This window comes from Mycobacterium sp. 050272 (assembly GCF_039023525.1).
Classification (GTDB): Bacteria; Actinomycetota; Actinomycetes; order Mycobacteriales; family Mycobacteriaceae; genus Mycobacterium.
The window spans coordinates 1-56,667 of the sequence record NZ_JBCHKV010000014.1; the positions used below are offsets into that span (position 1 = coordinate 1).

52 protein-coding genes (1 of these 52 only partly in view) are annotated in these 56,667 nt (G+C 65.0%); 32 read left to right on the forward strand and 20 right to left on the reverse strand.

The genetic code is table 11. The annotated features are described in order from the left end of the window. Nucleotides 1-314 precede the first annotated feature (314 nt). The 5 genes from AAHS21_RS22705 (at nt 315) to AAHS21_RS22725 (ending at nt 8,315) form a co-directional block, all read left to right on the forward strand. Complete coding sequence (locus tag AAHS21_RS22705; protein WP_342929807.1) at nt 315-1,442, forward strand: ferredoxin reductase; 1,128 nt, start codon at nt 315-317, stop codon at nt 1,440-1,442. A gap of 11 nt (nt 1,443-1,453) precedes the next feature. Beyond that, nucleotides 1,454-2,686: a fatty acid desaturase gene (locus AAHS21_RS22710; RefSeq protein WP_342929808.1), complete on the forward strand. Its 1,233-nt coding sequence runs from the start codon at nt 1,454-1,456 to the stop codon at nt 2,684-2,686. A gap of 108 nt (nt 2,687-2,794) precedes the next feature. Continuing rightward, nucleotides 2,795-5,410: an ABC transporter ATP-binding protein/permease gene (locus AAHS21_RS22715; protein ID WP_342929809.1), complete on the forward strand. Its 2,616-nt coding sequence runs from the start codon at nt 2,795-2,797 to the stop codon at nt 5,408-5,410. Beyond that, nucleotides 5,407-7,146: an ABC transporter ATP-binding protein gene (locus AAHS21_RS22720; RefSeq protein WP_342929810.1), complete on the forward strand. Its 1,740-nt coding sequence runs from the start codon at nt 5,407-5,409 to the stop codon at nt 7,144-7,146. Before AAHS21_RS22715 ends, AAHS21_RS22720 begins: the two co-directional genes overlap by 4 nt. 92 nt (nt 7,147-7,238) lie before the next feature. Beyond that, nucleotides 7,239-8,315: a phosphotransferase gene (locus tag AAHS21_RS22725; RefSeq protein ID WP_342929811.1), complete on the forward strand. Its 1,077-nt coding sequence runs from the start codon at nt 7,239-7,241 to the stop codon at nt 8,313-8,315. A 6-nt stretch (nt 8,316-8,321) separates the two neighbouring features. Here AAHS21_RS22725 and AAHS21_RS22730 read toward each other — a convergent pair whose 3' ends face one another. The 3 genes from AAHS21_RS22730 to AAHS21_RS22740 form a co-directional block, all read right to left on the reverse strand. Further along, nucleotides 8,322-10,172 (reverse strand): fatty acyl-AMP ligase, encoded by a 1,851-nt coding sequence (locus tag AAHS21_RS22730; RefSeq protein ID WP_342929812.1) that lies wholly within the window; start codon nt 10,170-10,172, stop codon nt 8,322-8,324. Nucleotides 10,173-10,441: 269 nt separating this feature from the next. Then, a complete protein-coding gene (locus AAHS21_RS22735; RefSeq protein ID WP_342929813.1) occupies nt 10,442-11,263 on the reverse strand; it encodes a mycofactocin-coupled SDR family oxidoreductase in 822 nt (273 codons plus the stop codon). Then, complete coding sequence (locus tag AAHS21_RS22740; RefSeq protein ID WP_342929814.1) at nt 11,263-12,453, reverse strand: acyl-CoA dehydrogenase family protein; 1,191 nt, start codon at nt 12,451-12,453, stop codon at nt 11,263-11,265. The genes AAHS21_RS22735 and AAHS21_RS22740 overlap by 1 nt, the downstream gene beginning before the upstream one ends. A gap of 118 nt (nt 12,454-12,571) precedes the next feature. On the opposite strand from AAHS21_RS22740, the gene fabG reads away from it, so the two are divergent. Genes fabG through AAHS21_RS22765 form a run of 5 tightly spaced genes read left to right on the forward strand, consistent with a single transcriptional unit; the run spans nt 12,572 to nt 17,624 of the window. Further along, nucleotides 12,572-13,312 (forward strand): 3-oxoacyl-ACP reductase FabG, encoded by a 741-nt coding sequence (gene fabG, locus AAHS21_RS22745; RefSeq protein WP_090609488.1) that lies wholly within the window; start codon nt 12,572-12,574, stop codon nt 13,310-13,312. After that, complete coding sequence (locus AAHS21_RS22750; protein ID WP_342929815.1) at nt 13,309-14,523, forward strand: acetyl-CoA C-acetyltransferase; 1,215 nt, start codon at nt 13,309-13,311, stop codon at nt 14,521-14,523. Before fabG ends, AAHS21_RS22750 begins: the two co-directional genes overlap by 4 nt. Nucleotides 14,524-14,525: 2 nt before the next feature. Further along, nucleotides 14,526-15,725, forward strand: coding sequence for a CoA transferase (locus AAHS21_RS22755; protein WP_342929816.1), 1,200 nt, complete (start codon nt 14,526-14,528; stop codon nt 15,723-15,725). Between the two features lie 20 nt (nt 15,726-15,745). Then, entirely contained in the window at nt 15,746-16,939 is a 1,194-nt protein-coding gene (locus AAHS21_RS22760) for an acyl-CoA dehydrogenase family protein (RefSeq protein WP_342929817.1), read from the forward strand. A 4-nt stretch (nt 16,940-16,943) separates the two neighbouring features. Beyond that, on the forward strand, nt 16,944-17,624 hold the full coding sequence (locus AAHS21_RS22765; protein WP_342929818.1) for a GntR family transcriptional regulator: 681 nt from the start codon (nt 16,944-16,946) through the stop codon (nt 17,622-17,624). Here the strand turns inward: AAHS21_RS22765 and AAHS21_RS22770 are convergent. Then, on the reverse strand, nt 17,621-18,559 hold the full coding sequence (locus AAHS21_RS22770) for a helix-turn-helix domain-containing protein (protein WP_342929819.1): 939 nt from the start codon (nt 18,557-18,559) through the stop codon (nt 17,621-17,623). The two genes, AAHS21_RS22765 and AAHS21_RS22770, sit on opposite strands and share 4 nt — an antisense overlap. Before the next feature lie 75 nt (nt 18,560-18,634). Between AAHS21_RS22770 and AAHS21_RS22775 the strand changes: the two genes are divergently transcribed. The 3 genes from AAHS21_RS22775 (at nt 18,635) to AAHS21_RS22785 (ending at nt 20,041) form a co-directional block, all read left to right on the forward strand. Next, entirely contained in the window at nt 18,635-19,291 is a 657-nt protein-coding gene (locus AAHS21_RS22775; protein ID WP_342929820.1) for a DJ-1/PfpI family protein, read from the forward strand. A 1-nt stretch (nt 19,292) separates the two neighbouring features. Further along, nucleotides 19,293-19,601: a hypothetical protein gene (locus AAHS21_RS22780; RefSeq protein WP_342929821.1), complete on the forward strand. Its 309-nt coding sequence runs from the start codon at nt 19,293-19,295 to the stop codon at nt 19,599-19,601. Between the two features lie 77 nt (nt 19,602-19,678). Continuing rightward, the gene (locus AAHS21_RS22785; protein WP_096289515.1) at nt 19,679-20,041 is read left to right on the forward strand and encodes a hypothetical protein; all 363 of its coding nucleotides are present in this window, start codon (nt 19,679-19,681) and stop codon (nt 20,039-20,041) included. Here the strand turns inward: AAHS21_RS22785 and AAHS21_RS22790 are convergent. From AAHS21_RS22790 to AAHS21_RS22815, 6 genes are read right to left on the reverse strand one after another with little or no spacing between them, the layout of a single operon-like run. Next, entirely contained in the window at nt 20,038-21,564 is a 1,527-nt protein-coding gene (locus AAHS21_RS22790; RefSeq protein WP_342929822.1) for a class I adenylate-forming enzyme family protein, read from the reverse strand. The two genes, AAHS21_RS22785 and AAHS21_RS22790, sit on opposite strands and share 4 nt — an antisense overlap. Next, a complete protein-coding gene (locus AAHS21_RS22795; protein ID WP_342929823.1) occupies nt 21,557-23,122 on the reverse strand; it encodes a class I adenylate-forming enzyme family protein in 1,566 nt (521 codons plus the stop codon). The genes AAHS21_RS22790 and AAHS21_RS22795 overlap by 8 nt, the downstream gene beginning before the upstream one ends. After that, on the reverse strand, nt 23,112-24,593 hold the full coding sequence (locus AAHS21_RS22800; protein WP_342929824.1) for an AMP-binding protein: 1,482 nt from the start codon (nt 24,591-24,593) through the stop codon (nt 23,112-23,114). Before AAHS21_RS22800 ends, AAHS21_RS22795 begins: the two co-directional genes overlap by 11 nt. After that, nucleotides 24,593-25,396 (reverse strand): enoyl-CoA hydratase/isomerase family protein, encoded by an 804-nt coding sequence (locus AAHS21_RS22805; RefSeq protein WP_342929825.1) that lies wholly within the window; start codon nt 25,394-25,396, stop codon nt 24,593-24,595. The genes AAHS21_RS22800 and AAHS21_RS22805 overlap by 1 nt, the downstream gene beginning before the upstream one ends. Next, a complete protein-coding gene (locus tag AAHS21_RS22810) occupies nt 25,387-26,199 on the reverse strand; it encodes an enoyl-CoA hydratase-related protein (RefSeq protein ID WP_342929826.1) in 813 nt (270 codons plus the stop codon). The genes AAHS21_RS22805 and AAHS21_RS22810 overlap by 10 nt, the downstream gene beginning before the upstream one ends. 10 nt (nt 26,200-26,209) lie before the next feature. Then, nucleotides 26,210-27,031 carry an enoyl-CoA hydratase-related protein gene (locus tag AAHS21_RS22815; RefSeq protein WP_342929827.1) on the reverse strand — a complete coding sequence of 274 codons (822 nt, stop codon included), beginning with the start codon at nt 27,029-27,031 and terminating at the stop codon, nt 26,210-26,212. A 129-nt stretch (nt 27,032-27,160) separates the two neighbouring features. Between AAHS21_RS22815 and AAHS21_RS22820 the strand changes: the two genes are divergently transcribed. Both AAHS21_RS22820 and AAHS21_RS22825 read left to right on the forward strand, forming a co-directional pair. Beyond that, complete coding sequence (locus AAHS21_RS22820; protein ID WP_342929828.1) at nt 27,161-27,838, forward strand: hypothetical protein; 678 nt, start codon at nt 27,161-27,163, stop codon at nt 27,836-27,838. After that, nucleotides 27,835-28,725, forward strand: coding sequence for an enoyl-CoA hydratase/isomerase family protein (locus AAHS21_RS22825; protein WP_342929829.1), 891 nt, complete (start codon nt 27,835-27,837; stop codon nt 28,723-28,725). Before AAHS21_RS22820 ends, AAHS21_RS22825 begins: the two co-directional genes overlap by 4 nt. A gap of 15 nt (nt 28,726-28,740) precedes the next feature. Here AAHS21_RS22825 and AAHS21_RS22830 read toward each other — a convergent pair whose 3' ends face one another. Next, a complete protein-coding gene (locus tag AAHS21_RS22830; RefSeq protein ID WP_342929830.1) occupies nt 28,741-29,547 on the reverse strand; it encodes a TetR family transcriptional regulator in 807 nt (268 codons plus the stop codon). A gap of 251 nt (nt 29,548-29,798) precedes the next feature. Between AAHS21_RS22830 and AAHS21_RS22835 the strand changes: the two genes are divergently transcribed. Beyond that, the gene (locus AAHS21_RS22835; protein WP_342929831.1) at nt 29,799-30,596 is read left to right on the forward strand and encodes an SDR family oxidoreductase; all 798 of its coding nucleotides are present in this window, start codon (nt 29,799-29,801) and stop codon (nt 30,594-30,596) included. A gap of 33 nt (nt 30,597-30,629) precedes the next feature. Beyond that, nucleotides 30,630-31,634, forward strand: coding sequence for a dihydrodipicolinate synthase family protein (locus AAHS21_RS22840; protein WP_342929832.1), 1,005 nt, complete (start codon nt 30,630-30,632; stop codon nt 31,632-31,634). Between the two features lie 89 nt (nt 31,635-31,723). Here the strand turns inward: AAHS21_RS22840 and AAHS21_RS22845 are convergent, their stop codons facing one another. Further along, nucleotides 31,724-31,942, reverse strand: coding sequence for a CsbD family protein (locus AAHS21_RS22845; RefSeq protein ID WP_342929833.1), 219 nt, complete (start codon nt 31,940-31,942; stop codon nt 31,724-31,726). 96 nt (nt 31,943-32,038) lie between these two features. After that, nucleotides 32,039-32,269, reverse strand: a complete 231-nt coding sequence (locus tag AAHS21_RS22850; protein WP_342929834.1) for a hypothetical protein — start codon at nt 32,267-32,269, stop codon at nt 32,039-32,041. Nucleotides 32,270-32,564: 295 nt separating this feature from the next. Here AAHS21_RS22850 and AAHS21_RS22855 point away from each other — a divergent pair, with 295 nt between their 5' ends. The 11 genes from AAHS21_RS22855 (at nt 32,565) to AAHS21_RS22905 (ending at nt 44,317) form a co-directional block, all read left to right on the forward strand. Beyond that, the gene (locus AAHS21_RS22855; RefSeq protein ID WP_342929835.1) at nt 32,565-33,422 is read left to right on the forward strand and encodes an enoyl-CoA hydratase; all 858 of its coding nucleotides are present in this window, start codon (nt 32,565-32,567) and stop codon (nt 33,420-33,422) included. An 18-nt stretch (nt 33,423-33,440) separates the two neighbouring features. Continuing rightward, entirely contained in the window at nt 33,441-34,643 is a 1,203-nt protein-coding gene (locus AAHS21_RS22860) for an amidohydrolase family protein (RefSeq protein ID WP_342929836.1), read from the forward strand. 12 nt (nt 34,644-34,655) lie between these two features. Next, nucleotides 34,656-36,311 carry an acyl-CoA synthetase gene (locus tag AAHS21_RS22865; protein ID WP_342929837.1) on the forward strand — a complete coding sequence of 552 codons (1,656 nt, stop codon included), beginning with the start codon at nt 34,656-34,658 and terminating at the stop codon, nt 36,309-36,311. Continuing rightward, the gene (locus AAHS21_RS22870; RefSeq protein ID WP_342929838.1) at nt 36,308-37,138 is read left to right on the forward strand and encodes an amidohydrolase family protein; all 831 of its coding nucleotides are present in this window, start codon (nt 36,308-36,310) and stop codon (nt 37,136-37,138) included. The genes AAHS21_RS22865 and AAHS21_RS22870 overlap by 4 nt, the downstream gene beginning before the upstream one ends. 20 nt (nt 37,139-37,158) lie before the next feature. Further along, nucleotides 37,159-38,217, forward strand: a complete 1,059-nt coding sequence (locus tag AAHS21_RS22875) for an acyl-CoA dehydrogenase family protein (protein ID WP_342929839.1) — start codon at nt 37,159-37,161, stop codon at nt 38,215-38,217. Nucleotides 38,218-38,230: 13 nt separating this feature from the next. Continuing rightward, complete coding sequence (locus AAHS21_RS22880; RefSeq protein WP_342929840.1) at nt 38,231-39,424, forward strand: acyl-CoA dehydrogenase family protein; 1,194 nt, start codon at nt 38,231-38,233, stop codon at nt 39,422-39,424. A gap of 150 nt (nt 39,425-39,574) precedes the next feature. Further along, nucleotides 39,575-39,844, forward strand: a complete 270-nt coding sequence (locus tag AAHS21_RS22885) for a metal-sensitive transcriptional regulator (protein WP_025735226.1) — start codon at nt 39,575-39,577, stop codon at nt 39,842-39,844. 278 nt (nt 39,845-40,122) lie between these two features. Further along, nucleotides 40,123-40,554 carry an MmpS family transport accessory protein gene (locus AAHS21_RS22890; RefSeq protein WP_342929841.1) on the forward strand — a complete coding sequence of 144 codons (432 nt, stop codon included), beginning with the start codon at nt 40,123-40,125 and terminating at the stop codon, nt 40,552-40,554. Continuing rightward, entirely contained in the window at nt 40,551-43,538 is a 2,988-nt protein-coding gene (locus tag AAHS21_RS22895) for an MMPL family transporter (RefSeq protein ID WP_342929842.1), read from the forward strand. The genes AAHS21_RS22890 and AAHS21_RS22895 overlap by 4 nt, the downstream gene beginning before the upstream one ends. Beyond that, a complete protein-coding gene (locus tag AAHS21_RS22900; RefSeq protein ID WP_342929843.1) occupies nt 43,528-43,902 on the forward strand; it encodes a hypothetical protein in 375 nt (124 codons plus the stop codon). Before AAHS21_RS22895 ends, AAHS21_RS22900 begins: the two co-directional genes overlap by 11 nt. Nucleotides 43,903-43,954: 52 nt before the next feature. Further along, nucleotides 43,955-44,317, forward strand: coding sequence for a carboxymuconolactone decarboxylase family protein (locus tag AAHS21_RS22905; protein ID WP_342929844.1), 363 nt, complete (start codon nt 43,955-43,957; stop codon nt 44,315-44,317). Nucleotides 44,318-44,359: 42 nt separating this feature from the next. On the opposite strand, the gene AAHS21_RS22910 is transcribed toward AAHS21_RS22905, so the two are convergent. Genes AAHS21_RS22910 through AAHS21_RS22920 form a run of 3 tightly spaced genes read right to left on the reverse strand, consistent with a single transcriptional unit; the run spans nt 44,360 to nt 48,032 of the window. After that, on the reverse strand, nt 44,360-45,505 hold the full coding sequence (locus tag AAHS21_RS22910) for a thiolase family protein (protein WP_342929845.1): 1,146 nt from the start codon (nt 45,503-45,505) through the stop codon (nt 44,360-44,362). A gap of 46 nt (nt 45,506-45,551) precedes the next feature. After that, complete coding sequence (locus tag AAHS21_RS22915; protein ID WP_342929944.1) at nt 45,552-46,769, reverse strand: CaiB/BaiF CoA-transferase family protein; 1,218 nt, start codon at nt 46,767-46,769, stop codon at nt 45,552-45,554. A 57-nt stretch (nt 46,770-46,826) separates the two neighbouring features. Further along, nucleotides 46,827-48,032 carry a cytochrome P450 gene (locus AAHS21_RS22920; RefSeq protein ID WP_342929846.1) on the reverse strand — a complete coding sequence of 402 codons (1,206 nt, stop codon included), beginning with the start codon at nt 48,030-48,032 and terminating at the stop codon, nt 46,827-46,829. A 107-nt stretch (nt 48,033-48,139) separates the two neighbouring features. Here AAHS21_RS22920 and AAHS21_RS22925 point away from each other — a divergent pair, with 107 nt between their 5' ends. Next, entirely contained in the window at nt 48,140-49,615 is a 1,476-nt protein-coding gene (locus AAHS21_RS22925) for a coniferyl aldehyde dehydrogenase (RefSeq protein ID WP_342929847.1), read from the forward strand. Nucleotides 49,616-49,626: 11 nt separating this feature from the next. Here AAHS21_RS22925 and AAHS21_RS22930 read toward each other — a convergent pair whose 3' ends face one another. Genes AAHS21_RS22930 through AAHS21_RS22945 form a run of 4 tightly spaced genes read right to left on the reverse strand, consistent with a single transcriptional unit; the run spans nt 49,627 to nt 53,550 of the window. Continuing rightward, complete coding sequence (locus AAHS21_RS22930) at nt 49,627-51,297, reverse strand: acyl-CoA synthetase (RefSeq protein WP_342929945.1); 1,671 nt, start codon at nt 51,295-51,297, stop codon at nt 49,627-49,629. 8 nt (nt 51,298-51,305) lie between these two features. After that, nucleotides 51,306-51,926 (reverse strand): PaaI family thioesterase, encoded by a 621-nt coding sequence (locus tag AAHS21_RS22935; protein WP_342929848.1) that lies wholly within the window; start codon nt 51,924-51,926, stop codon nt 51,306-51,308. Further along, nucleotides 51,923-52,561 (reverse strand): cysteine hydrolase, encoded by a 639-nt coding sequence (locus tag AAHS21_RS22940; RefSeq protein ID WP_342929849.1) that lies wholly within the window; start codon nt 52,559-52,561, stop codon nt 51,923-51,925. Before AAHS21_RS22940 ends, AAHS21_RS22935 begins: the two co-directional genes overlap by 4 nt. After that, nucleotides 52,558-53,550, reverse strand: a complete 993-nt coding sequence (locus AAHS21_RS22945) for a Rieske 2Fe-2S domain-containing protein (protein WP_342929850.1) — start codon at nt 53,548-53,550, stop codon at nt 52,558-52,560. The genes AAHS21_RS22940 and AAHS21_RS22945 overlap by 4 nt, the downstream gene beginning before the upstream one ends. Nucleotides 53,551-53,633: 83 nt before the next feature. Here AAHS21_RS22945 and AAHS21_RS22950 point away from each other — a divergent pair, with 83 nt between their 5' ends. The 3 genes in view from AAHS21_RS22950 to AAHS21_RS22960 are tightly spaced (at most 30 nt apart) and all read left to right on the forward strand, a layout consistent with a single transcriptional unit that may run on beyond the window. Next, nucleotides 53,634-55,274 (forward strand): NAD(P)/FAD-dependent oxidoreductase, encoded by a 1,641-nt coding sequence (locus AAHS21_RS22950; RefSeq protein WP_342929851.1) that lies wholly within the window; start codon nt 53,634-53,636, stop codon nt 55,272-55,274. A 30-nt stretch (nt 55,275-55,304) separates the two neighbouring features. After that, the gene (locus AAHS21_RS22955; protein WP_342929852.1) at nt 55,305-56,450 is read left to right on the forward strand and encodes an alpha/beta hydrolase; all 1,146 of its coding nucleotides are present in this window, start codon (nt 55,305-55,307) and stop codon (nt 56,448-56,450) included. Further along, a protein-coding gene (locus AAHS21_RS22960) for a nuclear transport factor 2 family protein (protein ID WP_342929946.1) crosses the window boundary here: on the forward strand, nt 56,450-56,667 show its 5' portion. The gene runs 163 nt beyond the window's last position; the window shows 218 of its 381 coding nt (coding positions 1-218); it begins with the start codon at nt 56,450-56,452; its stop codon lies beyond the right edge, outside the window. The genes AAHS21_RS22955 and AAHS21_RS22960 overlap by 1 nt, the downstream gene beginning before the upstream one ends.

A 56,667-nucleotide genomic window follows, 5' to 3' on the forward strand; every position in this document is an offset into this window, starting at 1 on the left:
TCAATCTCGACGGCGGCAACGACCAAACGGGCCTTGGACATGAGGACACCTCGCGATCACTGGGCTGTCCTCTATGTCGGGAGACATCCGTCCTCGATGTCAATGAATCACAGACCTCCGCCCGCACCCTGGCGTCCTCGTCGCCCTGCCGTGCACGGATGTGCCGAAATCGGCTGATCTTGATTCTGCGACCAGGGGATCGCATCCGCCTCGTTCAGCGAACAACTGTTTAGTGAATTTCCAGCGCGGGTAGTCGGACCAGAACCGCGCCTCAGCCGATGCGCGGTGATCCGACAAAGACGTTGGGACGACGTATGGGTTCTACGCTGCACAGCCTCACTCGATGGAGCAAGTCGCCCACTAAGGGCGTCACTGCTGCTAAGTCCTGGGTCAACGTGCCACGAGGACTCGCCGCCCGTGCGACCACTCCATTGCTGCCGGACGACTACCTCAAGATGCTCAATCCCCTGTGGTCGGCGCGCGAGCTGCGTGGCCTCATCGTCGACGTGCACCCGGAGACCGCGGATTCGGCGACCGTGACCATCAAACCCGGGTGGGGCTTCTCCGGAAAGTACCGGCCGGGCCAGTACGTCGGCATCGGTTTACGGATCGACGGACGGTGGCATTGGCGCTCGTACTCGCTGACCTCAGTTCCCCAGCGCGACAACAAGAACATCACGATCACCGTCAAGGCGACGCCCGAGGGTTTCCTGTCCACTCATTTGGTCAACGGCGTGGAACCGGGCACCATCGTGCGGCTGGCGACTCCGAAAGGAGAGTTCGCACTGCCCGACCCGCCACCGGCGAAGATCCTGTTCGTCACGGCCGGCAGCGGGATCACGCCGGTGATGGCCATGTTGCGGACCCTGAAGTCCAGGGGGCACGGTGCCGACATAGCGCACGTTCACTCGGCGCCGACGGCGGACGACGTGATTTTTCACGACGAGCTGCGCGAGCTCGAAAGCAGCGAGCCCGGGTATCGACTTCACTTGCACCTCACCGAAACTGCGGGCCATCTCGATTTCGGCGACCTGACCGGGATCGTGGCTGACTGGAAGGAACGCCCTACGTGGGCCTGCGGGCCTCCCGCTCTCCTCGACACCGTCGAACGCGCCTGGAAGGACGCGGGTTGCGGCGACCAGCTGCATATGGAGCGCTTCACTATCGCGGCCACCGACAAGGGCGGCGAAGGCGGCACCGTCAACTTCGCGATATCCGATAAGACAATCGAAATCGATGGTGCCACATCCCTTTTAGAGGCAGGAGAGAAAGTCGGCATCCAGATGCCGTTCGGCTGCCGGATGGGCATCTGCCAAACCTGTGTGCTCCCACTGGAGGCGGGGCATGTGCGCGACTTCCGGTCCGGAACCGAACACGGCGAGGGTGACCGCATCCAGACGTGCATCTCGACGGCATCCGGCGACTGCACGCTCAAGATCTAAGGAGGAATCCGATGGCTATTACCGACGTAACGCAGTACGCACATCTCAGCGACGAGGACGTAGAGGCGCTCGGGCGCGAACTCGACGCGATCCGCGCCGATATCGAGGAGTCCCGCGGCGAGCGCGACGCCCGGTATATCCGGCGAGCCGTGCACCTGCAACGAACATTGGTCGTTGGTGCTCGAATCTTGTTGATGGCCAGTCACAATCGGTACGCCTGGTTTGCCGGGACGGCGATGCTGGGTACCGGCAAGATCATCGAGAACATGGAACTCGGCCACAACATCACGCACGGTCAGTGGGACTGGATGAATGATCCGGAAATCCATTCGACCGAATGGGAATGGGACACAACATCACCAAGTGTGCATTGGAAGAAGTCGCACAACTTCATCCACCACAAGTACACCAACATCGTCGGCATGGACGACGATGTCGGTTACGGCATCATGCGGGTCACCCGCGACGAGCCCTGGGCGCGGTGGATGATCGGCAACCCGATCTACAACCTGCTGCTGGGCACTCTGTTCGAATGGGGTGTGGCGGCACACGGGCTGGAGCTTTCCCGGGTCCGCAGACACGAGAAAACGTGGGCAGAGGTGCGCAAGGACTTGCGCATCATCCTCAAGAAGATCGGTAAGCAGGTCGGCAAGGACTATGTCATCTTCCCCGCATTGGCCGGACGCAACTGGAAGCACACGCTGCGGGCCAACGCGGTCGCCAACCTGATTCGCAACTACTGGTCCTACATGGTGATCTTCTGCGGTCACTTCCCCGACGGCGCAGAGAAATTCACTAAGGAAGAGTTCGAGAACGAGACGCAAGCGCAGTGGTACCTGCGCCAGATGCTCGGTTCGGCGAACTTCCACGCCGGTCCGGTGATGGCTTTCATCAGCGGCAACCTGTGCTATCAGATCGAGCACCACCTCTTCCCGGATCTGCCGAGCAATCGCTATGCCGAGATCTCGGTGCGGGTGCGCGAGCTGTGTGAGAAGTACGACCTGCCCTACACCACCGGATCGCTTGGCCGGCAGTACTGGCAGTCGTTCTGGACGATCCTCAAGCTCGCCCTGCCCGACAAACTGCTCAAGGGCACGCCCGACGACGCGCCGGAGACTCATTCCGAATTGAAGTTCCGCGTTCGCGAGGGGCTGCGGGACAGCTTCGTCGACCCCGCGACCGGCAAACGTCGGGGCCTGCGCACCGCCCTGCGCGAACTGCAGGGGACACGAGTCGCCGCCTGACGCGCGGCTGCTCCTACGACCGCGCCTCGACCACCCTCGTGGCTTTCAGCTATGGTAAGGCAACCCTTAGTTTGAGCCGAGTCACGACCAGGGTGGAGAGGACCGCTGATGGCCCGCGGGTTTCAGGGCGCGATATTGCGCGGATTCGGCGCGCGCGATCACATCGCAACCGTGCTCGAAACCGTGCACATCGCACCGCATTTCGTGCGGGTACGGATGGAGTCGGCGACCCTGTTCGAAGACGTCGAGGCCGAGCCCGCCGCGTGGCTGCGGTTCTGGTTCCCCGACCCGGCCGGATCGGACACCGAGTTCCAGCGCGGCTACACGATCTCCGAGGCCGATGCCACGACGGGCCGCTTCGCGGTCGACGTCGTATTGCACGAACCCGCCGGCCCGGCATCGACGTGGGCCCGCACCGTCGCGCCCGGCACCACGATCGCGGTGATGTCGCTGATGGGCTCGTCGCGGTTCGACCCGCTCGAAGAGCAGCCGGCCGGCTACCTGCTGATCGGCGACTCGGCATCGATCCCCGGGATGAACGGCATCATCGGCACGATTCCCGACGAGGTGCCGATCGAGATGTACCTCGAGCAGCACGACGACCACGACACGGCGATCCCGATCACCGACCATCCGCGGCTGCGGGTGCACTGGGTACCTCGCAGGGACGAGAGATCGCTAGCCGACGCCATCGAGTCCCGCGACTGGTCGAACTGGTATGCCTGGGCGACACCCGAGGCCACCACGCTGAAGAACGTGCGTAAGCGACTGAAGGAAGCCTTCGGCTTTCCCAAATCTGAGGTCCACGCGCAGGCGTACTGGAGCGCCGGGCGCGAAATGGGCACCAGCCGAGGCGGTGAGTCGCAGACCCCCTCGGCACCCGCCGACGAGGCGACGCCGGAAAGCGTTGCGGCACAGCCCGAGACACTGGCGGCCGCCGGTGACAAGGTGACGGCGAACCTTGGCAACTGGCGCGCTCAGGCCGCGGGCCGGTTGCTCGCGCCGCTGCGTGCGGCGCTGATCCTCTCCGGTGTGCTGCAGGCCGTGATCACACTCGTGCAGCTCGCGCCGTTCGTGTTGCTGGTCGAGCTCGCCCGGCTCCTGGTGACCGGCGCCGACGCCTCGCGATTGTGGGATGTGGGAATCGCGGCCGTCCTGCTGCTGGGGCTGGGCACCGTGCTCGGCGCTGGCCTCACTCTCTGGCTGCACGTGATCGATGCCCGGTTCGCCAGTGCGCTGCGCTCGCGGTTGTTGGGCAAGATGTCGCGGCTGCCACTGGGCTGGTTCACCGCACGTGGATCGGGCGCGATCAAGCAGCTGGTCACCGACGACACCCTGTCGCTGCACTATCTGGTCACGCACGCGATCCCGGACGCGGTCAATGCGATCGTCGCGCCGGTGGCGGTGCTGGTTTATCTGTTTGCCGTCGACTGGCGGGTGGCGCTGGTTTTGTTCGGGCCGGTGCTGGTCTATCTCGTGATGGCTTCGGCGTTGTCGATCCAATCTGGTCCGAAGATCGCGCAGTCGGCGCGCTGGGCCGAAAGAATGACCTCCGAGGCCGGTGCCTACCTCGAGGGTCAGCCGGTGATCCGCGTCTTCGGTGGTGCGGCGGCGTCGAGTTTCCGGCGACGGCTCGACGAGTACGTCGGATTCCTGGTTGCCTGGCAGCGTCCGCTGGCCGGCAAGAAAACCGCGATGGATCTGGCCACCCGCCCGTCCACCTTCCTGTGGCTGATCTCGGTCATCGGCACCCTGCTCGTCGTCACGCACCGGATGGATCCGGTCAACCTGCTGCCGTTTCTGTTGCTGGGCACCACCTTCGGTGTCCGGCTGCTCGGCATCGCCTACGGGCTCGGCGGCATTCGCACCGGCATGCTCGCCGCGCGGCGCCTGCAAATCGCGCTCGACGAGCACGACCTCGGGGTGACCGAGCAACCGGGCGCGGCGGGCGGCGACTCGGTGGCCACCGTGGTGTTCGACCGGGTCGGCTTCAGTTATCGCCCGGGGGTTCCGGTGATCGGAGACGTATCGCTGGAACTGCGCCCGGGAACGGTGACCGCGCTCGTCGGCCCGTCCGGATCTGGCAAGTCGACGCTGGCGGCTCTGCTGGCCCGGTTCCACGATGTCGAACACGGCGTGATACGTGTTGGGGGACAAGACATCCGGTCACTGACCGCCGATGAGCTCTACATGCGGGTCGGGTTCGTGCTGCAGGAAACACAACTGGTGAGGGGCACCGTCGCGGAGAACATCGCGCTGGCCGTGCCGGATGCCACCCGCGAACAGATCCAGGCCGCCGCCCGCGAGGCGCAGATCCACGACCGGATACTGCGGCTCCCGCAGGGCTACGACACCATGCTGGGCGCGGATGCCGCACTCTCGGGCGGTGAGCGCCAACGCCTCACCATCGCCCGCGCGATCCTCGCCGACACTCCGGTTCTGATCCTCGACGAGGCCACCGCGTTCGCCGATCCAGAGTCGGAATACCTTGTGCAGCAAGCACTTAACCGGCTGACCCGCGATCGGACCGTGTTGGTGATCGCACACCGGCTGCACACCATCACCCGGGCCGACCAGATCATCGTGCTCGATCACGGACAGGTCGCCGAACGCGGCACCCACGAGGAGTTGCTCGCCGCCGACGGGCGGTATCGGCGGTTGTGGGATACCGGTCGGGGCACTGCGGTGGCCGCGACCGGCGCGGCGGGGGAGGGCGGGCGATGATTCGCACCTGGATAAGCCTCGTTCCGGCGCGCAGCCGCGCGAAGGTGACCGCCTACGGCATCCTCGCGCTCATCTCCGTCGTCGTGCGCGCTGTCGGCGCGGTCCTGCTCGTCCCGCTGGTGGGCGCACTGTTCAGTGACGCACCGCAGCGTGCGCTGGCGTGGCTGGGCTGGCTGACCGTCGTGACCGTGACCGGATGGATCGTCGACAGCATCACCGCGCGCACCAGCTTCGACTTGGGTTTCGCGGTGCTCGACCATTCGCAGCACGACGTGGCCGACCGGTTGCCGGGGGTGCGGCTGGACTGGTTCACCGCCGACAACACCGCGACGGCCCGCCAGGCGATCGCGGCCACCGGACCGGAACTGGTCGGCTTGGTGGTCAACCTGCTGACACCGCTGACGACGTCGATTCTGCTGCCCGCGGTCATCGGCCTGGCGCTGTTGGGAATCTCGTGGCAGCTCGGTGTGGCGGCGCTGGCCGGTGTGCCGCTGCTGCTTGGCGCGCTGTGGGCCTCGCTCCGGTTGACCCGGCGCGCCGACGCGGCGGCCGGCGACGCCAATACCGCACTCACCGAACGGATCATCGAGTTCGCGCGGACCCAGCAGGCGCTGCGGGCCGCGCGGCGGGTCGAGCCGGCCCGCAGCCTGGTGGGTTCCGCGCTGGGCGAGCAACACCGCGCGACAATGCGCCTGCTCGGCATGCAAATCCCCGGCCAGCTGCTGTTCAGCGTCGCCAGCCAGCTGGCCCTGATCGCGCTGGCCGGCGCCACCACGGCGCTGACCGTGGACGGCACGCTCACTGCGGCGGAGGCGGTTGCCCTGATCGTCGTGATCGCCCGCTACCTGGAGCCGTTCACCACCGTCAGCGAGCTAGCACCCGCGCTGGAGAGCACCCGCGCCACCCTCGACCGCATCCGCGACGTGCTCACCGCGCCGGCCGTGGCGTCGGGCGCCGCCGACCTGCCGGACACCACATCCGCCCCGCGCATCGAATTCGACGACGTCGCCTTCGGTTACGACGGCGCCGGTGCGCCGGTGCTGGACGGGGTCAGCTTCGCGCTGGAGCCCGGAACCACGACGGCAATCGTGGGGCCGTCGGGCTCCGGGAAGAGCACCATCCTGGCGCTGATCGCCGGATTGCACCAACCGACCCGCGGCCGTGTGGTCATCGGCGGCGCCGACGCCGCCACGCTGAACGCGCCGGCACGCCGCGGCGTCAGCAGTGTCGTGTTCCAGCACCCGTACCTGTTCCACGGCACGATCCGCGACAACGTCCTGGCCGGCAATCCGACCGCGGGCGAGGAGCAGTTCGGCCGGGCGGTCGCGCTGGCCCGGGTCGACGAGTTGATCGACCGATTGCCCGATGGCGCCGACACCGTCGTCGGCGAGGCCGGCTCGGCGCTGTCCGGTGGCGAGCGGCAACGGGTCAGCATCGCGCGGGCGCTGCTGAAGCCCGCTCCCGTGCTGCTGGTCGACGAGGCGACCAGCGCTCTGGACACCGAGAACGAGGTTGCGGTGGTCGACGCGCTCACCGCCGACCCGCAGGCGCGCACCCGCGTGATCGTGGCCCATCGGCTGGCGAGCATCCGCCACGCCGACCGCGTGCTGTTCGTGGACGACGGGGGTGTCGTCGAGGACGGGTCGATCGACGAATTGCTGGCTGCCGGTGGCCGATTCAGCGAATTCTGGCGCCAGCAGCACGAGGCTGCCGACTGGCACATAGTCGCTGAGTAAGTCGCCGATTAGGCCACAGCGGATGGCACTTGCGGTATGTCTTACAGTTGAGCGGTCGGTCAGCTGGACGAGTCCTGGAGGCGTGGTTGCGTATGAGTGCTGTGGTCTCGATTCCGCGGTACCCCGGCGACGTGACACCCGCATGGCTATCCGCCGCACTGAGCGAACGGCACGCACCGGTCGACGTGTCCGGAGTCGACGTGGTGGCCATCGGCACCGGCCAGACCGGGGCGACCTATCGCGTGACGGCCCAGTACGCCGCCGATCCCGGTGAGCTGCCGCAGACCTTCGTGATCAAGCTGCCCGCCCAGGACGACACCGTGCGCGACCGCGTCGTCATCGGCTACCGCAGCGAATGCGCCTTCTACACGTCGGTGGCCGACCGGGTGCGGGTGCCCACCCCGAGTTGCTACTACTGCCAGATCACCGACGACGCCATGGAATACGCGCTGCTGCTGGCCGACCAGTCACCCGCGGTGCAAGGCGATCAGATCGCCGGCTGCGGCGAGCGCGAGGCGCGGTTGTCGGTGCTGGCGCTGGCCGGGCTGCACGGGCCAAGCTGGTGCGACCCTTACTGGCTGGATCTGCCCGGGCTGGCATTTCCCCGTCCGGATGACGACATGGCCAAGGGCCTCGGCGAAGTCGCGAAGGTGAGTGCCGACATCACCCTGGAGAAGCTGGGCGACCGGATGAGTGCTGAAGATCGCGAGACCTTCACCACGACAATGGGTTTGGTGACACCATGGCTGTCGTACGAGCGGGAGCGGTTCGCGTTGCTGCACGGTGACTACCGGCTGGACAATCTGCTGTTCGATCCGCAGCGTACCCGGGTGAGCGTGGTCGACTGGCAAACGCTCGGTGTGGGTCTGCCGGCGCGGGATCTCGCGTATTTCACGGCGACGAGCCTTAATTCGCAGCTTCGATCCACCGTCGAGCAAGACCTCGTCGACGACTATCATCAAGCGCTGCTGGGTTACGGCGTCACCGGCTACGACCGCGAAACATGTTGGCGCGATTACCGACTCGGGATGCCTCAGGCGTTGCTGATCTCAGCCCTGGGCTTCGCCTTCGCGACCTCGACCGAACGCGGTGACGACATGGTGCTGGCGATGCTCAGTCGTGGCTGCCAGGCCGTCCGCGATCTGGGGACGCTGGAACTGCTCGGCTGAGGCCGGTTATCGGTTGAACCGGCCGTCGAGATACTCGGCCCGGCACGCGTTGCGGGCGAGTTTGCCGCTGGTGGTGCGCGGAATCGCGCCGGCGGCAACGAGTCGCAGGTGGGCTACCCGAACCTGATGCTCGCGTGCGACCGCCGCCCGCACCGCCGCGGCGATCGCCTCCGGATCCGCGCGCCCGACACCCGCGGCGCGTTCCGCGACGATGACAAGTTGCTCGGCCGAGCCACCGTCGGAGACCTCGGCCGGTACGGAGAACGCCGCCACGTAGCCGGTCCGGATGGCCGGCGACGAATCACTGACCGTGGTTTCGATGTCGTGCGGATAGTGGTTGCGACCGTCGATGATGATGAGGTCTTTGATCCGGCCGGTGAGGTAGATCTCGCCGTCGATGTATACGCCGAGATCGCCGGTGGCCAGCCAGTAGCAGTTGTCCGGCGCGCCCTCGGCATGGCTGCCCTGCTCGAGGCGGGACTGCAGCTTGTTGCCGAACGTGCGCTGCGACTCTTCCTCGCGCCCGAAGTAGCCGCGGGCGATGTTGTTGCCGTGCAGCCAGATTTCGCCGACCCCGTAGTCCGGCACCTCGCCACCGTCCGGGCTGGCGATCACGGCCCACAGATCGCGGAACGGATGGCCGCAGGACACGTAAGCAACCGCACCCTCGGCGTCCGGCTCGACGATCACCGCGCGGCCGGCGGCGAGTTCGGTGCGATCCAGGTAAACCGCCTTGTACCCGGAATGCGGGTCAGTGCTGGCAACTCCGAGCGTCGCCTCGGCCATCCCATAGGACGGTTTGACCGCGGTCGCGGGCAGTCCGTAGGGCGCGAAGGCGTTGGTGAATTTCTCGATGGCGGCGATCGTCACCGGCTCGGAGCCGTTGAGCAGGCCGACCACGTTGTGCAGGTCGATGTTGGCGCCTTCGGGGGGCAGCCCGCGCTCGGCGGCCAATTCGAAGGCGAAATTGGGTGCGGCGGCGAACGTCGGGCCGTTGGCGGCTTCCGCGCTCAATTCCTTGATCCACCGGAACGGCCGGCGCACGAAGGCCATGGGATCCAGCAGCGTCAGGTATTCGCCACCGCACAACGCCGGGAACATGATCATGATCAGGCCCATGTCGTGGTAGAGCGGCAGCCAGCTGACGCTGTGCGTGTTTCGGTGCAGGTCGCCGGCCAAGATCATCTGCAGCACATTGGTGCAGACGGCGCGATGGGTGACCTCCACGCCGGCCGGGCTGCGGGTCGACCCCGACGTGTACTGCAGATACGCGATGTCGTCGGTGCCGATCGTCGGCTCGACGAACATCGAGGCCAGCGACGCCGGGATCGCGTCGACCGCGATCAGTCGCGGGCGCCCGGCCACTGGGTGCGCGCGCAGCGACTCCCGGACGGACTCGGCCGCCGCGGTGGTCGTCAACACCACGGCGGGGCGCGCGTCGGCCAGCACGGCCGTCAACCGCTCGGTATGGCCGGCCAGGGTGGGAGCGAACAGCGGAACCGCGATGTTGCCGGCATTGACGGCGGCGAAGAACGAGGCCACATACTCAAGACCCTGCGGCGCCAGGATCGCGACGCGATCGCCGGGCTTGGCAACCTGCTGGAGGCGGGCGCCGATCGAGCGGACCTGGGTCCACAGCTCGTTCCAGCTCAGTTCGAGGACGCGGCCGTCCTGCTCTTTGGCGTAGTCGATGAATCGGTAGGACGGACGGTCGCCGAATGCCGCGCGGTTTTGGTCGAAGAACGACGTGAGCGTCAAACCGTCCGGCAGGACGATGGAGCCGTCGGCGAGGACGTAATCATTAATGTCAGCTGCTAGTGGCTTAGCAGCGTTAATCGACAGATGGGGCCGTCCCATGTGGAGAGAATAAGTAACGCTCTTAGTCTTTTGCTCCACCGGGTGGGTGTGTCGCCCAGGTCGTTCAATAACGATGTGATGTATATCACATTACGGCGCCGTTATGAGCAGCCCAGTCGGGCCGCCGGCAAACGGCTATGTCTGCCGTTGTCGGGATGAAAGGTATTGGGGCACTTCGTAGCTCGGGATGAGGTTGCGGCTACCGATGTTCGCGCGTTGGGCACCGATCGCGAGCGCGGTGCCAGATCTCGGGTGCGTTGGCCCACGCGTCAGTATTGGCTCGACCCCTGATCCACCCGGATCTGGGCCGCGGTCACTTTGCGCGACTCGTCGCTGGCCAGCCAGCAGACGGCGTCGGCGATCTCTTCCGGTTCGGCAACCCAGTCGGGCAGAAACGGCGTCAAGACATGCGCCAGCTGGGGGTTGGTTTCCATCGCCCTGGCCACCGCCGCGACCATGTCGCCGGAGCCCATCTGCGTGTTCACCGGTCCGGGGTGGACGCTGTTGACCCGGATCGAGTGTTTGCCCAGTTCGGCCGCGAAGGCCCGGGTCAGCCCGGTGACGGCGTGCTTGCTGGCCGTGTAGTGCACCATGAACGGCTGCTGCTTCGCCCCGGCCGCCGAGCTGATCAGAATGATCGAGCCGCCGCGCCCGCCTTCGATGATCTTGTCCGCGCCGGCCATCACGGTGTTCCAGGTGCCCGTCACGTTGATGTCCAGCACGTGGCCAAAGTCTTCGGGCGTGATCTCGTTCCACGGCTGCGGGGCCGCGACCCCGGCGTTGGCCACGATGATGTCCAGACGTCCGAATGCGGCGACGCCGTCGTCGACGGCCGTGCGCAGCGCTTCCAGGTCGCGGGTGTCGACAACCGAGGCAAGGATGCGACGGTTGGTTTCCTCAACCAGGCGAACGGTTTCGGCCAGGTCTTCTTCCGTCGCCGGATCGTAGGGCACGCAGGACGGCAGCTTGCCGGCGATGTCGACGGCGATGATGTCGGCGCCTTCGGCGGCCATGCGCACGGCGTGGGCGCGGCCCTGGCCGCGCGCGGCTCCGGTGATGAAAGCGACACGCCCCTCGAGCTTGCCTGCCATTAACGCTCCTTCGTCGTGGCTCGCCCGGCCGCCCGGACCAGGTTCGAACCGATGATCAGACGCTGAATCTCACTGGTGCCCTCGTACAGCCGCAGCAGGCGCACGTCGCGGTAAATGCGTTCGACGGCAACCCCACGCATGTAACCACTGCCACCGTGAATCTGCACCGCGAGATCGGCTACCCGCCCGGCCATTTCGGTGCAGAATAGCTTCGCCGACGACGGCGCCACCCGGCGGTCCTCATCAGTCACCCACAGCCGCGCGGCCTCGCGGACCAACGCCCGTCCGGCCATTACCTCGGTCTGCTGGTCGGCGAGCATCGCCTGGACCAACTGGAAGCTGCCGATCGGCTCACCGCCCTGCGTCGCACTGGCCGCGTACGCGACGGACTCGTCGAGCGCGCGCGTTGCGGCGCCGACCGCCAGCGCGGCGATGTGGACTCGCCCCCGTGCCAGCGAAGTCATCGCGGCCCGATAACCGACGTCTTCGCTGCCACCGACAAGCGCATCCGAGCCGACGCGAACATCGGTGAAGTTGACGTCCGCCGTCCACGCGCCTTCCTGGCCCATCTTGGCGTCCTTGACGCCCACCTCGACGCCCGCGGTATCGGCGGGAACCAGGAACACCGCGATCCCCGGGCCCTGGTCGTCGGCCGGGCGGGTGCGTGCGAACACCACGAATAGGTCGGCGACGGGCGCGTTGGTAATGAAGCGCTTCTGACCGGAGATCACCCAATCGTCATCGACTCGGCCGGCTTTGGTGCGCAAGCCGGCCGGGTTGGATCCGGCGCCGGGTTCGGTCAGTGCGAACGATGCGACCACGTCGCCGGAGGCTATCGGTTCCAGCCAGCGGGATTTCTGTTCTTCGGTGCCGAATCCGACCAGAACTTGCCCGGCAATGCCGTTGTTGGTGCCGAACATCGAACGAAGGGCCAGCGAGGTGTAGCCCAGCTCCATCGCGAGCTCGACGTCTTGCATCAGGTTCAGGCCAAGGCCACCCCATTCCTGGGGAATCGCGTAGCCGAACAAACCCATCTTCTTGGCTTCGTCGCGCAGGTCGTCGGGGACGCGATCCTCGTCGAGGATCTCCTGTTCCCGGGGGACGACCGCAGTGCGCACGAATTGCCTTGTCTGAGCGAGGATCTCGCGGAAGTCATCGTCGCTGACTGCCACGGATTCGGCGGTGGCCATGATCAGACACTCCTCTCCCGAGCCGGGATACCCCGTTCCAGGGCAGGATCTTATATCAAATATGATATTTGCCTGGAACTGCCCGGTGGTGGCGAAACAGTGAAGGATGTGAACCCAGATGTCGTTGTTGACAGGTCAGACGGCGGTAATCACAGGCGGAGCGCAGGGACTGGGTCTGGCCATCGCGGAGCGGTTCGTGGCAGAGGGCGCACGCGTGGTGCTCGGCGACGTCAACCTCGAGGAAACCCAAGTCGTGGCCAAACAGCTGGGCGGTGACGACGTCGCCGTCGCGGTGCGCTGCGACGTCACGCAATCGTCCGACGTCGAGGCGCTGATCCAGACCGCGGTGCAACATTTCGGCGGCCTGGACATCATGGTCAACAACGCCGGTATCACCCGCGACGCCACCATGCGCAAGATGACCGAGGAGCAGTTCGATCAGGTCATCAACGTGCACCTGAAGGGGACCTGGAACGGGACCCGGCTCGCCGCGGCGATCATGCGGGAGAACAAGCGGGGCGCGATCATCAACATGTCCTCGGTGTCCGGGAAGGTCGGCATGGTCGGCCAGACCAACTACTCGGCGGCCAAGGCCGGCATCGTCGGCATGACCAAGGCGGCCGCCAAGGAGCTGGCTTACCTGGGTGTGCGGGTGAACGCCATCGCTCCGGGGTTGATCCGTTCTGCCATGACAGAGGCTATGCCGCAACGCATTTGGGATTCGAAGGTCGCCGAGGTGCCGATGGGCCGCGCCGGCGAGCCCAGTGAGGTGGCCAGCGTGGCGCTGTTCCTGGCATCCGACCTGTCGTCGTACATGACCGGCACCGTTATGGAAATCACCGGCGGCCGCCACCTATGAGTGCCGAGGTCGTCATCTGCGAGCCCGTCCGCACGCCGATCGGCCGCTACGGCGGAATGTTCGCCTCGCTCAGCGCCGTCGATCTCGGGGTAACCGCCCTGAAAGGGATGCTGGAGCGCACCGGTCTGGCTCCCGATGCCGTACAGGACGTGATTCTCGGCCACTGCTATCCCAACAGTGATGCGCCCGCGATCGGGCGCGTGGTGGCGTTGGATGCCGGCCTGCCGGTGACGGTGCCCGGCATGCAGGTGGACCGCCGCTGCGGCTCGGGCCTGCAAGCGGTCATCCAGGCCTGCCTGCAGGTGGGCGCCGGCGACAACGACCTCGTCGTCGCCGGGGGATGCGAAAGCATGAGCAATGTCGCCTTCTATTCCACCGACATGCGTTGGGGTGGTGCACGCAACGGCGTCCAGGTGCACGACGGGCTGGCACGCGGGCGCACGACGGCCGGCGGCCGTCACTACCCGGTCGCGGGCGGGATGCTCGAGACCGCGGAGAACCTGCGCCGCGAGTACGGCATTTCACGACAGGAGCAGGACGAACTTGCGGTGCGGTCGCATCAGCGCGCCGTCGCCGCGCAGCAGGACGGCGTGCTGGTCGACGAGATCATCCCGGTCGTGGTCACCACCCGTGGCGGCGAGGAAGTCATCGACACCGACGAGCATCCCCGTGCCGACACCTCGGTCGAGTCGCTGAGCAAGCTCAAACCGGTTCTGCGTCAAGATGATCCGGAGGCGACGGTCACCGCCGGCAACGCCAGCGGGCAGAACGACGCCGCATCGATGTGTGTGGTGACCACGCGGGAGAAGGCAGACGAGTATGGCCTGACACCCCTGGTCCGCATGGTGTCGTGGGGCCTGGCGGGGGTGGCGCCCAACATCATGGGAATCGGCCCGGTGCCCGCTACCGAGGCCGCGCTGGCCAAGGCCGGCTTGCAACTGTCCGACATCGATCTCATCGAACTCAACGAAGCCTTTGCCGCCCAAGCCCTTGCGGTGACGCGCGAATGGAAGTTCGGCACAGCCGATTTCGACCGAACCAACGTGCACGGCTCGGGAATCTCGCTGGGCCATCCGGTCGGCGCGACCGGCGGGCGCATGCTCGCCAGCCTGGCGCGTGAGCTCAACCGTCGCCAGGCACGCTACGGGCTGGAGACCATGTGCATCGGCGGCGGGCAGGGGCTGGCCGCGGTCTTCGAACGGGTCGGCTGACGATGAGCAATCCCGGGTTGCCGCTGGCCGGTCTCACCGTGGTCGAGGTGTCCAGTTTCGTCGCCGCGCCACTGTGTGGTATGACGCTGAGTCAGCTTGGCGCAGAGGTGATCCGCGTCGACCCGATCGGCGGCGCCTCCGACGTCGGGCGCTGGCCACTGTCGGCGGACGGCACCTCGATCTATTGGACCGGCCTGAACAAGGGAAAGCGTTCGGCCACCATCGATATGCGTTCGCCCGAGGGTCAGGAGCTGGTTGCGCGGCTGATCACCGAGGGCGACGGGATCGTGGTGACCAATGCCGCCGGCCTGTCCTGGCTGAGCCATGATGTGCTGGCAGCCAAGCGATCCGACGTGGTTCATGTCCAGTTACTCGGGCGCGGTGACGGCTCCACCGGAGTGGATTACACCGTGAACGCAGGTATCGGCTACCCGCTTGTCACGGGACCGGCCGATGCGGCCGGTCCGATCAATCACGTGTTGCCGGCCTGGGATGTGTGCTGCGGACTGTACGCGGCGCTGACGGTGGTCACCGCGGTCCGGCGTCGCGAGCAGTCCGGGGCCGGGGCGCGGATCAGCCTGGCGTTGGAGGATGTCGCCCTGGCCACCGCCGCGAATCTTGGATTGTTGACCGAACCTCAAGTCAACGGGACGCAGCGCGCGCGGTTGGGCAATGCCATCTACGGTCAGTACGGGCAGGACTTCATCAGCCGCGACGGGGTCCGTTTCATGGTTGTCCTGTTGACCAGCAGGCACTTTCGCGACCTGCTCAAGGTGACGCGCACGGGTGCTGCGGTGTCGGCGCTCGCTGAGGCGCTGGGGGTGGATTTTGGGTCCGAGGGTGATCGCTACCGATACCGGGACGTGCTGTCCGGTCTATTCGCCACCTGGTTCGCCGACCATACCGGTGAAGAAATCACCGCCGCGCTATCGGACACCACGGTGTTGTTCGAGCGCTACCGCACCTTCGCCGAGGTTGCGGCTGGACCGAAAGTAACTGCTAATCCGTTGTTTTCGCGTCTGCGGCAACCTGGCGTGGGCGACTATCTGGCACCGGGCCTGCCAGCCGCTTTCGACGGTGCGCATCCCGGTCCCGCGCCCGCGCCCGCCCTGGGGCAAGACACCGCCGAGGTCCTGCGGGGTCTGGGGTTGACCACCGCCGACATCGAGCGCCTCGCGAGCGCGAACACCATCGCCTGCTGAGCCGGAAGGAATCGCAGCACATGACCAAGCTCGCCCAAACCCTCGGGCTGACCGAATTTCAGACCGAGATCATCGCCACGGTGCGCCAATTCGTGGAGAAAGAAGTCATCCCCAACGCGGCCGAACTCGAACGTGGCGACACCTACCCGCAGCACATCGTCGACCAGATGCGCGAGATGGGCCTGTTCGGACTGATGATTCCGCAGCAGTACGGCGGGCTGGGGGAGTCGCTGCTGACCTACGCGCTGTGCGTGGAAGAGCTGGCGCGCGGCTGGATGAGCGTATCCGGGGTGCTCAACACCCATTTCATCGTGGCGTACATGCTGCGCCAGCACGGCACCGACGAGCAGAAACAGCGGTTCCTGCCCCGGATGGCGGCCGGCGAGACTCGCGGTGCGTTTTCGATGTCGGAGCCGGAGCTGGGTTCTGATGTGGCGGCGATCCGCACCCGGGCCCGCCGCGATGCCGACGGCACCTACACCATCAACGGCCAGAAGATGTGGCTGACCAACGGCGCCACCTCCACCCTGGTGGCGGTGCTGGTGCGCACCGACGAAGGCTCGGACAAACCGCACCGCAACCTGACCGCATTCCTGGTCGAGAAGCCGGTCGGATTCGGCGAAGTCGTTGCCGGCCTGCACATTCCGGGCAAGATCGACAAGCTCGGCTACAAGGGCATCGAAACCACCGAGATGATTTTCGACGGTTACCGGGCCACCGCTGACGATGTGCTCGGCGGCATCACCGGACAGGGCTTCTTCCAAATGATGGACGGCATCGAGGTCGGCCGGGTCAACGTGTCGGCACGCGCGTGTGGCGTCGGGTTGCGTGCCTTCGAGCTCGCGGTGCGCTATGCGCAACAGCGCCAGACGTTCGGAAAGCCGATCGCCGAGCACCAGGCCATCGCGTTTCAGTTGGCCGAGATGGCGACGAAAGTCGAAGCGGCACATCTGATGATGGTCAACGCGGCGCGGCTGAAGGATTCGGGCGAGCGTAACGACGTCGCTGCCGGAATGGCCAAATATCTGTGCAGCGAATACTGCACCGAGGTGACTCAGCAGAGCTTCCGGATCCACGGCGGCTACGGCTATTCCAAGGAATACGAGATCGAGCGGTTGATGCGCGACGCGCCGTTCCTGCTGATTGGCGAGGGCACCAGCGAGATCCAGAAGAACATCATCAGCAAGCGATTGCTCGCGGAATACCAGGTGTAGGCAGATGAGCGTTCCGGATTTCGTTGCGCGGCCTCAACTCTCCGAGGACGTCGCGCGGATTATCCGTGGGCGGATATTCGACGGCGTCTATACCGCGGGGTCCTATATTCGGCTGGATCAATTGGCGGCCGAGTTGGGGATCAGCGTCACGCCGGTCCGTGAGGCGCTGTTCGCGCTGCGCGCCGAGGGACTGATCGCCCAGCAGCCCCGTCGCGGCTTCGTGGTGTTGCCGGTCACCGGCCGAGACGTCACCGACGTGGCGAACGTGCAGGCACATGTCGGTGGGGAGCTGGCCGCGCGGGCCGCGGTCAACATCACTGCCGAGCAGCTGGGAGAACTCAAGGAACTCCAGGCCCAGCTGGAACGGGCCTATGCCGGCGATGACCACGAGCGGACGGTCCGGCTGAACCACGAGTTTCACCGGGCCATCAACGTCGCGGCGGACTCGCCGAAACTCGCTCAGTTGATGTCGCAGATCACCCGTTATGCCCCCGAATCGGTGTTCCCCTCGATCGAGGGCTGGCCGAGCCAGTCGATCAAGGACCATCGGGAGATCTTGACCGCGCTTGAAATTCACGACGACAAACTTGCCCGCGCGGCGATGTCGGAACACCTTGCCGCCGGCGCCATCCCGTTGATCGACCATCTCGTCGCGCGCGGTGTGGTGCTCGACGAAGAGTCCTAGCTCTGGCGGAAGGTGCTTCGGTAACTCTGCGGCGATACTCCGGACAGCCGACGGAATTGCTCGCGGAAATTCGTCGCTGACGTGAAACCTACTTGACGCGAAATGGTTTCGACGCTGTCGGCAGTTCTCTCCAGTAGTTGTTGCGCGTGGCGGATCCGAACATTGTTGACCCACTGCATGGGCGTTTGACCGGTCTCGAGTTTGAATCGGCGATTGATCGTCCGCTCGCTGCAGGCGGCCTGGCGGGCAATGTCGCGCAGCGTCAGTGGCAGGTGCGCGTTGTTCTCGATCCACACCAATAGGCCGTCGAGTTCGGTGTTGGACATGCGCCGATTGCGGATGATGAATTGTGCTTGGCCACCGTTGCGGTGCAGGGGTGTGACGGCGAGGCGGGCGGCGTCAGCGGCTGCGGCCGAGCCATAATCACGCGCGACCATGTGCAGGCATAGATCCAGTCCGGCCGACGCCCCCGCCGAGCTGAGGACTTGGCCTTCGTCGACATAGAGCGCATCGGCGTCAAGTCTGACGGTCGGGTAAGTCGCCGAAAACAACTCCGCCGCAAGCCAGTGCGTGGTCGCCCGCTTGCCGTCCAGTATTCCCGCGGCGGCGACGGTGAACGCACCGCTACAGATCGATGCGATTCGAATACCCTTGTGGTAAGCGGACTTCAATGCCGCAATCACGTCGCCGCGAACTGCTGCCGCGGCATCATTGCGGCCCGGCACGACGATGGTATCGGCGTTGGCGAGCTCGTCCAGGCCGAAGTCCGTCGCGATCCGGATTGGCCCCGCCGCGACTACGGGTTCGCAGCCGCACACTCGAACGCGGTAGCCCGGCGCTCCATTGTCGAGCCAGACACGGCCGAAGACCTCGACCGCTATCGCGAGGTCGAAGGCGATGGTGTCGGGCTCAGCCAGAACAGCGACGGAATGCATGGCTTGGCAATATACCGGCGCAATGTGGCAATCCAGCCACTGGTCTGAGTTGCCGCGACGGGCGAACATTGCCGGGTGCATGCGCAAATCGTGTTGTACGACGGGTTCGACCCGTTGGACGTCATCGCTCCGTTCGAGGTTCTGGCCGCCGGTTCGGATATGGTCGCGGGCGAGCTCTGGGTGACATTGGTTGCGGCGGAAGGCCCTCGCCGCGTGACCAGCGGGACCCGCGGTTTGACGCTGGCCGCCACCGCCGTGCTCGATCCGTCCGAACCCGGGTGTGTGATCGTCCCCGGTGCCAGCGGGCCGATCGCCGGTGACCCCGATGACGGCGTCGAGACCATTCCGGTGTTGTTGGCACGGGCGGCACAGACCGAACTGACTCCGCTGCTGCACAAGGCATTCGCCAATCCCGACGTGACCATGGCAGCGGTGTGTGGCGGTTCGGTGGTGATGGCGATGTCGGGCCTTATCGAAGGACGTCACGCCGTGACGCATCGTTTGGGTCTGGATCTGCTCGAGGCCGCGGGCGTGTACCCGGTCGCGGCCCGCGTCGTCGACGACGGAGATCTGGTGACCGCCGGCGGCGTGACGTCGGGGCTTGACCTGGCGCTGTATCTGCTCGATCGCTTCTACGGTCCTCGAATAGCCCACGCCGTCGAGGAACTCTTCGAATACGAACGGCGGGGCACCGTATGGCGGCCGGTGGGCCGAGAACCTGTGGAGGTTTAGGTTGAGCATCGACGGCAACTGGGACGTGACGATCAAGACCCCGATCGGGACGCTGGCGGTGCTGTACGCGTTCACGCAGCTGCGCGACAGGCTCGCCGGTACGGCGACTTACAAAGACGAAACCGTTGCGCTGCAAGGTCTTACCAGCGAGCCGGCGGATGGTGGTACTCGACTCACCTGGCGGCAGTCGGTGAGCCGGCCCATGCGGCTGAATCTGGCTTTCGACGTGCTGGTCCACGGTGATGTCCTGCGCGGACACTCTCGCGCTGGCCGGCTGCCACGCTCGGCGGTATCCGGGGTTCGCCGGTAGCCGTCGCCATCGCTTGTTGCTGGGGCGGGGCGGGGCATACGCTGCCATCAGGGTGGGCAACGAATGGAGAGAAGAAGATGACTCCAACGCTTCGGGTATCGGCCCTCTTCGTTGCAACCGCGACGGCGATCGCGTTCGCGGCACCCGCGCATGCTGATTTGCTCGACCCGATCCCCGGTAACGGCGTCTTTGTCGTCGGGGTCGACATCGCGCCCGGTCTCTATCACACCGGCGGATCGGGCTCGGCATTCGGCGTGTGGATCAACAATGTGCCGACCCAGGACTCGATGTGCTCATGGTTCACCTACAGCACGCCCGATGCGAACAAGGACCACGTACTGCAGACGAACACCTCGATCGGTCCGATGTTCGCGAATATCAATACTTCGGTGAAAGCCTTCGAGTCGCTGAACTGTCAACCCTGGACGCGGGTGCCCTAACGCCCATCGTCCAGCATCTCGCGCAGTCGGCGGATGTCGACCTTGCCGGTGCCGCCCCGCGGAACGTCGTCGTCGGAGTCCAGCAATAGCCACACCGTCGGAACCTTGAACGAACTCAGCGCGGCCTTCGCCTCGGTGCGCAACTGCGCGGCGGTCAGCCCGCGATCACCGCGCACCACCGCCGCGCCTACCCGTTCCCCCGCGGTGCCAGGCACATTGGTGACAAAGGCATTGTCGATGCCCTCGATCGTGCGCAACGCTCGCTCGACCTCACTCGGGTAGACCGTCGCGCCGCTGACTTTGAACATGTCGTCGGATCGCCCGTGGTAGAACAGGAATCCGTCCTCGTCCAGATGGCCGAGGTCGCCGGTGGGGTAGAAGCCGTCGACGGTAAACAGTTCTTCGCGACTACGACCGCAAATCCCCCGCATCGTGTGCGGTCCACGGAGCTGGATCATCCCGGTGGTACCCGCCGCGAGGGGCTCTCCGCTGTCGAGGTCGACGATGCGGACCTCCACGCCGTCGAACGGTTTTCCGCAGCTGCCCCACGCCGTCGTCGGCATATCCGTGTCGGCGGGGTAGCCGCAGTACGGCCCGAAAGTCTCGGTCATGCCGAACAGCGCGGCCCGGGCTCCGGGCGCGGCCCGCTGCTCGGGCGGCAGCAGGGCTTCCAGGCTGCCCGGACGCAGCGCCGAGAGGTCCACGCCGGCCGCGCTCGCGTGCCGGGCCAGTGCCTCGGCTTGATCCGGCCAGCCGCGAAACAGGTTGACGCGCTCGCGTTCCAGTAATCGCAGCGTGGTTTCGGGCCGGGGGAGTTCTTCGGTCACCAGGGTGGCGCCGGCCAGCAGGGCGGACAGTATTCCGCTGCCGAAACCACCCACCCAGAAGAACGGCATCGGGAGATACAGACGGGTTTCGGAGGTGATGCACCGCGCCGCGAGACCCGACCGCACGGCGCCCAACGCGTTGCCATGTGAGTGCACGACTGCCTTGGGTGTGCCGCTGCTGCCGGAGGTGAACATGATGACCAGCGGGTCGGCGGTGGCCACCGTTGCGGTCATGGCGTCGACGATATGGCGGGCGCGATCACTCGCGGCAGCCCCGTCAAGCTGTCCGGTCGACCAAACATCGCGTAGCGCAGGCAGTTCGGCCCGCGGCACCGCCTTGAGGTCGTCGAGATAGCGATGACCCCGGAATTCCTCGACGCTCACCAGGAACTGCACGGCCGCGATGCGCAGCTGCGCGACGAGTTCGCGGGCCCGCAGCAGGGTGCTCAACGGAACCAGCACGGCGCCAATGCGGGCCAGCGCGATGGAGATCTGCACCCAACGGACGCTGTTGGGCATGATCAATCCGACCCGGGTACCCTTGCCGACGCCGGCTTCGATGAATCTCGCCGCCAAATCGTCTGTCGTCGAATCGAGTTCGCGGTAGCTGAGCCGAGACGTAGGATCGATCACCATTGGCGTATCCCCGTCGCGGCCGGCTCGGAGCCGGACCAGCGCGTCGATGGTGTCAGGCATCGAAGAGCTGCTTCAGGCGCTGGATGTCGACCTTGCCGCTGGACATCAGCGGCACGTCGGCGCGTGCCAAGCTGATGAACCGTTTGGGGATCTTGTACGCGGACAGTTCGGATTTGAGTCGTTCGCTCAACGTCACGGTGTCCAGCGCAGTCGCGCCGTCCGGCCGGACCACCACCGCGGCGACGAGTTGTCCCCGCCGTGGGTCGGGTAGGCCGATGACGTACGCCGCAGCTCCGCCGGTGACCTTGGCGATGGCCATCTGGACCTCGGCCGCCGAGACGTTGGCGCCGGCCGTCTTGATCATCGCGCTGCGCCGGCCGACGAAATAGACGAAGCCGTCGCCATCCGTGCGCACCAAATCGCCGGTGTGCAACCAGCCGTCGGCGTCGAAGCACTCTTCGCGCGCCCGCTTGTAGTAACCCTGCATCACATACGGCCCGCGGATGCAGAGTTCGCCCACCTCTCCCACGGCGACGGGTTCGGCCGTATCGGGGTTGATCAGCATCGTCTCGAATCCGGGTGCGGGCTTGCCGAACGATCCGCGCCGCGCTTCGGGCTGATCGGATTCGTCCCCCGCGACCAGCACGACGCTGCCGGCCTCGGTCATGCCCAGCATGTTGTGCCGCAGCTCCGGATCGGCCGGCCTGGTGTCGGGGGCCATGATCGGATAGAGGTTGCCGCGCCGCATCGACGACAGATCACGTCCGGGGTAACTCGGGTGCTCGGCCAGGTGCGCGATGCCGGCCGCGAATCCGTTGGTCACCGTCGGCTTTTCGGTTTCCAGCAAGTCCAGCATCGCCCCCGCGTCGGTGGCGTTGGAGCACACCAAGGTCGAACCGGCCACCAGGCTGGCCAGCAGACCGAACGCGAACCCGCCAATCCAGAAGAACGGCGAATTGCAGAACAGTTTGTCCGCCGCGCTCAATCCGCGAATCTTGTTGAGGTTGCGCTGATGTCCCAGCAGCGCGGCATGAGTGTGCACCACACCCTTGGGGGCGCTGGTCGATCCCGACGTGTAGACGATCGTTAGCGGATCGCAGCCGTAGACGTCGGCTTCCATCGCCCGCAGCAGCTCGGGGTCGACGGCGCCGGCTCGTCGGCATACCGTCTCGTGAGTGATTGCGACGTGGCGCAGTTGCGGGGCGGCCGGTGTTAACAACCGGGAGTCGAGATCGACGTCCGGAAGCACCTCGGCCAACCGCCGCACATAGTCGTGGGAGCGAAAAGACGCCGCGGTCAACAGTATTTCGACATCGCTGTCGACCAGCTGCTCGCCCATTTCGCGGGCGGTGACGAACGTCGAGAACGGCACCACCACAGCGCCGATCCGGGCGGCGGCCAGCATCGCAACGACGAACTCGGTGCCGTTGGGGTAGAGCACTCCCACATGGGTCCCCTTGCCCGCGCCGAGGGCGATCAGTCCGCGGGCGAGCTCCGCCGATGCGACGTCGGCTTCGGCGTAGCTGATCCGCTCCGCGTCGCACACGAGAAGCGGATGGTTGTCCCGCGAGCCGGCCTGCTGCCGCAGGACGTCAGCGACCGTCGAATCACCGGACATGATCGCGCTGCGCCGCGGATTCGTCGAAGAACCGGCGGATCTCACTCAGGTCGGCTTTACCCGACGGGGTGCGCGGAATCTCACCGACGATTGCGATCTCGGTAGGAATCTCGTAGCGCGCCAACCGCGTTCGCAGATACTGCACTAACGCATCGGGATCGGTGCCGCGGGAGTCGCGCAGCTGCACCATCGCGACCGGTGTCTCGCCCAGACGGGCGTCGGGCCGCCCGATCACGGCCGCGCCCGCTACCGCCGGATGCCCCTCCAATGCGACGCGCACGTCGTCGGGCATCACCTTGAAGCCGCCGCGGATGATCGCCTGATCGGCGCGCCCGACGATCCACAGGAAGCCGTCGGCGTCGATGCGCGCCAAATCCGTGGTCCGCATCCACGGCACCGAACGCCCCAGTTGTCCCGGTTTGACCTCGAGCAGCCCGACCTGGTCGGCTCCCAACGGCGTGCCGGCGTCGTCGACCACCCGCAGCTGGGCGCCCGGGTTGGCCCGCCCGACGCTACCGCGTTTGGTGGCCCAATGCTGCTGGTAGTCGGCCAGGGTCCAGCCGGCCACCCCGCCACCGAATTCTGTTGCGGCATAGGATGTTAAGACGGGTATGCCGTATTTCTCGGTGAAGGCGTCGGCATCGTCGGCCGACAGCGGTGCCGTGCCGCAGGTAACCGCTCGAATACTGTCCAGATCGGCACGCGTAAGCGCGGAATGCAACACCGTCCGCAACGCGGCCGGCACCAGCGAGACAGCGCGCGGCCGATGCGTGCGCACCGCCTGTGCCCAGGCGTTGAGCTCGAAGCGTTCCAGCAGCACAAAGGATCTCGCTTCGGTGACACATTGCAGGACCCGGAACACGCCGCCGATGTGCACCAGCGGCGAGTTCATGATCGCGACACCGCGGCGCAGTTCTTGCGGCGCCGGCGTCTGATCGGGGTTCGGACCCATCACGCTGCGCGCCAGCATGTCATAGCCGAGATCGATTCGCTTGGGCGGACCCGTCGTTCCGCTGGTCAGCATCCGCACCGCGATTTGCGTTGCGGCCGAAGCTGCGTCGTGTTGTCCTACCGATTCACCGGGCCCGGCGAGGCATCCGGAGATCGGCATGGTCGGCGTGCCGGGAGTAACCAAGGTAGCCAGATCTTCGGGCTCACCTACCACCAGGGGCAGTCGGAGTGCGGCGATGTCGGCTCGGGTGCGCTCGTCGCCCCGCGATGGATTGATCGTCACCACGGTTCCCCCGCCCAGCAGCACGCCGAGGAACGCCGCCACTTGGCCCGGCCGGTTGCGCAGCAGCATCCCGATCGCAGGGTTGTCGCGGTGTTCGGCGGTCACCGACGCCATGTGCCGCGCCGCGTCGGCGATCCGGCCCCACGACAGCCATCGACCGTCGTACTCGATCGCGGGTGCGCTCGGCCGCAGCTCCAGTACGTCGGCGATGCGTTGACTCAGCCGATGATGGCCCATCAGCGGATCTTTGGATCGGCAGCCTTGCGGTCGGCGCCCTGCTGCGCCACCAGTTCGGCGGTGCCCAGGGGATTGCCCAGCCGGGTGTAGATCAACCCCTGCTCCATGGCGGCGCGGTAGGGCCTGTCCAGCGATTCCCAGATCGCCTTGACGGTGCCCTGCGTGGCCGACGGCGGCTTGGCCGCAATCGACGCGGCGATCTCGTGGGCTCGGCTGGCGAGCTGGTCGGTCGCGACGACCTCGGACACCAAGCCGATCCGCAATGCCGTGTCGGCGCTGACCCGTTCGTCGTTGCCCATCAACGCGATGCGCAACGTTTCGCCCAGGCCGATGCGGCGCATCAGGCCGATCGGCTCCAGCGCGCAGACCAGGCCTGCCGAGACGTGTGAGTCGAAGAATGTTGCGTCTTGTGCGCAGATGACCACATCGGACTCGTTGATGAAGTAGAAGGCACCCGCGGTGCACATGCCCTGGACGGCGCACACCACCGGCTTCCACAACTTCTGCCACTTGGGGCTGAGCAGTTCGCCGGGATCCTGGTGATTCCATATGTTTTCGGGTTGCCCGTACGGCGTCTTGATGTCCAGGCCCGCGCTGAAGGCCCGGCTGCCGGCGGCCCGCAGCACCACCGCGTGCACCGACTCGTCGAGTCTGACGGTGCGCCACGCTTCGGCCATCTCCTCACACATGGTGCGGTTGAACGCATTCAGCTGATCGGGACGATTCAGCGTGATGGTTGCGACGTGGTCGTCCGCGTCGACGTCAAGAAGAATGGTCTCGAAATGTGGGGTACTCAACGGCATTGCCAATTCGGTTTGCGTTTCTCGACAAAGGCTTTCGGGCCTTCGGCGGCGTCCTCGGTGCGCAGCACCCGTTCGCGGAAGGTTTCGGCCATGATCTCGGCCTCGTGCAGCGGCACGTTCAAGCCCTTCAGAATCGCCAGCCGGGTGCCTCGGACCGCCAGTGGCGCATTGGAATTGACGACGTCGGCAATCTCGCGGGCACGGGCCAGCAGCAGGTCGTGCTCGACGACCTCGCTGATCAATCCGAGCTCGTACGCGCGTCCGGCGCTCATCCGTTCGTGCTTACCCATCAAGGCCATTCGCAAGGCGATCGAGCGGGGCAGCACCCGGGAGATCCGCACTAATTCACGACCGGCCACCAACCCGATGCTGACGTGCGGATCGAAAAACGTCGCCTGTTCGGATGCGATGACGATGTCTGTCGTGGTGACCCAGTCCATGCCAGCGCCACAACAGATTCCGTTCACCGCGGTGATGACCGGCTTGGCCATCGTGCGGAACGGGGGAGTGCCCTCCTGCGGGGCCTCCCACTGGTCGTAGGTCGACAGATACGGCCGCTCGTAAATCACCTTGCCGTCTTCGGGAATCTCCCTGACATCGGCCCCACTGCAGAACGCGCGTCCGGTACCCGTCACGATGGTCAGCCAGACGTTGTCGTCGTTTTCGACCTCGTGGTAGGCGGCGCGCAGCTCGGAGACCATGTGCGGGCTGAGTGCGTTGAGCGCCTCCGGCCGGTTCAGTGTGATCGTGGCGGTGTGCCCGTCGACCTCGTATTTGATGGTGTCGAACGAGTCAGCAGGCATTCTTGTCCCTTCAGCGGCCATCGAATTTCGGCGCGCGTCGCTGCCGGAAGGCTTCCAGACCTTCTTTGAAATCATGCGTCCGACAGGACAATTCCAGGTTGAACAGCTCCTGTGTCAGAGACTGGCCCAGCGACGCGTGCTGGCCGTAGTTCAGGGCTTGCTTGGCCAGTCCGAGCGCGACGGTCGGGCCGTCGGCGAGGCGCACCAGCAGCTGCTCGGCGGTGTCGTCGAGTTCGGCCGGGTGGGCGGACTGGTGAATCAAGCCCCAGTCGGCCGCGTCGGCTCCGCCCACCTTCTCACTGAGCAGCAGCATGCGCCGGGCTCGCGCCATCCCGACGAGTCGGGGCAGCAGCCAGCTCGCACCGGAATCCGGGCTGAAACCCCGTTCGATGAACGGCTCCCAGAACACGGCATCGTCGGCTGCCACGGTGAAGTCGGCGGCGAGGGCGAGATTGCAGCCCATGCCCACCGCCCAGCCCCGAACCGTGCAGACCACCGGGAGGTGGATGGATTGCACAAGCTCGATCAACCGGTGCGCGGCATGTGGAATCCGGCGCACCAGGTCCCCGGTGCGCGGCCGCTGTCCACTGCCGTCGTTAGTAGCGACCCAGTCGGCGCCCGAGCAGAAGTCTTGCCCGGCGCCGCGCAGGTGGATCGCGCGCAACGAGTCGTCGGCGGCGGCCTCGGCCAGCGCGCGGACTAATGTCTCGATCATCAAGTGGGTCAACGAATTACGGCGCTGTGGGCGGTCGAGGGTGAGCCGCAGAATCGCGCCGTCCCGGTGTGCGATCACCGACCCCTGCGCGTCGGCCGCATCGGCGTCGTGACTCACCGTCGGATCCGGCCTTTCTCAGCGATACGGTTACCCATACAGTAGGCAATACGATTGTTACGCTGTATAAGTTATCAAGGAAACGCTGCCGACGGAACAACCGGGTCGCACCCGGTGAAAGAGGGTCGTATGCCCGAGGGGACACCGGTACGCGCCGATGACGCGAAATTCGGCGAGACGCCCCTTGCTCAAACCATGGCGGCCGCCGGCGCGATGCGGCGGCTGAGTTCACTACTGCTCTCGCTGGAACATCCGCACCCAACGGTCGACGCGATGCTGGCGAAGTTCGGCGAATGGGAAAGCGAGCTGTCCTGCGCCGCGCCGCAGGACCACGCCCCCCGAATCGGGGAGATGGACGACGACCCGCGACGGGTTTATCTCAACCACGCCACGGACATCGGCGCCTACAACCCGTCCTTCCCCGAGTACTCGTTCGACTACCTCGATGCCGACAAGGCCGAGGGGCGGGTCGTCTTCCCGGTCGTCTACGAAGGGCCGCCGGGACTGGTGCACGGTGGCTTTCTGTCCGTGTTCTTCGACTGCGTGATTCAGCATCACAGTTGCGTTATGGGACTATCCGGCAAGACGCGATCGCTGCACGTGAGTTTCCGGCGGCCCACGCCGTTGCTGACCGAGCTGCGCTTCGAGATTGCCCGTTCGCAGATCGAAGGAGGCATCGAGTCGACCGCGCGGCTGCTGCGCGGCGACGAGGTGCTGTGCATCGGCCGGGTCAATACCCTGGCGTCGCAGCCCGACAAGCTGACCGGCTATCGATTCGGCAGGCGGCGAAAGCAATCCGCGACATGACTGCCCCGAGCGACGATCGCGTGCTTTTCGAGGTTGATCCCGGCAACAGAATCGCGACGATCACCCTGAACAATCCCACGCAGCGCAACTCCTATGACGCCACCATGCGCGAGGCAGTCGGCCGGTGCCTGGATCAGGTGGCCGAAGACGACGATCTGACTGTGGTACTGCTGCGCGGAGCCGAGGGTGTCTTTTCCACCGGGGCCGACATGAACAACGCATACGGCTGGTATGGCGAGAAGTCCAAGGCGCCCGACGAGGCCGCGGCCAAGCGCCGGCCCAGCCAGCGCAGGCGACTTGCGGTGGACCGCAAGTCATTTAGCTTCTACCACAACTTCATGGGCTTCCCGAAGGTGACGGTCGGGGAGATATCCGGGTACGCCCTGGGCGGTGGCTTCGAGATGGCGCTGATGACCGACATCTCGGTGATCGCGCGTGACACCAAGATCGGCATGCCGGCGACCCGGTTCCTGGGACCCGCGCTGGGCAGCCTGCACATGTTCTTCCACCGGTTGGGTCCGGTCCTGGCGCGGCGCCTGCTGTTGACTGGTGACGTCATCGAAGCGGGCGAGCTGGAACATCTCGGAATCTTCACCGACACTTGCGATCCCGGCGCCGTGACCGCGCGCGCTCGTTATTGGGCCGAGAAGGCGGCGAAGATGCCGGCCGACGGAGTTGTGATCGCCAAGGAAGCATTCCGCCTCGTCGAGCAGTCCCAGGCGTACAACGGTGAGGAAGTCGCGAGTTATCTCTTCCACGCCTACGGCACCAACCTGCAATTCGGGCCGGACGAATTCAACTTCGTCAAAACCCGCGCCCAGCACGGCACCAAGGAGGCGTTCCGGCTACGCGACGAGCACTTTCATGTGCCGGAACCCGAAGCCTAGTAACGGAATTCGCGCCTAACGGTCCGCGGTTGCCTTCGCCCGGGCACCAGGAGAGGCCGACTTCGTCGCCTTGCGCGGCCGGGATGTCGTCGACTTGGCGGCTTTTGACCCCTCGTCGATCAACCGGTTGGCGTGGTCGAGGATGCAGGTGAGGCCGTACTCGAAATTGGTTTCATCCGGCGCACCGATCCGGTGACCTATCCGGCTCACCTGGGCGAGCAGCGGGGTGTTTTCGGGGTCGATGGCAACGGCGTCCTCGATGGCGCGCGGGCCGACGTCGGAGGACTGGTTCTTTTCGTAGAGCCGCTGCAGTACCACCGAGCCGCGGACGTGGACCGAGACCGCCGAATAGGTGTCGAAAGCGTCTTCGGGCGTGAGGCCGGCCTCGACCAGGTTGGAGATCGCCTTCTCCATCTCGAGGGCGCCGAGTCGGGCCGCTTTGGGGCTCAGCGCCGCGCGGATCAAAATCAGATCGCACAGAATTGGGTTGCCCATGAACGTCTTACGCATCGAGCGGGCGTGGTTGCGCAGGGTTTCGCGCCAATCGCTGGCTTCGACATAGGGCGTGGCGAACACGTATTTGCTCAACGCGCGGTCGGTCATCGCGTTGAGCAAGTCGTCCTTCTTGCGGAAGTACCAGTAGATGCTGGTGACTCCGACGCCGAGGTGTTTGCCGAGCAGCGGCATGCTCAAGTTGTCGATCGAGACTTGCTCCGCGAGTTCGAATGCGCCGCTGATGATGTCATCGGGGTTGATGGACCCGCGTTCGCGTCGTTGACGCTTATCAGCGGTTGCCTGCTTTGCCACTACGGGCACCTCCATCAAAATGTATCCTGGGCGTACGGTCTGAAATCGTGCCACCGATTGAATCAAATCTACCGGCAGATGTGCTCCCACCTGCGTATACGTAGGCGTGTCGCCATTCGGGTAGGGCCGTCAACGGGGCTCTCGTACGCTTTTCCATCTGCTACTGTAATACCTATCGTAGGCTTTTTGGTATAGAAGGCTGGACGGGCGAAGATGACCGGACGCAAGCCATCGGCTGCCGCACCCCATGAGCCGCGGAAATCGCGATGGATCTAGGTCTGGGGAACGCGACAGCTGTAGTTGTCGGCGGTAGCCGCGGCATGGGTTTGGCCGCATCCCGTTGCCTCGCCGAGGACGGCGCACGGGTGGCGCTGGTCGGCCGAGCCCAAGCCGTCCTCGACAATGCGGTGGCGGATCTCATTGAACGCGGCAGTCCGGACGCGGTTGGGTTCGCGGCCGACATCGGTGACGCCGCGCAGGTCGACAAGGTATTCGCCGAGGTCTCCACCCGATGGGACGGCGAACTCAACGTACTGATCAATACGGTCGGACCGTCAGCGCCGGGCAGCTTCGAAGAGCTGACCGACGACCAGTGGCGTGAGGCCGTCGAAGACGGCGTGCTGGGGATGGTGCGCTGTGTGCGTTCGGCGCTGCCCCTGCTACGCAAGGCGCAGTGGGCGCGGGTTGTCAACTTTTCGGCGCATTCGACACAGCGACAAAGTGTGATGTTGCCTGCCTACACCGCGGCCAAGGCGATGCTGACGAGCGTGTCGAAGAACCTGTCGTTGTTGCTCGCCAAAGACGAGATCCTGGTCAACGTGGTGTCTCCGGGCAGCATCGCCTCCGAGTCGCTCATCGGCTGGGCCGACTCGGTCGGTGTCGACGGTAGCGACCCCTATCGTCTGATGGAGGCCATCGACAAGCACTTTGGGCATCCGGCGCATATGCCGCGTGCCGGCCTGCCGGAAGAGATCGGGCCCGTCGTCGCGTTTCTCGCATCGCGGCGCAACTCCTACATGACCGGCGCCAACATCAACGTCGACGGTGGTTCAGACTTCACCTGACTCAAATCGCTTAGCCGACAAAAGGAGTGGATTGTGGCGACAGCTGCTGAGGCACGCGCCTGGGCGCGCGGAGCACTGCGGGGAATCGGCGACTCTCTCTACACGCCGTTTTGCGGCACCGACGGTGACGACATCGACTGGGACGCCTACCGGACGCTGGTGCGGTACTGCGTCGGCGATCTCGGCCACCCGATGCTGTGGTGCACCAGCGGGCTTTCCGAGTTCTGGTCGCTGACCAACGACGAGCGCAAGCGCTTGCTGGAGGTGGCGATCGAAGAGGCACGCCGCATCAATCCCGGTGTGGTGGTGCAGTCCTGCACGGCGGCCATGTCGGCCAAGGACTGTCTGGATTTGACGCTGCACGCCCAGGAGTCGGGTGCGGACATCGTCTACATCCAGACACCGATGATGGAGGCACACGGCGGCGACGGCGTGCTGCGCTTCTTCAAATACGTTGCTGCGCGCACGGATATCGCGTTGGGCATGTTCAATTCCCCGTCCTCGGGTTATGTGCTGACCCCAGCCGAAAGTGCCCGCATTTACGACGAGGTGCCCGCGATATGCGCCACCAAGGAGGGCGCGTTCCGGCCCGCGGCGAGCAGAATGCTGCATGAACTGGCACCAGGCCTGGCGGTGTGGGAATGCGACAAGACGGTGTACCGGGCCGGATGGCTGCGTGACGGAATCGTCTGCCCGGCACAATTGGGCACCGCCGGCTACCTGTTCGAAACTCCGCAGCGGCGACTGTTTTCCGAGTACTGGGATCTGGTGATGTCCGACAAGCTGATCGAGGCAATGGATTACGGTCGCGAGTCCGGACTGGACCAATTCGATCTCGACGTCGGTCCGTGGTGGACCTGCTATCCAGGGCGATCGGACTACTTCACCCACTGGGGAGGGGCGTTCAAGTATGCTGCTTCGCTATTGGGCCTGCCGATAGGTTCGTATCCGCATTCCCGGCCTCCGCAGGCGGAGCTGCCGCTGACGGCCAAAGCCCAAATGGAGACGGCGTATCGCAAGCTAGGACTCATTAACTAGCAGCCGAACGTCCAAAGCCCTTGTGCTGCAGCCGAATACGAAGGCCCGGCCACCGAGGGGGGTGACCGGGCCTTGCGAACGCGCGTGGGCTAGTTCTGCTCGGCGCGTTGACGCGCCTCGTGAACTTTCGCTTCGGCACGCGCCTTGTCGGCTTCGGCCTCTTTCTTCGAGGCGTTGCGCAGCGCTTCTGCCTTGTCTTGCTGCGCCTGGCCTTCGGTGATCCAGTCGTTGCGACCGGCGACCGTACCGACTACTTCCTTGGCCTTGCCGACAACGTCTTCCACCATGCCCCTGATGACGTCAACCATTGGCGATTCCCTCCTCCTGCCTAGTGGGTGCCACTACTTCCTCTTCCCAGCCGCCCGACGGGAAAACACGATCGGAACGTGGCGCTCGACACAGTGTCAGCGAGCCAGCCCGTTGGCGGCAGCGTCCGCGGCCACCGGCGTGGGGACTTCGGTTGCGGCGTCACTGCCGGCCGGCGCTGTCGTATGCGCCTGCGCAGCGCGCTTTCGTTGCCCTCGTACCCACAAAATGACGCCGATGACGACCCCGATCGGCCCGAGTGCGAACAGGAATTGAATTCCCGCCCACGTCGCCTCGAACTTCATGACTGCCGATCGCGCCTGTTTCATGCGGTGCCAAGCCGTTTTTACTGCCTCTTTCAACGCTGATCCCCTTAGCTGCCTCAACTGCACGTCCGTCGTGTCGAGGTGTCGGTAACCCGGTCCACCCTGATCCCAAACAATGCGGCGCGCATCGGGACGGATTTGGGCCGTCCGGACCGCGGTTGCGTATTGCGAAACTCGCTGTTTGGCGCCGGTTCAAGGGGCCGCTCGGACAGTTGTGGAATGCAGTACCGATAGGTATACAGTATGGGTACAAAGCCCATCGAAATCAGTAGTCGAAAGCCTCAGGAGGTGCCGCGGAATGTCCGGCAGCAACGGCGCCTCCCAGGACTCTCGGGCCGGCGACGCGGTGCTGTACGAGACCACCGACAGCGGCGTCGCGATCCTGACGTTCAATCGGCCGGACCGCCTCAACGCGTGGGGTCCCGACATCGCCGCCGGGTTCTATGCCGCCATCGACCGCGCCGAATCCGATCCCGCGATCCGGGTGATCGTGCTGACCGGTCGGGGCAGGGGGTTCTGCGCCGGTGCGTATCTGGGCGCGCCGAGCGCGGCGGCCAATGTCGGCGAATCGATGCAGCAGGCCGGGGCGACGAACCTGGCCGAATTGGTCGGCGAACGACCGCCGCACTTCGTGACCACGCTGCGCAAGCCCGTCATCGCGGCCATCAACGGCGCCTGTGTGGGCATCGGGCTTACCCAGGCGCTGATGTGTGACGTGCGGTTCGCCGCTGCCGGAGCCAAATTCGGCGCCGTGTTCGCTCGCCGGGGCTTGATCGCCGAATTCGGCATCTCCTGGATTCTGCCGCGGCTGACCAGCATGGGAATTGCGCTCGACCTGCTGCTGAGTGCACGGACCTTTCTTGCCGAGGAGGCCGCCGATCTGGGCCTGGTCAAAGAGGTCGTGGCGGCCGACGACCTGATGAAGCGCGTCCTTGAGTACGCCGAGGATATGGCCGAAAACTGTTCGCCGGCATCGATGGCCGTAATCAAACGGCAGGTCTACGGCGACGACATCCGCGACGTCGTGGACGCCAATGCCCGCTCCGAAGCCCTGGTGCACGACGCGATGTCGCGGCCGGACGTCATCGAAGGGATCACGAGTTTCCTCGAGAAGCGGCCCCCGCGGTTTCCAACGCTGCGCCCGACGGACTCGTAGTTCCAGGGAAGGAAGATCATGAATAGCTTGAGCTACAAGGCGATTGACGTCGACAACCACTACTACGAACCGCTGGACGCGTTCACCCGTCACCTGGACAAGGCGTTCAAGAGCCGCGGTGTCCAGATGGTTACCCAGGGCAAGCGCACGTTGGCGGTGATCGGGGGTAAGGTCAACCACTTCGTCCCCAACCCCACCTTCGACCCGATCATCGTGCCCGGCTGCCTCGACCTGCTGTTCCGCGGTGAGATACCCGAGGGCGTCGATCCGGCCTCGCTGATGAAGGTCGAGCGGCTGGCCGAACACCCCGAGTACCAGAACCGCGACGCCCGCATCACGGTGATGGACACCCAGGACATCGACACCGTCTTCATGTTGCCGACGTTCGGGTGCGGAGTCGAAGAAGCGCTCAAGCATGACATCGACGCGACGATGGCGTCGGTGCATGCGTTCAACCTGTGGCTCGACGAGGACTGGGGCTTCGACCGTCCGGATCGCCGAATCATCTCCGCGCCGATCATCTCGCTGGCCGACCCGGTCAAGGCGCTCGAGGAGGTCGATTTCGTGTTGGCCCGCGGTGCGAAGCTGGTGCTGGTGCGCCCGGCGCCGGTGCCCGGCTTGGTCAAGCCGCGGTCGCTGGGAGACCCCAGTCACGATCCGGTCTGGGCGCGGCTGGCCGAGGCTGGGGTGCCGGTGGGTTTCCACCTGTCCGACAGCGGCTATCTGCACATCGCGGCGGCGTGGGGCGGCAAGGCGACGTTCGAAGGGTTCGGCGCCAAGGATCCGCTGGACAATGTGCTGCTCGACGACCGCGCCATTCACGACACGATGGCCTCGATGATCGTGCACGGTGTGTTCACCCGCCACCCTAGCCTGAAGGCGGTGAGCATCGAAAACGGTTCGTATTTCGTTCATCGGCTCGTCAAGCGCCTGAAGAAGGCGGCCAACACCCAGCCGCGCGACTTTCCCGAGGACCCGGTGGAGCAGCTGCGCAACAACGTGTGGATCGCCCCGTACTACGAGGACGACCTGGCGGAGCTGGCCGAGGTCGTCGGCGTAGACAAGATTCTGTTCGGCTCCGACTGGCCGCACGGCGAGGGCCTCGAATCGCCGGTGTCGTTCGTCGAAGAACTCACGGCCTTCAGCGACTCGGACATCCGGAAGATCATGCGCGACAATGCGTTAGATCTGCTCGGCGTCAAAGCCACCGTGGCGGCCTAGGCGGCCACGGCAGTGAGTGAATGGACCGTCGGTGCGGTTCTCGACGCCATCGCCGACGTCATCGGTGAGCGCTTGATGACGGTGTGCGGATCACGCCGCAGCACCTTCGCGGAGTCGGCAGAACGGACCAGTCGATTGGCGAACTTCTTGATCGCCAACGGTTTCGGAGTGCATCGTGAGCGCGACACGCTGAACCGCTGGGAGTGCGGTCAAGACCGGGTCGCGCTGCTGATGTACAACGACCTGTACCCGGACGCGGTGATCGCGTGCCTGAAAGCCCGCGTAATCCCGGTCAACGTGAACTACAGCTATTCACCCCGGGAGATCGCCGAGTTGCTCTCCTACGTCCGGCCGCGCGGCATCATCTATCACCGATCGCTCGGCGCGCGGTGCGCCGAGGTATTGCCGTCGCCCGGTGCCGAGCTGCTGATCTCCATCGACGACGGCAGCGGCGCCGCCGAACTGCCCGGAGCGGTATCGCTGGATGATGCGCTGGCGCAGGGTGGTTCGGGCGATCCGGCGCCGGGATCACCCGACGACTTGATCATGATGTGCACCGGCGGAACGACCGGCCGTCCCAAGGGCGTGCTGTGGCGCCAAAGCGATATGTATGTGGCGTCGATGGTCGGGGCCGACCATGTCAGCGTCGAGGAGATTCACGCCAAGGTACGCGGCGGTGGTCAGCCGTGGTTCGCGGTCTCTCCACTGATGCATGCCGCCGGCATGTGGACGGCCTTCTCCGCGATCATGAACGGATTCACCGCGGTGCTCTACGACGGCCGGGGCAAACTCGACGTGCGCGCGGTATGGGAGACCGCGCAGCGCGAAGGTGTGGGCATGATGACCATGGTGGGCGACGCGTATGCCGGCCCCCTGGTCGACGAGTTGCAACGAGGTTCCTACGACCTGTCGAGGCTGAACGCAATCGGAACCGGCGGAGCCGCAACGAATCCCAAGTTCAAGCACGCGCTGATGGAAAAGCTGCCGCAGGTCACCATCATCGATGGTTACGGCTCGTCGGAATCCGGCAACATGGGATTCGGGCACAGTCAGCGCGGCACGCAGAGTGAGACCTTTCACCTCCGCGAGGGCGGAGCGGTGGTGTCGGAGGATCGCCGCAGGTTCTTGGCGCCCGGTGATCCCGAGATCGGCTGGGTGGCGCGCAGCGGCCGGATTCCGCTGGGCTACTTCGACGACGCCGAGGCCACCGAGCGCACTTTTCCGGAGATCGAAGGCACGCGAGTGGTGATCCCCGGCGACCGGGCCAGTATCGAATCCGACGGCACCCTGCGCCTGTACGGTCGTGATTCGTTGGTGGTCAACACCGGCGGTGAAAAAGTCTTCGTCGAAGAGGTCGAAGAGGTGCTGCGTGCCCATCCCGGCGTCGCCGACGCACTGGTGGTCGGGCGGCCCAGCGATCGCTGGGGCCAGGAAGTCGTCGCGCTGGTCGCGGTGGCGCCGGGCACCGCTGCCGTCGAAGAAGCCGAACTCGCCGCGTTGTGCAAATCGCAGCTGGCCCACTTCAAAGCGCCCAAGGCCATCTTGTTCGTCGAACAGATTCAACGGCTCGGCAACGGCAAACCAAACTACCGATGGGCTAAACAAGCTGCGGTAGAACAGCTTCCGGTTACGGCGTTGGCCGGCGCCGAGGCAGAAGGGTCGACATGAACGAGAAAGCGATCGACTGCCTGGTCAACGTTCATTTCGGCGAGGTCGACTCCCAGCCGGCCTGGATGCTCAAGGTCCGCGACGACTACTTCAAGGGCCCGCAGTCGATGTTCGCGCCGGTCGACCTGTCCGAGTTGCTCGACGAGATGGACGACCACGGCGTGCAAAAGGCCATCCTGATGGACAACCTTGCCAGCCCGTCGACCACCGCGCGCAAATTCGTTGAAGCCAGGCCGGACCGATTCGCCCTGGCCATGGGTGGCGTCAACCTGCTTCGCCCGGTGGGGCCGTTGCGTGAACTGACCGCCATCGTGCGCGACCTGCCGGTCGCTTATGCCGTAGTGGGGCCGAGCTTTTGGGGCGACGGCCAATACCCGCCCAGCGATGCAGTATACTACCCGCTCTACGCCAAGTGCGCGGAACTGAACTTGCCGCTGTGCGTCAACACCGGTATTCCGGGGCCGCCGATCCCTGCAGAGGTGCAAAACCCCATTCACCTCGACCGAGTGTGCGTGCGGTTCCCCGAACTGAAGCTGTGCATGATCCACGGCGCCGATCCGTGGTGGGATGTCGCGATCCGGCTCATGCTCAAGTATGAGAACCTGCGCTTGATGACCTCGGCCTGGTCGCCCAAGCGGCTGCCGGACAGCCTGCTGCACTACATGCGCAGCCGCGGCCCGAACAAGGTCATTTACGCATCCGACTGGCCGGTCCTGCGGATGCACCGGGTGATCCCCGAAGCCCGCGCGCTGGACCTACCCGCCGAGGTACTGGACAACTACCTGTACAACAACGCACAGGAGTTCTTCTTCGGCGACCGAGCCTGAGATACGACAGGAGCACAGAGATGGACCGCTTCGAGCTACGCAGACTGGACTACAGCCTGTCTGATCACCACGTGGATCTGCAGAATGCCTACAAGCAATTCTTCAAGACCCACTGCTCCATCGAAACGGTGCGTGCCGCAGAGCCTTCCGGATTCGACAAGAACCTGTGGGAGCGCTTGTGCGCGATGGGTGCGACGACGATGGCGCTGCCCGAATCCTGCGGCGGTGACGGGGCGACGCTGGTCGACCTCACCCTGGTGGCCGAGGAGATCGGGCGGTGCATGGCGCCGGTTCCGTGGATCGATCACGTGTGCACGGCGCGGCTGCTGGGCCGGCTCGGCGGGCTGGACGCCGATACCACCGGCGTCGCCGGCGGTGAGCAGCTCGCGGGCATTGACGCCCGGATCGACAGTGCGCCGGGCCTTCGTCTGATCCCCACCGGATCGATCGCCGACCACATCGTCGTCCGCGACGGCGACCAAGTGGTGCGCCTGACATTCGGGACCCGGCCCGCCAAGGTCGACAATCTCGGCCGGTTGCCGATGGCCTGGGTCGATCCGGCCAACGCCGACACCCGCACGGTCGTGGCGGCGGGGCCCGAAGCCCTGGCGAACTACGAACTCGCACTGGACGAATGGCGACTGCTGACCGCGGCTGCTCTGGTGGGCCTGGTCGAGGAGACGATGACCATCGCCGCCGAATTCGCTAAGACCCGTTACACATTGGGTGTTCCAATCTCGACGCTGCAGGCCATTTCGCATCCGCTGGCCAACATGGCCATCACCGTCGCGGGCGGGCGCAACCTGGCCCGGCGGGCGGCCTGGTTCCTGGACAATGAACCGGGCGAACGGGCGGAGCTGGCGCCGTCGGCGTTCGTGTTCATGTCGGAGGAGGCTGCCAAGGCGGCAACCATGGCCGTCCATATCCAAGGTGGACTTGGTGTTTCGTCCGAAGCCGCGGCGACGGCGTACCTGGTGCGGGCCCGGGGATGGCCGCTCGCGGCCGGAGACCCCGGCGCCACCGCGAAGCGGGTCGCCGAGATCGTGACCGCCCGCGAGAGCGCTGCGGCAGCCGTCTAGGACAGGAGCAAACATGGATTTCTCCCAGGTGGAACTTTCCGATGAGGACAAAGCTTTTCGCGAGGAATTACGCGGCTTCTTGAAAAGCCATGTGACCGAAGATGTTTTGCGGCGCGACCGCGAGACCGGTGACAACTTCGACGAGGGCGTGCATCTGGCACTCGGCGCTGCGGGCTATCTGGCGTGCGAATGGAAGCCGGAATCCGAGGGCGGATTCAGTCGCGTGCGCCGGCGCATCTACGAGCTGGAGAAGCGTCGCGCTCACGTTCCTTGGGTGACCTGGGGGACGACGGCCATGGTGGCCCGGTCGGTCGCGAAGTTCGGCTCGGCCGAGCTGCAGGATGAGGTGATGCCGCGAGTTTTCAGCGGGGAAGTCCGGCTCTGCCTCGGCTACACCGAGCCCGAGGGCGGTTCCGACATCGCCACCTGCAAGACCCGCGCCGTACGCGACGGCGACAACTGGGTGATCAACGGTTCGAAGATGTTCACCACCGGTGCGCACAACTGCCAGTACGTCTTCCTGATCACGAACACCGCCCCGGATGCGCCAAAGCACAAAAGCCTGACCATGTTCCTGGTGCCGTTGGACTCCCCGGGCATCGAGATCCAGGGCATCCGCACCGTGGACGGCGACCGGACCAACATCGTCTACTACAGCGATGTCCGCGTCGAAGACAAGTACCGGCTGGGCGAGGTGAACGCCGGCTGGACGGTGCTGCGTGAGCCACTCAACACCGAGCACGGCGCGGTCGCGGCCGCACCCGACGGCTTGCAGGACACCTCGATCATGATGCACCAGGCCGGTTCGATGGCGCTGGCGGTCGACAACGCCGTGAAGGCCGTGACGCGACCGGATCCCAACGGGCGCACGCTCGTTGACGATCAGTCCGTCGCATACCGGCTGGGCCGCAGCGTCGCGCGATTGGAGGCGGCGTTGTCATCCCCGAACATCTACGGGCGAGTGGCGATTGCCCAGACGATGCGCGATATCTCCCCGGACCTGATGGACATCCACGGCGCGGCCTCGACGCTGCCGTTCGGCGCCGACGGCACCGCCGATGACGGCAGCGCCGAATACGTCTACCGGTTCGCACCTTTGGTGGGAATCTACGGCGGCACGCTCGAGGTGTTCCGTAACATGATCGGCCAGTACACGCTGGGGCTGGGTAAGCCGAACTACTCCCCGCCGGTCAAGAAGATCTCCTAGCCTCGCGCCAGCCCCGGAGCCCAACTGGCGTGTCGCCGCCACCAGGTCACACTCGCCGGGCGAGGCGGCATGCGCGCACGGTATAGCGCTGCGGAATACCCCCGGGGGGATGATGGCTTATATTGGCATATAACAAGCAAGGAGATCGTGATGGTTGGTGACGAAGACAGCATCGCTGCCGTGCTGAATCGGTTGCGGCGTGCGCAAGGCCAGCTGGCCGGCGTTATTTCGATGATCGAGCAGGGGCGTGACTGCAAGGACGTGGTCACGCAACTCGCAGCGGTGTCGCGTGCTCTCGATCGGGCCGGGTTCAAGATCGTCGCCACTGGTATGCGCGAGTGCACCACCGGCAAAGGCGCGAAGGGGAAGAAGCCGCTGACGGAAGACGAGTTGGAGAAGCTCTTTCTCGCGCTGGCCTGACCCAACCGATCCTGGCGTAGCCGCCCGACGGCTACACGGTGAGCAACCACTAGTGGGTGCTGACCTGCGTAAAGTGGCCCGATTTGCAACGTAAGATACCCTACGGGGTATGGTATAAAGAGCTAGCTGCGTTCAGGGCTACCAGGGAGGCTGACGTGCAAGCCGCAGGAAGTGTTCGTGTCCTCTTTGCCGCATCCAAATCAGGGCCGAACGGCCCTGTTTGGTCCGCTAGCCCGGCGCGAAACTGACAGCACGAGGCAATGAGAGCGAAAACACCGATGTCGAGATTCCTCAAGCGAGCCTGGGTGCCGATCGTGGTCGTGGTGGCGATCGTGCTGGGCAGCATTGCCGTTATCCGCCTGCGCGGCGTCTTCGGCTCCGACGCGATCTTCACCGAGACTGGGAGCAGTGCCGAGCCGCTCGAGCCGACGCACGTCAAGCGGGTGACATACGAGGTGTACGGGCCCAGCGACACCGCGGGAAGCGTGAGTTACCTGAACAAGAACGCCCAGTCGGAACAAGCGACGTTCGCGGGGCTGCCCTGGATTTACACGATCGACACGACGGTGCCGGCCGTGATCGCCAACGTGGTGGCACAGGGCGACAGTGACAACATCGGGTGTCGCATCATCGTCAACGGCGAGGTCAAAGACCAGAAATCCTCGGCCGGACGTCACGCACAAACGTCATGTTTGGTGAAGGCCGCATGAGCACCGATAGCGACGCCCGTCCGAAATTCATGCGGTTTGTCCGCACCTTCGCGGTGCCGATCCTGGTAGCTTGGCTGCTGCTGACCGTTGCCTTGAATGTGCTTGTGCCACCAATCGAATCGGTCGCCCGCACCCACGCGGTGACGATGTCGCCACAAGATGCGCCGGCGATGATCGCCGCCAAGCGCATCGGCTCGACCTTTCACGAATCCGATTCCGACAGCACCGCGATGATCGTCCTGGAAAGCGACAAGCCTCTCGGCGATGAGGCGCACCGCTATTACGACGGCTTGGTGCGTAGGCTGCAGGCCGACCCCAAGCACGTCCAGCATGTCCAGAACGTGTGGGGAGATCCACTGACGGCCGCCGGTGTGCAGAGCCGGGATGGGAAGGCCGCTTACGTCCAACTCAATCTGGCCGGCAACCAGGGCAGCACCCAAGGCAACGAGTCGGTCAAAGCTGTGCGCGAGATCGTCGACAAATCGGCACCGCCCAACGGGATCAAGGTCTACGTGACGGGACCGGCACCGCTGACCACCGACATGAATGAGGCTGCCGACAAGAGCATGCTCAAAATGATGGGCGTGACGGGCGTGGTCATCATGATCATGCTGTTCATAGCCTATCGTTCGGTCAGCACAGTGCTGTTGGTTTTGGCCATGGTCGGCTTCGAGATGGGTACGGCCAGGGGGCTTATCGCGCTGCTGGGCAACTACGGGCTGCTGGGCTTCTCGACGTTCGTCGTCGCGATGCTGTCCTCGTTGGCGATCGCAGCGGGAACCGACTACGCGATATTTCTGATCGGTCGCTATCAGGAGGCCCGCCAGGCCGGTCAGGATCGAGAAGCCGCCTACTACACGATGTTTCGCGGGACCTTTCACATCATCTTGGGCTCGGGGTTGACGATCGCCGGCGCCACCTTCTGCCTGCACCTGGCGCGTTTGTCGTACTTCAAGGCGTTGGGGATTCCGTCGGCCTTGGGGTTGCTGGTGGTGGTCGCGGGCGCGCTCACCGCGGCCCCGGCCGTGGTCGTGGTGGCGACTCGATTCGGCTTGCTCGACCCGAGACGGATGATCAAGACACGTGGGTGGCGGCGCATCGGGACCGCGACCGTCCGCTGGCCGGGCCCGGTGTTCGCCGCCTCGCTGATCATCGCGATCGTCGGCATCCTGATCATGCCGAGCATGAAGGTCAGCTACAACGACCGCTTCTACATACCCGCTGGACTGCCATCGAATGTCGGATATGCCGCCGCAGAGCGACATTTCAGCGCCGCCACCATGAATCCCGACATCCTGATGATCGAGGGTGATCACGACATGCGCAACAGCGGCGACATGATCATCCTGGACAGAATCGCCAAGGATGTCTTCCGCTCCCCGGGAATCGCGATGGTGCAGAGTATTACCCGCCCGTTGGGCGGCCCGATCGAGCACACATCGATACCGTTCCAGATCAGTGCCCAGTCGATCCCGATCCAGCAGAACCTCCAATTCATGAGGGATCGCACGGCCGACATGCTCACGATGAGCGACGACCTCGGCGCGATGATCGGCTCGATGGAACGGATGCAAGGTTTGCTCGGTCAGCTGAGCGGCACCACGCATCACATGGTCGCGGACATGGGCGAGATGCAAGCCACGCTGAACGAGATGCGGGACCATCTGGCCGATTTCGACGACTTCGCAAGACCGTTCCGCAACTACTTGTATTGGGAACAACACTGTTTCAACATCCCGGTCTGCTGGGCATCGAGATCGGTGTTTGAGGCGATCGACGGTGTGGACAAATTCAGCGAGAACATGAGCACGCTGATTAGAGACATGACCAATGTCGACGCGATCATGCCCCAGATGCTTGCCCAGTTCCCCCCGATCATCGCCGTCGCGAAATCCATGCAAGCGACCCTGCTCACCATGCACAGCAGCTTCTCGGGTCTGGTCACGCAAATGGCTCAGATGACCGATACCGCCAGCGCGATGGGTCAGGCCTTCGACGCCTCTCGCAGTGGCGACTACTTCTACCTGCCACCGGAAGCATTCCAGAATCCCGACTTCCAGCGGGGTCTGCAGCTCTTCCTATCGCCGGACGGCAAGGCCGCGCGCTTCATCGTCACGCATGACGCGGACCCGGCCACGCCGGCCGGCATTTCGGCGGTCAAGCCGGAACTGGCGGCCGCGCATCAAGCGGTGAAGGGCACGGCGCTGACCGATGCCAAGTTTTACCTCGCCGGGACGGCCGCCATCTACCGTGACATCCAGTCGGGCTCTCAGTACGACTTGTTGATCGTCGGAATTGCCGCTCTGACACTAATTTTCGCTGTCATGATCATCATCACCCGGGCACTGGTGGCGTCCCTGGTGATCGTCGGAACGGTGCTGTTGTCGCTCGGAGCCGCCTTCGGCCTCTCGGTTCTGGTATGGCAGCATCTCTTCGGCCTGGATCTGAACTGGATCGCACCCGTGTTCGGCTTGATCATCCTGCTCGCGGTCGGCTCGGACTACAACCTGCTGCTGGTGTCGCGCTTCCAAGAGGAGATCGGAGCCGGACTGAGAACCGGCATCATTCGCTCGATGGGCGAGACGGGCGGGGTGGTCACCTCGGCGGGACTGGTCTTCGCCTTCACCATGATGTCGATGGCCGCCAGCGATCTGAGTTCTATTGGGCAGGCGGGCACGACAATTGGTCTGGGCCTGCTGTTCGACACGCTGATCGTGCGCTCGCTGATGACGCCGTCGATCGCGGCATTGCTGGGACGCTGGTTCTGGTGGCCGATCCGCGTGCGCCCACGCCCCGCCAGTTCGATGCTGCGGCCTTTCGGGCCGCGTCGGCTGGTTCGCTCCCTCCTGTTGGGCGAGGACGCGGCCGCGGCCAAGCGTGGCTCGCAGAGGTTGGCGGCGCCGGTGATGGCAGGCGCTAGTAGGGCCGATGGTCCCTACCGGACAACCGCGGATGTGGGACATCATTCGAATCATGACGGATGAATCTGAATTGGAGGCACCTCGCAGAACCTCGGCTGGGCAGCCTCCTGCTGCCGAAATGCGCGACCGGCCGAGCCGGCTTGGTCAGGCCGCTGCCTGGGTGGTCATCGCGGCCGGTGTCGTGTTCGTCGTTGCGGTGATCTTCTACTCGGGACTTATGTTGGGCTGGTCTTCGGGCCATGAGCATGGCTGGGATCGTGATGGCTGGCCCGGTGGCCGTATGCATCCCGGCATGACGGGATGCCCGATGATGAATTCAGGCGGCATGATGGGGCCAGGCGGCATGATGGGCCCAGGGGGAATGATGAGCCCTGCAGGTCCGGGCACGTCCCAGACGCCAGGACCGTCGATACCGCCACGCCCGTAACTTGGCGGTCATGCATGGGAATACCCCTGCGGGTATAGGAATTGTAAAGAACATGAGCGATCACAACCACTATCAAGGCGTGTTAAACGACCTGAATCCGCAGCACCGTGCGCTGCGGAAGATGATCCCAGATGTGTACCGGGGATTTGGCGAAATGAGCAAGGCGGCGCTGACTTCCGGTGCTCTGGATACTAAGACGAAAGAACTTATCGCGCTGGCAATCGGGGTGGTGGCGGAGTGCGACGGCTGTATCGCCTCGCATGCACAGGGAGCCGCGCGCGCGGGTGCTTCCAACGCGGAAGCCGCGGAGGCCATTGGCGTGAGCATCCTCATGCACGGCGGACCGGCCACGATCTACGGCGCTCGTGCCTACGACGCGTTCTGCGAATTCATCGATGCGCAGAATGTGAACTGAAGCGGATCGCCTAAGGGGTGAACTGAGCCACCGAACGCCCCGTCAGGTCGTCAGGATGGTCGCCGCGGCGGTGCCGGGGGCGCCGTACAACTGGGTGAACCCCACCTTCGGATTCCCGGGCACTTGGCGGTCGCCGGCGTCACCGCGGAGTTGGCGGACGATTTCGTGGACCTGCCGCAGTCCGGAGGCGCCGATAGGCTCGCCGTTGGCGATCAGCCCGCCGTCGGTGTTGACCGGCATCGGGCCATTGATCTCGGTAGCGCCGTCGGCTAGCAGCTTTTCCTGGTCGCCGTGCTCGCAGAACCCGCACTCGGCCATGTGGATGAGCTCGGCGCCGGCATCGGTGTCCTGCAACTGGATCACGTCGACATCGCCGGGTGCGACGCCGGCCTTCTCGAACGCGGCGCGGGCGGCATAAACCGTTGGCGCGACGTCTTCTTCGACCGGAGAGCACGTGGTGTTGACCTCGTAAGCGCCGTAACGCCGGGTGCGGACTTCCACGGCCTTCAGGTAGACCGGCTTGGCGGCGTAGCGGTGCGCGATGTCGGCCCGACACATCACCGCCGCGGCGGCGCCTTCGTCGGGTGCGCAGAACATGTATTGGGTCAGCGGATAGTTGAGCATCGTCGAGTTGAGGATGTCCTCTTCAGGGATCGGCTTACGTCGAAATGCGTTGGGATTCAAGGCTCCATTGCGGAAGTTCTTAGCCGCGACCTTGGCCAGCGTCTCCTGCGAGATGTTGTGGTCGTGCAGGTAGCGGTTGGCCTTCATGCCGAAGAACTGGGTCGTCAGATATTGCCCGTTCTCTGCATACCAACTCGGCATGCCCACCAGCGCCGGGTCTTCGGTGAAAGCCCCGCGTGGGTGCTTGTCCAAGCCGATCGCGATGCCGATGTCATAGTCGCCCAACCGGATTCCGTCGGCGCAGGCCTTGACCGCGCTGGCCGCCGTCGCGCACGCGTTGAACACGTTGGTGAACGGGATGCCGGTGAGTCCGACCAGGCCGACGATCGCATCCGGATTGGCGACTGTCCAGCTGCCGCCGGTGGCGAATTGCACATCTTCCCAAGCGATACCGGCGTCGGCGACCGCGGCGAGGATGGCGTCAACGCCCATCTGCATCGCCGACTTGCCCTCGAAGCGGCCGAACGGGTGCAGGCCGACCCCGATGATCGCGACGTCATTCATGGCACCACTTCCTCATCGCTTCGCTCTGCATCGTCGTCGGTGCGAGTCATGCAATGGCCCCTGCATTCTTGAGTTCCTCGATGCGGTCCCAATCCATGCCGATCTCCATCAAAACGATCTCGGTGTGCTCGGAGGCCTGCGGGGCCCGGGTGGTTTCCAGCGGCTCGTGGTTGAACTGGACCGGCCCGCGGACGACCTTGAACGGCGCTCCGCCGGCCGCGACTTCGACTTCGGCGATCATGTCGTTGGCGATGGCCTGCTCGTCGTTGGCCAGGTCGAGCAGGCTCTGGAACGGCGCCCATTGGCCCTTCATCGTCTTCAGGTGCTGGCGCCAGTATTCAAAGGGCTTGGTGGCGAACGCTTTCGCGATCAGCTCGGCGGCCGCGCTGGCGTTCTGAATCAACGGGAGCACTTCAGAAAAGCGCTCGTCGTCGGCGGCCTCGGGGATGCCGAGGTGCTCGAAGGTGTCCCGGATCAGGCCGGTCGGGCTGATGATGCACAGGTTGATCGTGCCGCCGTCGGATGTCTCGTAGTTGCCCATGAACGGATTCACCGACATAGCGCCGGCCGAACCCGGCATCGGTGTGCGCATGACCTCACCGGTCTCCATGCCTTGGGTCATGCTGGCGCCGGCGGCCCACCACGCCGTGCTCAACAGCGACACGTCCAGTTCGACCGCCTCCCCGGTGCGTTCGCGATGCAGTAGCGCGGCCGAGATGCCGCCCGCGATGAACATGCCGCCGATGGAATCTCCGAACGCGGGAATGCCTTGTCCCAGGGCGCCTCCCAGCTCCTCGGGGGTCAGCGCGTAGCCGATCCCGCTGCGCGTCCAGAACGCCGTTCCGTCGTAGCCACCGACGTTGCGCTCGGCACCCTTGTCGCCGTAGGCCGAACCGCGGGCGTAAACGATGTTCGGGTTCACCGCCCGAATGTGCTCGAGGTCGAACTTGTGCTGTTGGCGCTGAGACGGTTTGTAGTTGGTCAGAAACACATCGGAGGTCTTGGCCAGCTCGTAAATCACTTCCTGGCCCCCGGGTGTGGTGACGTCGATCCCGACGCTGCGCTTGCCGCGGTTGGGATGCTCCATCAGCGGATGCCGGTCGGGGTTGACCTGAATGCCACCCATGTTGAGGAAGCCACGTTGCGTATCACCCCGCAGTGGGTGCTCGACCTTGATCACGTCCGCACCCCAGTCGGCGAGGATCGCTCCCGCCGCCGGCACGAACGTGAACTGGGCAACCTCGAGGACACGAATGCCCTGCATTACCTTGACCATTTCTCCCACCAACTCCGTCGTCGTCAGGTTTCTTAACCGCGGACGCTACTTGGCGTCGAACGTCACGGGAAGCGCCGTCGGCGATCGGAAGGGCTGGCCATGGATGTGCGGGTCGTCGTCGGTGAGCACCGTGACGTTGGTCAACCGGCTCAGTAGGCATTCGATCGCGACGCGCGTCTCCAGCCGTGCCAGGTGCAGACCCAGGCAGGTGTGCTCACCGGCGGCGAACGAGATGTGTGGGATGGGCTTGCGAAAGATGTCGAACTCTTCGGCCCGCTCCCAGCGCGTTTCGTCGCGATTGGCCGAGCCGATGCACACCCCGATCACCGATCGCGCCGGAATCGTCACGCCTTCGAGTTCGGTGTCCTCGGTGGTGAACCGCTGCACGGTGGTCAGCGGCGTCTCGTAGCGCAGGCCTTCTTCGATCGCCTGGCCAAGCAGCGCGTGGTCGGCTTGTACGGCGGCGAACTGTTCGGGATGGGTCAGCAACAGATACAGCAGGTTTCCCGAGGACCGGTAGGTGGTTTCCAGCCCGGCGGGCAGCAACAGCCGCAGGAACGAATAGATGGCCTCGTCGCTGAGCCTTTCGCCGTCGATCTCGGCCGTGACCAGGTCGCCGATGATGTCTTGGGTTGGCTTGGACTTGCGCTGTTCGATCTGCTCGACAAAGTAATCCTTCAGTGCCGCAGACGCCTCGAAAGCCTTCTCGTAGTTGACGTGGTAGCTGATCAATTGCACGGCGCGCTTACGGAACATCGGCAGGTCTTCGTCCGGCAGGCCCAGCAGTCGGGCGATCACGCGGGTGGGGAACTCGAACGTGTAGTTCCGGATGAGGTCGGCGGTGCCGCTGTCGATGAATTCGTCGATCAGCGCGTTGCAGATCGGCCGCACAATCGTCGGCTCCCACTGCGCCAGCGCCCGGGACTTGAACGCCGCCGATACCAGGTTGCGGTGTTCGCGATGCTTCCTGCCCTCCATCGCCAGGATGGTCGGACCCATGAAGAGGCCAATCGTCTTGTCGTAAGGCTTGGAGCTGAACACCCGCCCGTCCCGGAACACCGTGTTGACCGCGTTGAACGACACCGCGGAGTACTCGTTCTTGGGCCGCATGGACTCGGGCGTCTTGGTGTAATCCATGACCGTCCCCCGGAAGACACCGGACTGACGGCGCTTGTGGGCGAAGTACGGATAGGGGTCACGCAGATCGACGGTTTCCTCGCCGGTGCCAGTGGTGTGAACGTTTGTCGTCACCTAGATCTCCAGCATCTTCTTCCGTCTCAGCACACCCGGACAGCCATTACATGAGATCGTACTGTAATTATTACAGTAGGCAATATGGGGTTAGGATCGGCAGCGTCATGAGCACAGTGGATCAGCAGCGGGCGGATTTAGCGGCGATCCTGGCCAGGCAGCGCCGAGCCTTCATCGACGACGGACCACCCAGCCTGGCGCTGCGGCGCAACCGGATCGACCGGCTGATGGCGCTGGTTTTCGACAACACCGACGAGTTTGTCGACGCGATGGCCACCGATTTCGGCACGCGGTCCAAGGCGGCGACGTTGTTCACCGAGGTCATCGGCATGACCTCGGTAATCGAGCACACGAGATCCCATGTTGGGCAATGGATGCGGGCGACCAGGTTGATGCGTGCGGCAGGACTGTTCGGGCTGCGCGCCGAGGTGCAGCCGTCACCGCTCGGCGTGGTCGGCATCATCGGTCCGTGGAACTTCCCGCTCAATCTCGTGATCCTGCCCGCCGCGACCGCGTTCGCCGCCGGCAACCGCGTGATGATCAAGATGTCGGAGGTCACCGCCCACACCGCCGAATTGATGAAGGCGACCGCGCCGAGTTACTTCGATTCCGACGAACTTGCCATCGTCACCGGAGATCCCGACGTCGCGGCGATGTTCTCGACACTGCCGTTCGATCATCTGTTCTTCACCGGTTCGCCCTCGGTCGGCGCCTTGGTGCAGCGGGCGGCCGCGCAGAATCTGGTCCCGGTGACGCTGGAGCTTGGAGGCAAGAACCCGGTCGTGGTCGCACCGGCCGCCGACGTCCGCCGGTCCGCCGCCCGGATCGCGCAGGGCCGCATGGTCAACGGGGGACAGGTGTGCGTGTGCCCCGACTACGTCTTCGTCCCCGACGAACAGGTCGACACGTTCGTCGGCGTCGTTCGGGAAACGCTGCGTGGCATGTTTCCCACTGTCGTCGCCAACAGCGACTACTGCTCGAGTGTGAATCAGGCCAACTTCGACCGGGTCGTCGGCCTGATCGAAGACGCGCGCGCCAACGGCGCTACCGTGGAAACCGTTGCGCCGGAAGGGGAAACATTGCCCGACTGCGGCTCTCGCAAGATCGCGCCGACCATTGTGCGCGACATCGACGACACCATGAAGATCGCCAGCGAAGAGATCTTCGGCCCGGTCCTTGTGGTCAAGGGCTATGCGCGCCTGGGCGAGGCCGTCGACTACATCAATGCTCGACCCGCGCCACTGGTGGCCTACTGGTATGGACCCGACGACGACGATTTCCGCGACTTCGTCCGCAACACTCGCAGCGGTGGCGTTGCTCGCAATGACTTTGCCGCGCAGATGATTCCATCGGCCGCGCCGTTCGGCGGCGTGGGTCGCAGCGGGATGGGCGCCTATCACGGAAAGGCAGGCTTCGACGCGTTCAGCCACCATCGGTCGGTGGTGGGTAGCGATCTGCCGTTCAGCGTCACCGGCAGTGCCGCGCCGCCCTTCAGCAAGTCGATGCGGATGTATGCCGACGCCATGATGCGCATGACACGGGCCCGGACCCGTCGCCGCCTCAAGGGCAGACCGCGCCCCTAGCGCGTTGGGATTCAGCCTCGCGGCGTACGGTTCCCCTGTCCCGCTTGCTCGCGTGCCCAGCGGTAATCGGCCTTGCCCGATGGACTGCGTTCGATGACGGGGCGAAAGACGACCGCCTTGGGAAGCTTGTAGCGAGCTAGCGTTTGCGCGGCGTGCGCCACCAGGTCCTGGGCATCGGCGCGCGCCCCTTCGGCCAGCGCTACGACGGCGACGACCTCTTGACCCCACCGTTCGCTGGGCCGTCCCGTGACCACCACGTCGGCCACCGCGGGATGCGAGGCGATCGCGGTTTCGACCTCCTCGACGAAGATCTTCTCGCCACCGGAGTTGATCGTCACCGAATCGCGGCCCAGCAACTCGATGCTGGAGTCCTCGCGGTGGCGGGCCCGATCGCCCGGAACCGCATAGCGCACACCGCCGATCACCGGGAAGGTCGCAGCGGTCTTGGCCGCATCGCCCTTGTAACCGAGGGGAATGAAACCGCGTTGGGCCAGCCAGCCGATTCCGTCGTGTCCCGGCGGCAGTATCGACGACAGATCCTCAGCCGCCACGAAGGCATCGGGTCCGGCGTTGAAGGTGCCGGTGGACACCGCGCCGGACGCCGACATGTGATGCATCTGCGCCCCGGTCTCCGAGGATCCGACACCGTCCACCACAACGGCATTCGGCAGCGCTTCGATCAAGCGCTGCTTGACATACGGCGTCAACAGGGCGCCGCCGTTGGCGATCACGGCCAGCGACGACACGTCCGCTGTGCCTTTCTCGATCGCGGCGAGCAACGGCCTGGCCATCGCGTCCCCGACCACCGTCACGACCGAGACCCGTTCGCGCTCAATCGTGCGGACCACGTCGTCAGCGTCCAAATGGTCTACGACGGGGGGGAAGACGACGGACTGTCCGGTGGTCAGGGCGGTCATCACGCTCCACTGCGCCGCACCGTGGATCAGCGGCGGCAGGATCATCAACTTGGTTCCGGGCCCGGCGGCAGCTCGCTGCACGATCTCGTCGAGCGAGCCGGCGGGCTCGCCGGTCATCAGATTGCGGCCGCCGAACGACGTCATGAAGATGTCGTGCTGACGCCACAGCACCCCCTTCGGCATTCCCGTGGTGCCGCCGGTGTACAGCACGTAGAGGTCGTCGGGGGAGTGCTGCACCGGCGGCGGCTCGGCTGGGCTGGCGCCGATGATGCTGTCGTAATCGACTGCGCCGTGCACCAAGTCGTTGCCCGAGTCGTCAGCGATCTGAATCAGTACCCGCAGCTTCGGCAGCTCGGGCAGGACTTCGGCCACCCGCGGCGCGAATGCGGCGTGGTAGACCAGCGCGGTCGCACCCGAATCCGCGAGCAGATATTGCAGCTCGCTTTTGACGTAGCGGTAGTTGACGTTGAACGGGGCCACCCGCGCCTGGAATGCGCCGAGCAACGACTCGACGAATTCGTTTCCGTTGTAGGCGTAGAGGCCCAGCAGGTCCTGGCCCACCTCATGGCCGGCCAGGCCGGAGCGCTCGGTGTGGCAGCCAAGGCCTCTGGAGTGCAGATATGCGGCCAGGCGGTTGGACCGCTCGATGGTCTGGGCGTAGCTGAATCGCTTGTCGCCCTGGATCAGCAAATCCCGGTCGCCGATCGCGTCGGCGACCGCGCGAGCGACGGCTGGGACCGTGAATTGTGTTGCGGTGTGCGACATTATGCCTCTCACGGCTGGTGGGGTAGCAGGCGGACCATCAGGCCATTGGCCTCGCTGAGCAGCGAACCGTCGGCCGCCGTCATCGTCGCGGAGATGACGACTTTCCGGCCCTCATTGTTGGCGATTCGTCCGTTGGCGACCAACGGTTGGTCGATCGGCGTGATCTTGCGGTAGTCGACGTGCAGGTAGGCGGTGCGGGTCGGGCGAATGCCCGCGGTGGAAACCACCATGCCGAACAGCCAGTCGTAGAACAGCGGGATCATGCCGCCGTGCACCGCGTTGTTGCCGCCGACGTGAGACCGGCTGAAGTGCCCTTCCATCGTGACGCCGTCGGGTCCGGATTCTGTCAGGGTCCACGGCGGTAGCAGCGGATGGCCCAGGCCGGGCAATTCGAGGACGCGGCCGGCCGGCGCCACGTGCTCTGGTGCCTGGTGGCCGTCGAGCAAGGCGCAGGCGTCTTCGACGTGCTGTGCGGCACTCGCCCACAGCGAGCTGTCCGGGTTGGTGGACACCGTCAGATCCTGCAAACGGCACATCGCCGCGGCGAATCGGCCCAGCTCGGGGGGTGCGTGGTCGACCGGAGAGATGTCCGGGAACCCGCCGCGGGTTCCGGAGGCGGTGTTGGTCACTGGGATCCTTTGGCTTGCTGCTGCCATACCTGGAGCAGATCGTCGGTCGTGGTGATCGTTGCCAGCAGCGACAGCGTGTTGGCGATCATCGCTGCACCGTACTCGGTGGGGATGCCCGCGACGGCGTCCCGGGGGATCACCACGCGATAGGCGGCATTGACCGCGTCCATGACCACGTTGGGTATCGCGACATTGAGCGAGACGCCGACCACGACGAGCGTGGACACCCCGAGGTTGCGCAACACCGAGTCCAGGTCGGTACCGCCCATCGGTCCCACCCCGTGCCAGCGGCGCAGAATCAAATCCGTTGGCTCGGGCCCTAATTCGGGCAGTACGTCAGCGCCTGGGGTACCGGGAGTGATGTCCATCTGGTTGCCGCCGCTCATCGCGAAGATCTTGGCGTTGTGGTTGGACCCAAGTCCGTCGGGGCGGCGCTGCACCAGGCAGTGCACGACGTGCACGCCGGCCGCCCGGGCCGCCGGCAACAGCCGCACGATGTTGGGTAGTGCCTCGCGGCGGGCTTCCTCGGCGAGCATGGCCAGCCCCGCGTCCGGGCCCATGACAGCGCCCTGACACTCCTGGGTGACGATCGCGGTGCGTGCGGACGCGACGAGATCGGCAAGGGGTGGCTTCATGCCGGCACGTCGTAGAACTGTGTCGCCCATTTTCGCAGTGCCATATAGCCTTTCGCGTCGACCTTGGACAGTGCCGGATTTTCGACGTACTTCTGGTAGCGCCAGATTTCCAGGTCGTCGAAGACGGTGGACAGGAACTGCTTTTCGATCAGGTCGCGCAGCTTGCCCTCGGGTACGTCGGAGTCGTCACCGGGGATGCGCGGCCACCAGATCGAATAGAACAGGTCCGAGCACTCGTCGTCGACGGGCGTGCAGGTGAAGATGAGGCGATGATTCTGCGCGCCCTCGAAGACGCTGATCGCTCCGCCGAGCCCGAACAGGTGGCTGTGGAACCGTAATGCGAGGTCGTCGGGATTGTCACTGCGCGCATCCGGCCAGCCGGCGGTGAATTGCCATTCCTGTTCGACGATCTTCCAGTCCAGCACCCGCGGTGTCACCGTCGCGTGGTGGACGTACTCGAAATGGGCGCTGTCGGGGGCGTTCTCCGCGACGATCTGCGGATGCACCGGTTCGCGCTCGGCGCGCCGGGAAAACTCCGGATACGCCCGGTAGTAGCCGGCCGGATCCGTCTCGAACTGCGGGAACTTCCGGAAGATGTCCGGCATCTCCCACTGCGGCTCCTTGCCGTCGGGGTGATGCCAGATGAATACGCAGTCGTATTGCTCCTGGACCCGATACGACTTGAGCCGCAGCGCCTTGTTGGGGCGGTCCGGCTGATAGGGGATGTAGCGGTTGGTGCCGTCCGGACCCCAGCGCCAGCCGTGGAAGGGGCACTGGACGCAGTCACCGACCCCCTTGCCGCCGTGACCCAGGTGGGCGCCGAGGTGTTTGCAATGTCCTTCGAGCACGTGCAGCTCGCCCGACTCGTCGCGATAGGCGACCAGATCCTCACCGAAGTACTGCAGCGGTCGGACCTCGCCAACGGGGAATTCCGGGGACCACCCGACCATGAACCATCCGGTGACTTTCCAGGTGAACGGCACTTTCACGCCGGCGCCTCTCGCGATCATTGATACTAAATCCATTACAGTATAGATTTCAGCAGTTCGTTGCGTGCTCGGCAAGGAGTGAAATGACCGCGGCGGTAGGCGAGCTGGAACGCGGCGCATCTTTCGACGTGCTGGTGATCGGTGCCGGGTTCTCCGGCCTGTACATGCTGCATCGGTTACGGCAGCTCGGATTGCGCACCCGAGTGCTGGAGATGGCTGAAAACGTCGGCGGCACCTGGCTGTTCAACCGATACCCGGGCGCGCGATGCGACATCGAAAGCATCGAGTACTCCTACAGCTTCTCCGAAGAGATTCAGCAGGAATGGGTCTGGACCGAGTCGATGCCGGCTCAGCCGGAGATCGAGGCGTACCTGAACTTCGTCGCCGATCGGCTGGACCTGCGTCGCGATATCGCGTTCCACACCAAGGTCGTCGCGATGGAGTTCGACGAAGAGGCCGCGGTGTGGCTGGTGCGCACCGAATCCGGCGAGACCTTTGTCGCCCCGTTCGTCGTCGCCGCCTCCGGCATCCTGTCGGTGCCGCTCGAACCCGATATCCCCGGAACGGCGACGTTCTCCGGAACCTCGCTGTTCACCAGCCGCTGGCCCAAGGAGGGCTACGACCTCACCGGAAAGCGGGTCGGCGTGATCGGCACCGGCTCGACCGGAGTGCAGCTGATACCCGTGGTGGCTCAACAAGCCCTGCAGCTCTGCGTGTTTCAGCGTTCACCCGCATACACGCTGCCCTGGCGCGTGCACCAGTTCGAACCTGGCGAGCTCGACGAGATGAAGGGCCGCTACGGCGAGATCCGCGAAGCCCAGCGGGCCCACCCGATCGGGGCGGCGCGGCTGAGCGCCTTTTCCGTCCTGCTGGAAATGCTGAGTAGTCCGGCGATTAAGTCGGCGTCGCGCGAAGAGCAACTGCGCGCGATCGAGGAAAACGGCGTGATGGGCGCGCTCAACTGGAGCGACATCTTCTTCGACATCGAAGCCAACCGGATGGCCGCCCAGCTCTACGGCGAAGCCGTGGCCCGCATCGTCAAGGATCCCCGGACGGCGGCGTCGTTGGTGCCGGTGCATCCGTTCGCCTGCAAGCGGCCGATCATCGACCAGGGCTACTACGAGACCTACAACCGGGACAACGTCACGCTCGTCGACCTGCGTAAGTCACCGATTCGCGAAATCACCGCGAACGGCATCCGCACCGAAACCAATGAGTATGAGCTCGACGTGATCGTCTACGCCACCGGATTCGACGCGATGACCGGGGCGCTGTCCCGCATCGACATCCGGGGCCGCGACGCGATGTCGCTCGGTGAATTCTGGGCTACCGAGGGGCCGCTGTCCTATCTCGGGCTGGCGGTCGCCGGCTTCCCGAATCTGTTCACCATCCAGGGGCCGGGCAGCCCGAGCGCGGCCACGAATTTCGTCGCGGCGCTGGAGCAACATGTGGAGTGGATCGGTGATTGCATCTCGCATCTGCGCGACAATGGAATACGCACGATCGAGGCGCTGAGTACCGCCCAACAGGAGTGGATCGAGCACGCCACCGCGCTGGTCGCGCCGACGGTGTTAGTTCACCCGTCCTGCAACTCCTGGTACAACGGCGGCAACGTGCCCGGCAAGAAGCGGATGTACATGGGCTACACCGGTGGGATCCCCGAATACCGGCGCCGCTGCGACGAAATCGCCGCCGCCGGATATACCGGTTTCAAGTTGGCATGAGTGATTCGGCGCTGGTTTAAGGTGGGCGGCATGGCTGGATTTTCGCTGGCGAAACGTTGCTTCGACATCGGCCGGGAACTGGGCATGGTGCTGCCGCGCACTGTGGCCGGGCTCATCGAATCAACGGGCTGGGCGCCGTTCTCGCCGCGTGGAGCCCGCCAGTTCGGCGAGGTCATGCTGGACGAACTTGTCCTGAGTGGTTTTTCGCTGTTGGGCGCAAACCTGACAAAAGACATCCGGCCGCTCAACGCATGCCAGCCGGCGGCCCAGGAGTTATCGACACTGGGCATCGACGGTGCGCATATCGCGCCAAAACCGCTGCAGGTCAAGTCGATACGACGTCAGCGCATCTGCGGACTGGCGTTCGAAAGGATGACTTTTGAACATGACCCGCAGCTCCCGGAAACGCTTGCGGCCCACGGCCTAAGTGGTCCGGCGCGCGCGGTGGTGCACCTATGCCGCCACCGCGACCGGCCACGGCCGTGGCTGATCTGGGTGCACGGAGCTGGTCAGGGTGGCACCGAGGATTTGTTGCTGTCTCGCATCGGCCACATCCATCACACGTTGGGGTTCAACGTCGCGATGCCGGTGCAGCCCGGTCACGGGTGCCGGCGCCGCGAATGGCCGGCCTACCCGGACATGGATCCACTCGGCAACGTCGCGGGCATGATGCGCTCGGTGTCGGAGGTACGCGCCGTGGTGCGCTGGGTACAACCGCAGGCCAGTGCCGTTGTGGTGTCCGGTATTTCGATGGGAACCCCGGTCGCCGCGCTGGTTTCGCACCTGGAGCGCCACATCGATGCGGTGGCGCTGTACACCCCAATTCTTGGGCTCAACGCGATGATTGCCCGGCACCTCGCGCGCTGGGGATCGGCGCGCGACGGATTCCGGGACCTGCTCGGATCCCCGGTGGTCGCGCAGCTGACATCGGTGATCGATCCGCTGGCGGTCGATCCGGCCCCGCCGCCGAAGCGCCGGCTGATCGTCGGGGCGTGGCACGATCGGATGGCGATGCGTGAGCCCACCGACGCGTTGCAGGAACGCTGGGGCGGTCAGCTGTACTGGTACGACGGCAGCCATGTGGGTCACATCTTCTCGCGGCGCGTGCAAAAGGTTTCCGAGCGATTCCTGCGCGAGGTGGTCTCGCAAAACGGGCCAGAACCGGTGTCCTGGTGATGATGGCGGTCCGCACGGCGCGCGAAGTCGTCGAACTCTACAACCTGGTGGTCTGGAACGAATGCGACATCGAGCTGGCCGAAGAGTTGTTGGGGGACAGTGTAATCCGTCACGAGGTCGGTACGGCACGAACACTTACTCATGCCGAGGCCGTTGCCCGGGTCACGGACATGTGGGCGCAAGTGGAATCACTGCACTTTGACCTCAACGTCGTTAT

What these genes read in the sequence shown, in the direction of transcription:
- AAHS21_RS22705 (WP_342929807.1), top strand. Translation starts at nt 315, where the DNA reads ATGGGTTCTACGCTGCACAGCCTCACTCGATGGAGCAAGTCGCCCACT.
- AAHS21_RS22710 (WP_342929808.1), top strand. Translation starts at nt 1,454, where the DNA reads ATGGCTATTACCGACGTAACGCAGTACGCACATCTCAGCGACGAGGAC.
- AAHS21_RS22715 (WP_342929809.1), top strand. Translation starts at nt 2,795, where the DNA reads ATGGCCCGCGGGTTTCAGGGCGCGATATTGCGCGGATTCGGCGCGCGC.
- AAHS21_RS22720 (WP_342929810.1), top strand. Translation starts at nt 5,407, where the DNA reads ATGATTCGCACCTGGATAAGCCTCGTTCCGGCGCGCAGCCGCGCGAAG.
- AAHS21_RS22725 (WP_342929811.1), top strand. Translation starts at nt 7,239, where the DNA reads ATGAGTGCTGTGGTCTCGATTCCGCGGTACCCCGGCGACGTGACACCC.
- AAHS21_RS22730 (WP_342929812.1), bottom strand. Translation starts at nt 10,172, where the DNA reads ATGGGACGGCCCCATCTGTCGATTAACGCTGCTAAGCCACTAGCAGCT.
- AAHS21_RS22735 (WP_342929813.1), bottom strand. Translation starts at nt 11,263, where the DNA reads ATGGCAGGCAAGCTCGAGGGGCGTGTCGCTTTCATCACCGGAGCCGCG.
- AAHS21_RS22740 (WP_342929814.1), bottom strand. Translation starts at nt 12,453, where the DNA reads ATGGCCACCGCCGAATCCGTGGCAGTCAGCGACGATGACTTCCGCGAG.
- fabG (WP_090609488.1), top strand. Translation starts at nt 12,572, where the DNA reads ATGTCGTTGTTGACAGGTCAGACGGCGGTAATCACAGGCGGAGCGCAG.
- AAHS21_RS22750 (WP_342929815.1), top strand. Translation starts at nt 13,309, where the DNA reads ATGAGTGCCGAGGTCGTCATCTGCGAGCCCGTCCGCACGCCGATCGGC.
- AAHS21_RS22755 (WP_342929816.1), top strand. Translation starts at nt 14,526, where the DNA reads ATGAGCAATCCCGGGTTGCCGCTGGCCGGTCTCACCGTGGTCGAGGTG.
- AAHS21_RS22760 (WP_342929817.1), top strand. Translation starts at nt 15,746, where the DNA reads ATGACCAAGCTCGCCCAAACCCTCGGGCTGACCGAATTTCAGACCGAG.
- AAHS21_RS22765 (WP_342929818.1), top strand. Translation starts at nt 16,944, where the DNA reads ATGAGCGTTCCGGATTTCGTTGCGCGGCCTCAACTCTCCGAGGACGTC.
- AAHS21_RS22770 (WP_342929819.1), bottom strand. Translation starts at nt 18,559, where the DNA reads ATGCATTCCGTCGCTGTTCTGGCTGAGCCCGACACCATCGCCTTCGAC.
- AAHS21_RS22785 (WP_096289515.1), top strand. Translation starts at nt 19,679, where the DNA reads ATGACTCCAACGCTTCGGGTATCGGCCCTCTTCGTTGCAACCGCGACG.
- AAHS21_RS22790 (WP_342929822.1), bottom strand. Translation starts at nt 21,564, where the DNA reads ATGCCTGACACCATCGACGCGCTGGTCCGGCTCCGAGCCGGCCGCGAC.
- AAHS21_RS22795 (WP_342929823.1), bottom strand. Translation starts at nt 23,122, where the DNA reads ATGTCCGGTGATTCGACGGTCGCTGACGTCCTGCGGCAGCAGGCCGGC.
- AAHS21_RS22800 (WP_342929824.1), bottom strand. Translation starts at nt 24,593, where the DNA reads ATGGGCCATCATCGGCTGAGTCAACGCATCGCCGACGTACTGGAGCTG.
- AAHS21_RS22805 (WP_342929825.1), bottom strand. Translation starts at nt 25,396, where the DNA reads ATGCCGTTGAGTACCCCACATTTCGAGACCATTCTTCTTGACGTCGAC.
- AAHS21_RS22810 (WP_342929826.1), bottom strand. Translation starts at nt 26,199, where the DNA reads ATGCCTGCTGACTCGTTCGACACCATCAAATACGAGGTCGACGGGCAC.
- AAHS21_RS22820 (WP_342929828.1), top strand. Translation starts at nt 27,161, where the DNA reads ATGCCCGAGGGGACACCGGTACGCGCCGATGACGCGAAATTCGGCGAG.
- AAHS21_RS22825 (WP_342929829.1), top strand. Translation starts at nt 27,835, where the DNA reads ATGACTGCCCCGAGCGACGATCGCGTGCTTTTCGAGGTTGATCCCGGC.
- AAHS21_RS22830 (WP_342929830.1), bottom strand. Translation starts at nt 29,547, where the DNA reads ATGGAGGTGCCCGTAGTGGCAAAGCAGGCAACCGCTGATAAGCGTCAA.
- AAHS21_RS22835 (WP_342929831.1), top strand. Translation starts at nt 29,799, where the DNA reads ATGGATCTAGGTCTGGGGAACGCGACAGCTGTAGTTGTCGGCGGTAGC.
- AAHS21_RS22845 (WP_342929833.1), bottom strand. Translation starts at nt 31,942, where the DNA reads ATGGTTGACGTCATCAGGGGCATGGTGGAAGACGTTGTCGGCAAGGCC.
- AAHS21_RS22850 (WP_342929834.1), bottom strand. Translation starts at nt 32,269, where the DNA reads ATGAAACAGGCGCGATCGGCAGTCATGAAGTTCGAGGCGACGTGGGCG.
- AAHS21_RS22855 (WP_342929835.1), top strand. Translation starts at nt 32,565, where the DNA reads ATGTCCGGCAGCAACGGCGCCTCCCAGGACTCTCGGGCCGGCGACGCG.
- AAHS21_RS22860 (WP_342929836.1), top strand. Translation starts at nt 33,441, where the DNA reads ATGAATAGCTTGAGCTACAAGGCGATTGACGTCGACAACCACTACTAC.
- AAHS21_RS22870 (WP_342929838.1), top strand. Translation starts at nt 36,308, where the DNA reads ATGAACGAGAAAGCGATCGACTGCCTGGTCAACGTTCATTTCGGCGAG.
- AAHS21_RS22875 (WP_342929839.1), top strand. Translation starts at nt 37,159, where the DNA reads ATGGACCGCTTCGAGCTACGCAGACTGGACTACAGCCTGTCTGATCAC.
- AAHS21_RS22880 (WP_342929840.1), top strand. Translation starts at nt 38,231, where the DNA reads ATGGATTTCTCCCAGGTGGAACTTTCCGATGAGGACAAAGCTTTTCGC.
- AAHS21_RS22885 (WP_025735226.1), top strand. Translation starts at nt 39,575, where the DNA reads ATGGTTGGTGACGAAGACAGCATCGCTGCCGTGCTGAATCGGTTGCGG.
- AAHS21_RS22890 (WP_342929841.1), top strand. Translation starts at nt 40,123, where the DNA reads ATGTCGAGATTCCTCAAGCGAGCCTGGGTGCCGATCGTGGTCGTGGTG.
- AAHS21_RS22895 (WP_342929842.1), top strand. Translation starts at nt 40,551, where the DNA reads ATGAGCACCGATAGCGACGCCCGTCCGAAATTCATGCGGTTTGTCCGC.
- AAHS21_RS22900 (WP_342929843.1), top strand. Translation starts at nt 43,528, where the DNA reads ATGACGGATGAATCTGAATTGGAGGCACCTCGCAGAACCTCGGCTGGG.
- AAHS21_RS22905 (WP_342929844.1), top strand. Translation starts at nt 43,955, where the DNA reads ATGAGCGATCACAACCACTATCAAGGCGTGTTAAACGACCTGAATCCG.
- AAHS21_RS22910 (WP_342929845.1), bottom strand. Translation starts at nt 45,505, where the DNA reads ATGAATGACGTCGCGATCATCGGGGTCGGCCTGCACCCGTTCGGCCGC.
- AAHS21_RS22915 (WP_342929944.1), bottom strand. Translation starts at nt 46,769, where the DNA reads ATGCAGGGCATTCGTGTCCTCGAGGTTGCCCAGTTCACGTTCGTGCCG.
- AAHS21_RS22925 (WP_342929847.1), top strand. Translation starts at nt 48,140, where the DNA reads ATGAGCACAGTGGATCAGCAGCGGGCGGATTTAGCGGCGATCCTGGCC.
- AAHS21_RS22930 (WP_342929945.1), bottom strand. Translation starts at nt 51,297, where the DNA reads ATGTCGCACACCGCAACACAATTCACGGTCCCAGCCGTCGCTCGCGCG.
- AAHS21_RS22940 (WP_342929849.1), bottom strand. Translation starts at nt 52,561, where the DNA reads ATGAAGCCACCCCTTGCCGATCTCGTCGCGTCCGCACGCACCGCGATC.
- AAHS21_RS22950 (WP_342929851.1), top strand. Translation starts at nt 53,634, where the DNA reads ATGACCGCGGCGGTAGGCGAGCTGGAACGCGGCGCATCTTTCGACGTG.
- AAHS21_RS22955 (WP_342929852.1), top strand. Translation starts at nt 55,305, where the DNA reads ATGGCTGGATTTTCGCTGGCGAAACGTTGCTTCGACATCGGCCGGGAA.